Genomic DNA, 57197 nt, shown 5'->3' with positions numbered 1-57197 from the left:
CAGATGCTGCAGTCGTACAACATCGAAGGCCTGATCGTGAACACCCTCGGGCACCATCGGGGTGAACTGGTCGAGCTGCAGCGGGACGTGCCCATGGTGCTGATCGACCGCCAGTTGCCGGAGCTGAATGTCGACATGGTCGGCCTGGACAATGCCGATGCGGTCGAGCAGGCTCTGGATCACCTGCAGGCTTGCGGTTATCGCGACATCCTGGCGGTGACCGAACCCCTCGATGGCACCAGCTCGCGCCTGGAGCGGGTGCAGGCCTTTAGCGCATCCCTTCAGCGCCGTGCGGGCATTCGCCAGCAGATCCTCGAGATCAGCGCGGAACTCGAGGCGGACCTGGCCAGGTTCCTCGGCTCGAACGGCCACGGCCCACAGGCCATTTTCACTTGCAACGGCGTGGCCACCCTGGCCGTCACGCGTGCCCTGCACAGCAGGGGCTGCCGCCTGTTCGACGACGTCGGCCTGCTGGCGCTGGACGAGCTGGACTGGTACCCGCTGGTGGGCAGCGGCATCACCGCCCTGGCCCAGCCGACCGAGGCGATTGGCGTGACGGCGTTCGAATGCCTGCTCGCGCGCCTGCGGGGAGAAGGCGACGCGCCGAAGCGAATCGACCTCAAGGCTGAACTGATCGTTCGAGGATCCACCCACCTGAGTATGTGAGCGGTTGCGCAGGGGGTTGCCTGCCGACCAAAAATGAAACCGGTTTCAAAGGATCACAACAATGCGCTTGAACCCCGTTTCCATCAGTCTCTCCAGCTATGGTGCCGACTTCGTTCGGCAGTCCGGCCAGGAGAGTTTTCTTGAGTTGCTGGCGGCTGCCGGTGTGGCGCGTGTCGAGCTGCGCGAGGAGCTGTTCGATGGCGTACCGGACACCACGGCCCTGTCCGGCGCGATAGGCGCACTGCAGTTGGAGTGCCTGTTCTCCTCGCCGCTGGAACTGTGGACCGAACAGGGCGAACTCAACCCGCTGCTGTCGCAGAAGCTGGCGTTGGCAAGCCGACTGGGGGCGGTAGCGCTGAAGGTGTCCCTGGGGCATTACCAACCCCGTTGCGATGTCTCGGCCTTGCGCGGGCTGGTGTCTCGGGACGTCCCCAGGCTGCTGGTGGAAAATGACCAGACCCCGCAAGGCGGGCGGATCGCGGCGCTGCTGGCGTTCTTCGAACAGGTCGAGGCCCTGGCGCTTCCCGTAGGCATGACCTTCGATATCGGCAACTGGCAGTGGCAGAACGAGTCGGCGACCCAGGCCGCCCGGCAGCTCGGTCGCTGGGTGCGCTATGTGCACTGCAAGGCGGTGGAGCGCCAACCCACCGGGCGCCTGGTCGCCGTAAGGCCGCGTGCGGCGGACCTGATGGCCTGGGATGCGCTGCTGGGCGAATTCACCCCCGGCGTCGTGCGGGCCGTGGAGTACCCCCTGGTGGGCGATGACCTGTTGGCGGTCACACGGGCCCAGGTCGACAACCTGGCCCGGCTCGGGCTGGTGGCGGAGGTCAGCCATGTTTGAACACGATGTGCTGTGCTTCGGGGAAACCATGGCGATGTTCGTTGCGGACCAGCCTGGCGATCTGGCCCATGTCAGCCAGTTCAGCAAACGGATCGCGGGGGCGGACAGCAATGTCGCCATCGGCCTGGCCCGGCTGGGTTTCAAGGTGCGCTGGCTGAGCCGCGTCGGTGACGATTCGCTGGGGCGTTTCGTCATCGACAGCCTGCGCCAGGAAGGCCTGGACTGTGAAGGTGTCGAGATCGATCCGCGTTACGCCACCGGCTTCCAGCTCAAGGAGCGCCGCGACGATGGCCGCGACCCGAGCGTGGAGTACTTCCGGCGCAACTCGGCGGCCAGCCACCTGTCGCCGGCGATGATCGCCGGGCAACGGTTCCAGGTGCGGCATCTGCATGCCACCGGTATTCCCCTGGCGCTGTCACCGACCTGCCGGGCGCTCTCCCATGCCCTGGTGGAGGCCATGCGTGAAGCCGGTCGGAGCATCTCCTTCGACCCGAACCTGCGTCCGTCCCTGTGGCCGGACACCGCCACCATGGTGCGTGAAGTCAACGCCCTGGCGCTGAAGGCCGACTGGCTGCTGCCGGGGCTGGAGGAAGGGCGCCTGCTGACCGGGCAGCGCGAACCTGCCGACATCGCGGCGTTCTACCTGGATAGAGGCGCGCAAGGGGTGGTGATCAAGCTGGGAGAGCAGGGCGCCTACTTCCGTACGCTGCGCGATGAGGGACAGGTCGCCGCCGTGCCGGTGCCGCAGGTGGTGGACACGGTCGGTGCCGGCGATGCATTTGCCGTCGGCGTGCTCAGTGGCCTGCTCGAAGGGCTGGAGCTGCCGATGGCGGTTGCGCGTGGCAACTGGTGCGGCAGCCGCGCCGTCCAGTTCCGCGGAGACATGGAGGGCCTGCCCTTGCGGCATGAACTCGAGGATCGGGGCAAGCGCCGGAGCGCTTGAGCCATTCCGACCGGATTGCCGAAACCTGTTGCGACAACAATAACAAGCTCAGGAGAGTGAATCATGCAAACGACAAGCCTCGCCCGTCGCCGTTGGTGGTACATCATCCCCATCGTCTTCATCACCTACAGCCTGGCCTACCTGGACCGTGCCAACTACGGCTTCGCCGCTGCCTCGGGCATGGCCGAAGACCTCCACATCACCCCGGCGCTGTCGTCGCTGCTGGGGGCGCTGTTTTTCCTCGGCTACTTCTTCTTCCAGGTGCCGGGGGCCATCTACGCCGAAAAACGCAGCGTGAAGAAACTGATCTTCGTCAGCCTCATCCTCTGGGGTGGCCTGGCGACCCTCACCGGCATGGTCAGCAACGTCTACATGCTGGTCGCCATCCGCTTCCTGCTGGGGGGGGTGGAGGCGGCGGTGATGCCGGCCATGCTGGTGTACCTGTGCCACTGGTTCACGCGGGCGGAACGCTCGCGGGCCAACACCTTCCTGATCCTCGGCAACCCGGCCACCATCCTCTGGATGTCGGTGGTGTCCGGCTATCTCATCCAGCACTTCGACTGGCGCTGGATGTTCATCATCGAAGGCTTGCCCGCGGTGATCTGGGCCTTGCTCTGGTGGCGCCTGGTGGACGACCGGCCGGCCCAGGCCCGTTGGCTGAGCGAGGCGGACAAGGCGAATCTGCAGGCGGCGCTGGCGGCCGAGCAGCAGGGCATCCGGCCGGTGAAAAATTACCGTGAGGCCTTCCGCACCCCGCAGGTGATCGTCCTGTCGCTGCAGTATTTCTGCTGGAGCATTGGCGTGTACGGCTTCGTGCTCTGGCTGCCGTCCATTCTCAAGCAGGCGGCCAAGGTCGACATCGTCCAGGCCGGCTGGCTGTCGGCGGTGCCCTACCTGGCGGCGGTGCTGGCGATGATCGGCGTCTCCTGGGCCTCCGATCGCCTGCAGAAGCGCAAGCGCTTCGTCTGGCCGCCGCTGCTGATCGCCGCGCTGGCGTTCTATGGTTCCTACGCGCTGGGTACCGAGCACTTCTGGCTGTCCTACGCGCTGCTGGTGGTCGCCGGGGCCTGCATGTACGCCCCCTATGGTCCGTTCTTCGCCATCGTGCCGGAGATCCTGCCCAGCAACGTCGCCGGTGGCGCCATGGCGCTGATCAACAGCATGGGCGCGCTGGGTTCCTTTGGCGGGTCGTGGCTGGTGGGCTACCTCAACGGGGTCACCGGCGGGCCGGGGGCCTCCTACCTGTTCATGTGTGGCGCGCTGCTGACCGCCGTGGTGCTGACGGCCGTGCTCAACCCCGCGCAGACGCGGCGCCGTGGTGCCCGTCTCGCCGTGACACTCTAGGGAATACTGCAATGAAGAAGAGAATCGTGCTGTACAAGCGGCTGTCTGACGAACTGATGGCGCGTTTGCAGGAGCAGGTCGAAGTGACCTGGGTCGACATGGCCCAGCCCGATGGGCTGGCGCGCTTGCGCGACGCCTTGCCCGGGGCCCGGGGGCTGCTCGGCGCCAGCCTGCGGATCGATGGCAGCCTGTTGGACCTGGCGCCCCAGCTGGAGGTGATTTCCAGCGTGTCGGTGGGCGTGGACAACTATGACCTGGCCGAGCTGAGCCGTCGTCGCGTGTTGTTGACCAATACCCCGGATGTGCTGACCGAAACGACCGCCGATACCGGCTTCGCCCTGATCCTGGCCAGCGCCCGCCGGGTCGTCGAACTGGCCGGCTGGGTGCGTGACGGCCATTGGCGGGCGAGCCTGGGGCCGGCCCAGTTTGGCAGCGATGTACATGGCAAGACGCTGGGTATCGTCGGCATGGGACGCATCGGCGAGGCACTGGCCAGGCGCGGCGCGGCGGGCTTCGGCATGCGCGTGCTGTACCACAGTCGAGGCGCCAGGCCCGAGGTGGAGGCCCGTTACGCAGCGCGTCATTGCAGCCTCGATGAGCTGTTGCGTCAGGCGGATTTCGTCTGCCTGACCGTGCCCTTGAATGCCGAAACCCAGGGCCTGATCGGTCGACGTGAACTCGCCCTGATGAAGCCCGAAGCGATCCTGGTGAACATCGCGCGTGGCCGCGTGGTGGATGAAGCCGCACTCATCGACGCCCTGCGCGAGCGGCGCATTCGCGGGGCGGGCCTGGACGTGTTCAGCCAGGAGCCCCTTGCGCCGGATTCGCCCCTGCTCGGCCTGGATAACGTCGTGGCGACGCCGCACATCGGCTCCGCCACCCAGGAGACGCGCGAGGCGATGGCCCGCTGTGCGGTGGAGAACCTGCTGCAGGCACTGGCCGGGAAACGCCCGGCCAACCTGGTCAACGAAGGCGCCTGGGACGCCCTCACGCCTCGATAGGCGCGTGCTGGCGAAGCTGGCCCAGCAAGGCCTGCAACGGATGCAGCACCACTTTACCGGCCTGGCGCTTGACCTGGCTGCGGCAGGAATAGCCATCGGCGAGCAGGCGGCCGCTGGGCTGGTAGCGCTCCACCAGGGGTTGCCAGGACTGCGAGTAGATGACCTGCGAGGTCTGCGCGTTGCGGGTTTCATGCCCATAGGTGCCGGACATGCCGCAGCAGCCGCTGGCCAGCACCTGCAACTTCAGGCCGAAGCCGTCGAAGACCTTCTTCCACTGCTCGACGCTCGCCGGCTCGTTGGTCCGCTCGGTGCAGTGCGGCAGGAAGTGGAAGGTCTCTGGCGCCTGCGGTTTTTCCAACCGCGGCAGGGCAGTCGCCAGCCACTCCTGGGCCAGCACCACGCGCGGTGCGGCATCCTGCTCCAGGGTCTTGGCGTATTCCTGGCGATACACCAGGGTCATCGCCGGGTCGAGTCCCACCAGCGGGATGCCGTAGGCTTCGAGTGCCTTCAGGCCCTTGGCGTTGTGGCTCGCGGCCTTCTTGAACGCACCGAGGAAGCCCTGCACCTGCAGCGGCTTGCCGTTGGGGGCGAACGGCGCCAGGTAAAGGGTGTAGCCCAGGCGGGCGATCAGCTCGATCCACTCGGCCGCCAGCGGGGTTTCGAAGTAGCGGGTGAAGGCGTCCTGAACGATGATCACGCTGCGCTGGCGCTGCTCTTCGCTCAGTTGCGACAGCTTGTGCGCCGTCGCCACCTGCACGTTCCAGCGCGCGCAGACCTGGTGGAAATCCATCAGGCTCAGCAGCGGACTGTCGACCATGCCGACCAGGTGTTCGAGCAGAAACTTCACCGGCCGCGCATTCATCATCGCGTTGTACAGCCGCGGGAAGCGGGCGATGTAGGGAATGCTGTACTCCAGCGAGCCGACCACGTAGTCCTTCAGCGGCCGCAGGTAGCGCTGGTGGTAGAGTTCGAGGAAGCGCGAGCGGAAGTCCGGCACGTTGACCTTCACCGGGCACTGGCCCGCGCAGGACTTGCACGCCAGGCAGCCGGCCATCGCCTCGTACACCTCATGGGAGAAGTCTTGCTCGCCCAGGCGCTTGCCCAGGCTATTGCGCACCTTGCCCAGCAGGTTGCCGACGCTGAAGCGGGTGGCGACGCTGCCCAGCAGGTCGACGCCCTGGGCGCCCTGCAGGCGCAGCCACTCGCGTACCAGCGAGGCACGGCCCTTGGGCGAGTGAATGCGGTTGCGCGTGGCTTTCCAGGACGGGCACATCGCATCGTCGGGATCGAAGTTGTAGCAGGCGCCGTTGCCGTTGCAGTGGACGGCGCTCTGGTAGCTCTGCCAGACCCGCTCGTCGATCTGCCGGTCGAGTTCGCCGCGCAGGACCACGCCATCGACCTTGATCAGGCTGGCGTCGCTGATGCTCGAAGGCGTGGCGATCTTGCCCGGGTTGAGCTGGTTGAACGGGTCGAACGCCGCCTTGATCGCCTGCAGCGACGGGTACAGCGGGCCGAAGTAGGCCGGCGAGTACTCCGAGCGCAGGCCCTTGCCATGCTCGCCCCACAGCAGTCCGCCGTATTTGCGGGTGAGGGCGGCCACGCCATCGGACACCGGGCGGATCAGCGCCGCCTGGCGCGGGTCCTTCATGTCGAGGATCGGCCGCACGTGCAGCACGCCGGCGTCGACGTGGCCGAACATGCCGTATTCGAGCTGGTGCGAGTCGAGCAGGGCGCGGAACTCGGCGATGAAGTCGGCGAGGTTTTCCGGCGGCACGGCGGTGTCTTCGACGAACGGCTGCGGACGGGCTTCGCCCTGGACATTGCCGAGCAGGCCCACGGAGCGCTTGCGCATGGTGTAGACGCGCTTCACGGCCTCGCTGCCGACGGCCAGGGTGTGGCCCAGGCGCACCACGCTGGTGTCGGTTTTCAGGTGTTCGATGAAGTCATGGACCTGTCGTTCCAGGTTCTGCTGGTCGTCGCCGCTGAATTCGATCAGGTTGATGCCCAGGGTCTGCTGGCCGGGGACCGGTGGGAAGTACTCGGCCACGCCGTGCCAGACGATGTCCTGCATCGCCAGCTTCAGCACCTTGGAGTCCACGGTCTCGATGGACAGCGGCTTGAGTGCCATCAGCGCCTTGGCGTCGCGCAGGGCATCCATGAAGCCGGCGTATTGCACGTTCACCAGGATGCTGTGGCGGGGAATCGGCAGCACGTTGAGCCTGGCTTCGATGATGAAGCCCAGCGAACCCTCGGAGCCGCAGAGGATGCTGTTGAGGTTGAAGCCGCCGTCCTCCTCGCGCAGGTGGGCGAGGTCGTAGCCGGTCAGGCAGCGGTTGAGCGGCGGAAAGGTGTCCCTGATCAGTTGCGCCTGCCGGTCGGCGATATCGCGGGCGCAGCGATAGACACTGCCGACCAGGTCCTGCCGGGCCGCCTCGCGGTCGGCCTGTTCGGCGGCCAGGGGTTGGCTGTCCAGGCGCTGGCCCCCCAGCAGGATGGTGGACAGGGCAAGCACGTGATCGCGGGTCTTGCCGTAGGTGCAACTGCCCTGGCCGCTGGCGTCGGTGTTGATCATCCCGCCGATGGTCGCCCGGTTCGAGGTCGACAGCTCGGGGGCGAAGAACAGGCCGTGGGGCTTGAGGGCGGCGTTCAGCTGGTCCTTGACCACGCCGCTCTGCACCCGCACCCAGCGCTCCTCGACGTTGATCTCGAGAATGCCGTTCAGGTGCCGGGAGAGGTCGACCACGATGCCGTCGGTGAGCGACTGGCCGTTGGTGCCGGTGCCGCCGCCGCGGGGGGTGAGCACCACGGCGCGGTGCTGCGGCTGGGCGGCGAGTTTCGCCACCCGCTCGACATCCGCGTAGGTTTTCGGGAACACCGCCGCCTGGGGCAGGCGCTGGTAGATCGAGTTGTCGGTCGCCAGCACCGCCCGGGAGCCCAGGTCGCCGGCGATTTCCCCCTCGAAGCCTTCGCTGGCCAGTTGTTTCAGGAAGCGGTCGTAGGCGTCGGTCTGACCGTGGGTGGGGGTGAGGCGGGCGATCATTCGTGGCGGTTCCTGCAGGCTGATTCGTTTTTATATTCGCTTAACGTATGCTCAAGGCTGAGCCAGCGTCAGGGCGAAACGGTATAGTTTCGATTATTCGCGGATGGCACGCTGCTGACAAACGTAAAACACGCAGCCTTTGCATGAGCTTTATGAATGAACCCAAGACGCCTCACTCCCTCCATGTCGGTGCTCGTGGCCTTCGAAGCAGCGGCCCGCCACGGCAGCTTCACCAAGGCGGCCGATGAGCTGCTGCTGACCCAGAGCGCAGTCAGCCGGCAGGTGCAGGCGCTGGAGACGCTGCTGGGGGTCGAACTGTTCCTGCGTGACGGCCGGCGCATCGAGCTGACGGCGGCGGGGGCGCTGTACCAGCATGAGCTGTCGGCGGCCCTGGGGCGGATTCGCAGCGCGACCCTGAAGACCATCGCCTTTCGTTCCCAGGAAGGCGTGCTGCACCTGGGCGTGCTGCCGACGTTCGGCTCCAAGTGGCTGCTGCCGCGGATGAATGACTTCTACACCCGGCATCCGGACATCGTCGTGCACATCCATTCGCGGATCATCCAGGCCGACCTGGCCAGTGCCGCCGGCGAGATGAACGCGATCATCTACGCCGGTTCCGGCTCCTGGCCGGGGTTCATGTCGCACAAGCTGCTCACCGAGGAACTGGTGGTCGTCGCCAGTCCTTCGGCCCTGCCCGAATACCGCACGACGACGCCGGCCGAGATCGCCACCAGCCATTCGCTGCTCAATGTCGTGTCCCGGCCCAATGCCTGGTCGGACTGGTTCGAGCACAACGGCCTGGATCATCGCCTGATGCGCCCGGGGCCCGGCTTCGAACTCACCAGCCACCTCATCCAGGCGGCGGTCGCCGGTATCGGCATCGGCCTGGTGCCGCAGGTGCTGGTGCAGGACGAGATCCGCGCGGGCAGCCTGGTCGTGCTGTTCGAGCCCATGGAAAGCGGCAGGAGTTATTACCTGGCGTATGCCAACCGCTACCAGAACCTGCCTTCGCTGGTCGCCTTCAGCGAGTGGCTGCTGAGCCTGCCGTTTCCCGAAGGGGCGGGCTGAACTGACGGCCGCCCGCCTCGACAGCGCGCCATGGCCGGTAGCCGTTCGACATCCCGGCGGGCACCCACCGGGGACGATGGCTACAGGGCGTCCAGGCTCAGCAGTTGCCCGTCGAACTCGGCCATGGCATCGAGCAGCGCCTCCCTGAAGTACGCCAGCGAGGCGCGGTCGCAGAGGATCTGGAAGGTCGGCTCGGCGCTGCCGCCGAGGTTGACCACGATCACGTTGATCCGCGCCGCCGAGGTCTGGGCCACGGCGCCGGGGGCGAAGGCCTGGGCGCGCAGGTCGACGCCGCACAGTTTGGCCATGACCTCGGCGCTGCACACGCCACTCAACTGCAGCCAGGCATGACTGTCCTGGCGTGGCAGCAGGTAGTTGGCGCTGCGGTCCAGTACCCAGCGCGCTTCTTCGTCGGCGATGCGCGCGCCACGATCAGCGAGGCTGCCGAGAAGCAGGTACTCGCTCTGCGACAGGCGCGCCACATGGCTGCCGTCGGCCTGGGTGACGGCGCGATTGGGCGCCTCGGGCAGGCTGAAGCCGCGGGCCTGCAGGTAGGCGGCGCTGTGCGGGCCGCGAAAGCCGACCCGCGGCAGGTCGGTGAGGTCGATCAGGGCACATTGTTGCAAGGCGCCCTCGGCCAGTCGGGCCGGCGTGAGGGGACGTTCGCTGATGAGGGTGGACATGTCAGAGCTCCTGGCGCTGGTTTTCAGGGTCGAAGAACGGCAGCTTCACCACCGTGGCCTGGACGATCACGCCGCCCTCGACCCGGATCGGAATCTGCTGCCCCGGCGTGGCCTGGTCGAAGGCGGCATAGGCCAGGCCGATGATCCGGTCGAGGGTTTGCGAGTACTCGCAGGAGGTGACGTTGCCGCTGATGTCCGGGCCCTTGAGCACCAGGTGGCCCTCCAGCGGTTGCGGGCTGGTCCTGGGCAGGGTGAAACCGACCAGCTTGCGCTTCTGCGGCTGGGCCTCGAGGATGTCGATCGAGCGGCGGCCGACGAAGAACGGCTTGCTGCGGCTGACCGCCCAGCCCATGTTGATCTCGGCCGGGTGGGTCATGCCGTCGGTGTCCTGGCTGATGATCACGTGGCCTTTTTCCAGGCGCAGCAGGCGCTGGGTCTCGACGCCGAACGGGCGGATGTCATGGGCCTTGCCGGCCGCCATCAGCGCGTCCCACAGTTGCAGCGCATGGCGCGCCGGAACGTGGATTTCATAACCCAGCTCACCGACGAAGCCGACCCGTAGCAGGCGCGCCTTGATCCCGGCCACGGTGCCCTGGCGCACCGCCAGGTAGGGAAAGCCTTCGGCCGACAGGTCGAGGTCGCTGCAGACTTTCTCCAGTACCTTGCGCGAGTCCGGTCCGGCGACGTTGACTGCGGCAATCGCCGCGGTGACGTTGGCGATATCGACGTCCAGCCGCCACTGGGCATTCCACTTGAGCATCTGCTGGTAGATGCGGTCCACGCCGCTGGTGGTGGCGGTCACGTAGAAGTGGTGGTCGGCGAAGCGCGCGCATACGCCATCATCGATCACCACACCCTGTTCATTGGTCATCAGCGCATAGCGCGAACGCCCCACCGGCTGCTTGAGAAAGGCGAAGGTGTACATCCGGTTGAGCAGTTCGGCGGCGTCCGGACCCCGCACGTCCAGGCCGCCCAGGGTCGAGACGTCGATGATGCCGACCTTGTGCCGCACGTGTTGCGCCTCGGCCTGCATGCAGGCATCACGCTGGCTGGGCTTGCCGTAGTAGGCCGGGCGCTGCCAGATCCCGGCGGGCATCATCTTCGCCCCGGCCTCGAGGTGGCGCCGATGCATCGGCGTCTGCCGGTACGGGTCGAAGGCACGGCCGGCGACGTGGGCCAGTTTTTCCGCCTCGAACGGCGGCCGGGCGGTGGTCACGCCGGTCTCGCTGACGCTGCGTTGGGTCGACGAGGCCACCAGGCGCGCGGTCGGCAGGGCCGAATGGCGGCCCTGGGACGGGCCCATGCCGACCGTGGAGAAACGCTTGACCAGTTGCACGTCGCGGTAGCCGATGCGGGTGGCATTGACGATGTCGCGGACCTGCAGGTCTTCATCGAAATCGACGAAATCCTTGCCCTTGGGGTGCGGGAAGATCGGCCAGGGGAAGTTGACCGGGGCTTCGGCACGCAGCGGCAAGGGCTTGGCGACAAGTTCCAGGTTCAGCGCGGTGACGATCTGCGCCGCCGCGTCGATGGCATCGGCCAGCACGTTGTCCAGGGCGTGGTAGCCATGGGCCGAGCCGGCGACGCGAAGGTTCTGCGGCAGGCCGCTGAGGGTGAACGCCGCCAACGGGTCGTCGTAGGCCAGCTTGCCACCCGCCTGGCATAGCAGTTGGTAGACCGGCATGTAGCCGCCGGACATGCACAGCAGGTCGCAGTCCAGGATCAACCCCTGCTGGGCGACCTGGCCTTGCCCGGTGATCGCGCGGATGTCGACGCCGCTGACATGGCGCAGGCCCTTTTCGTGCAGGGCTTCGTACACGGTGCTGCCGGCGTGGCAGGGGATGCCGCGTTTTTCCAGTTCCGGCAGCAGCTCGCGGTTGGCCGGATGAGGGCGCATGTCGACCAGGGCGGCGACCTCGACCCCCTGGTCATCCAGGTCCAGCGCGGCGAGGTAGCCGTCGTCGTTGCCGGTCAGGACCACGGCGCGCTGGCCCGGCTTGACCGCATAGAGCTTCATCAACCGTTGCGCGGCGCTGCTGAGCATCACCCCGGGCAGGTCGTTGTTGCGAAAGATCACCGGCTGGTCGAACGAGCCGCTGGTGACCAGGCATTGGGTGGCGCGGACCTTGTACATCCGCTTGCCCTGGATCACCGGCAGGTAGTTGTCGGTGAACCAGGCGTTGCAGGTGGCCTGCTTCAGCACGCGGATATTGGCGTGGCCTTGCACCGCATCGACCAGCTCCTGGCGCAGGCTGTCGGCACGCCGGCCTTCGAGGTCGAAGCGGGCGTAGGTCAGTGAACCCCCCAGGATCGGCTGCTGCTCGACCAGCAGCACCTTGGCCCCGGCATCCGCCGCGGTCAACGCCGCCTGCAGGCCGGCCGGGCCGGCCCCGATCACTGCCAGGTCGGTGAACAGGTAGGCCTTGTCGTAGTACTCGGGCTGGAAGCTCTGGTCGAGCACGCCCAGGCCGGCCTTTTTGCGGATGATCGGCTCCCACAGCTTCCAGGCGCCCTGGGGCTTGTAGAACGAGCGGTAGTAGAAACCCACCGGCATGAACCTGGAGAACTTGCCGAGGTAGGCATCCCGGTCATGGTCCAGCGAACCGCTGAAGTTCTGCCCGGTCACCTGCACGCCGCTTTCCAGCAACTGGGTATCGGCCAGCACGTTGGGTTCGCGCGGCAGTTGCACCAGGGTGTTGGCGTCCTGTCCCGCCATGGTCAGCGGGCCGCGCGGGCGGTGGTACTTGAACGAGCGCGAGAGCAGGAAGCGGCCATTGGCGAGCAGGGCACTGGCGATGCTGTCACCGGCAAAGCCCTGGTAGGGCTTGCCATCGAAACTGAAATCGAGGGGCTGGCTGCGGTCGATCAGCAGGCCCATGGGTACGGGGAGGCGGTTCATCGCACGGTCTCCTGGGTGTTCGCGGCTGTGAATTCAACGCGGCTGTCGAACAGTTCCCGCGGGTCGAAGGTGCGCAGGATCTCGTCGCTGCCGGTGTGACGCTCGGCCAGGAACCAGTAGCTGGACGGGTTGTGCAGCCACCATTCGCGGACCACGCCGAGGGTGTCTTCGCTGTTGAACACGTAGTCGGCCCATTCGGCATCGCTGCAGGTCTGCGGATCGGGCATCCGCTTGAATTCGCCGCCGTAGGTGAACTCGCTGATATTGCGCGGCCCGTTGAGCGGGCAATTCATCACTTTCATGTGCCGCTCCTCAGTGGCTGGCCGCTGTCGCGCCCATTTCGTTGACTTGCTGGAAGGTGGCGAAGCGCTCCAGGCCGAACGGCCTGATCAGCTCCGGTACCCGGCCACCGCTGGCGACCAGCTCGGCCATGGTCTTGCCGCAGATCGGCGTGGCCTTGAAGCCCCAGGTGCCCCAGCCGGCGTCGAGGTAGTAGTTCTTCACCGGCGACAGACCCATGATCGGGCTGTAGTCCGGGGTCATGTCGGTGATCCCGGCCCACTGGCGCATCAGCCTGGCGTTGGCCAGGAACGGGAACATCTCGATGGCGTGGGCCAGCAGGCTTTCCTTCAGGTCCAGGGTCGAGCGGGTGTTGAACAGCGGGTAGGGGTCGGAACCGCCCCCGAACACCACTTCGCCACGGCTGGTCTGCTGTACGTAGCAGTGCAGGGCCGAGGAGCTCACCAGTGGGTCGAGGAACGGCTTGAATGGCTGGGTGACCATGGCCTGCAGCGGGAAGGTCTGGATCGGCGAACGGATGCCGGCCTTCTTCATCAGTTGCGAACTCATGCCGGCCACGGCCTGGACCACGCAGCCGCAGCGGACGGTGCCGCGGTTGGTCTTCACCGCGGTGATCGTGCCGTTGTCGATCACCAGTTCCTGGACTTCGGTGAGCTGGTGAATCTCCACGCCCCGCTTGGCCGCCTGCTTGGCATAACCCCAGGCCACCGCGTCGTGGCGGGCGGTGGCACCGTCGATGTGCCACAGGCCGGCGAGCACCGGCAGGTGGCCGGGGTCGAGGTTGAGTGTCGGCACCAGTTCGCGGATCTGCTGGCGGTCGAGCATTTCGGTGCGGCCGCCGAAGTGCTTGTTGACCTCGGCGCGCTGGCGGAACGACCGCACCGTCGCGTCGGTGTGGGCCAGGGTCAGTTGGCCGCGATGGGAGTACATGATGTTGAAGTCGAACTCGTTGGACAGGCCCTCGAACATCCGCACCGATTCGGCGTAGAAGCGCACCCCTTCGCTGGTCAGGTAGTTGGAGCGGATCACCGCCGTGTTGCGCGCGGTGTTGCCGCCGCCCAGGTAGCCCTTTTCCAGCACCGCGATGTTGCTGATGCCGTGGTACCTGGAGAGGTAGTAGGCGGTGGCCAGGCCGTGGCCGCCACCGCCGATGATCACCACGTCGTAGGCCGGCTTGAGTTCCTTCGGCGGCGGCAGGTCGACCTCGACCGGGTACTGCGAACCGAGTCCGTATTTCAATAGATGGAATGGCATAGGGCCTCCAGGTGACTGCGTTGGGCGTGGGCCTGCTGAACGGCAGCGGTCACCGTGTTCTTCATCAGGAAGGCGATGGTCATCGGGCCGACGCCACCGGGCACCGGGGTGATGGCCGAGACCTGGGGCAGGGCGCTGTCGAAGTCGACGTCGCCGACCAGGCGGCTGCGTTCCCCGTCGTCGATGCGGTTGATGCCGACGTCGATCACCACCGCACCGGGCTTGAGCCAACTGGCGTCGATCAGCCGCGGGCGGCCGACGGCGGCGACCACGATGTCGGCCTGGCGGCACAGGGCCTGGGCCTCGACGCTGCGCGAATGGAGCACGGTGACCGAGCAATGGGCCTTGAGCAGCAGGGCGGCCATGGGCTTGCCGACGATGTTCGAGCGGCCGATCACCACTGCGTGCTTGCCGCTCAGGTCGCCGCAGGCGTCTTCGAGCAACTGCATGCAGCCGCTGGGGGTGCAGGGCGTCAGCACCTCGCGGCCCTGGCTCAGGCCGCCGACGTTCTCACTGTGGAACCCGTCGACATCCTTGCCCGGGGCGATGGCCTGCAGGGCGCGGGTTTCCTCGATATGGGCCGGCAGCGGCAACTGCAGCAGGATGCCGTTGACGCTGTCGTCCTCGTTCAACTCGGCAATCAGACTGAGCAACTGCGCCTGGGTCGTGTCGGCGCCCAGCCGGTATTCCAGCGAGCGGATCCCGGCCTCTTCGGCACGCAGGATCTTGTTGCGCACGTAGACCTGGCTGGCCGGGTCCTGCCCCACGAGAATCACCGCGAGCGCAGGCTCGATGCCGGCCTGCTTCAACTCCCGGACTTCGGCCTTGACCCGCGCCAGCACCCGCGCCGCCGCGGCCTTGCCATCGATCAGCTTGGAGGTATTCACCGGAAGATCACCGTTCTGTCGTTGTTGAGAAAGACGCGATGTTCCAGGTGGTACTGCACCGCCTTGGACAGGGCCACGGTCTCGGTGTCGCGACCGGTGGCGACCAGGTGGTCCGGCAGATAGGCATGGTCGACCCGCTGCACTTCCTGCTCGATGATCGGTCCTTCGTCCAGGTCGCTGGTGACGTAGTGCGCGGTGGCGCCGATCAGCTTCACGCCGCGCTCGTAGGCCTGGTGATAGGGCTTGGCACCCTTGAAACCGGGCAGGAACGAGTGGTGGATGTTGATCGCCCGGCCCGAGAGTTGCCTGCACAAATCGTCCGAGAGGATCTGCATGTAGCGGGCGAGCACCACCAGCTCGGTGCCGGTTTCATCGACCACCTTCATCAGCGCCGCTTCCTGCTGGGCCTTGGTTTCCTTCGTCACCGGCAGGTAGATGAAGCGGATGCCCTCGCGCTCGGCCATGGGCCGCAGGTCCAGGTGGTTGGAGACGATGGCGGTGATGGTCATGTCCATCTCGCCCTTGTGGTGGCGGTACAGCAGGTCGGTGAGGCAGTGGTCGAACTTGCTGACCATCAGCAGCACGCGCATCGGCTCGCGGGTGTCGTGCAGTTCCCAGTGCATGTCGAAGGCCTGGGCGACCTCGGCGAAACCGGCCTTGAGCCGGGCGATGTCGCCGCTGTGGCCGTCGTTGAAGCGGAACACCGCGCGCATGAAGAACTTGCCGCTGAAGTCGTCGTCGAACTGCGCCATTTCACCGATGTAGCAGCCATTGCCGGCCAGGTACGAGGTCACCGCCGCGACGATGCCGGAGGTCGCCGGACAGCTGATCTTGAGAATGAAAGGGTTCTTTTCGTGTTGCATGGCATGTCCTCTGGAGAGTGGCGGCAGCTCGGCGCAAGGCGAAATTCAGGGGTGAACGGCGACGTTGTAGGTGAATAAAAATTCCCATGAGGAATTAAATATTCTTTTGTGCGGTTTATAGGCGAAAGCCAATGGCGCGTCCAGAGTTTCTGGAAACTTTTTTAACTGGTGGGAAATTTTGCGGGGTGGTTGCCCGCGACGTGAGCACCGTTGCGGTCTGGCCCTGGGGCCGTCGCGGGCCAGTGGAGGGAGCGGTCGGCTCTACTCCCCGGAGGTGCCGTAGTTCATGATCGATAACAGCCGGATCGGCACCTGCACCAGCTTCTCCGGGCCATGGGGAATTTCGCCGTCGAAGGTCAGGCTGTCGCCGGCTTCCATCGGGTAGAGCTGGTTGCCGTGGCGGTAGACCAGTTCGCCTTCGAGCAGATGCAGGAACTCGGTGCCGGGGTGGGAGAAGGTCGGGAACTCCTCGCTGGCATCGTCCATGGTCACCATGTACGCCTCGAAGCTCTTCTTCGGCCCGCGGGTGTGGTTGAGCAGGTGGTAGGTATGGCCTTTCTCGGTGCCGCGGCGCACTACCTCCAGCCCCTCGTCGCGCTTGACCAGCAGCGCGCTGCCGCCTTGCTGGTCGTACTGGCTGAACAGCTTGGACATCGGCATGCCGAGCACGTCGCACAGGCGGCTGAGGATATCCAGGCTGGTGGACACCTGGGCATTTTCGATCTTGCTCAACATGCCCTGGCTGATCCCGGCGATGCGCGCCACATCGGCCAGTTTCAGTTCCTGGGCCTGGCGCTGGCGCTTGATCTGGATGCCCAGGTACTGCTCGAGCTTGAGCTTGGGTTGTGCTTCGTCAGGCGTGTTCATCGGCTTTGCACGGTTTCCGTTCAATAATTTTAAATTCGCACCAGTAATGTGCGATTCGGGCCTCGGCCGCTCGTTCGGCGGCGGAATATTCCCTCGGTGAAAACGAGTTTCCCATATATACAGAGGAAAAGCCGCAATCGCGGCTCCGCAGACCCCAAGCGACAAACTTGGCAAGGCCATTGCATTCCTATTGGGAAAGTAAGTTTCCTGATTGGAATAAGTTCCGGCCAGGAAGCAAGCGACGGTTCAAACCATAACGTCTTGCCTTTCGCCAGGAGTGAACGCTCATGTTGCCACCCGAAACACAGCGGCTGATCGCGGAGCACGGGATCAAATACGTGCTGGCCCAGTTCGTCGATATCCACGGTTCGTCCAAGACCAAATCGGTGCCGGTTTCGGGTCTGGAGATGGTGGCCGAAGAGGGGGCGGGGTTCGCCGGGTTTGCCATCTGTGGCATGGGCATGGAACCTCACGGGCCGGATTTCATGGCCAAGGGCGACCTGTCGTCGCTGACCCCGGTACCCTGGCAGAAGGGCTACGGCCGGGTGGTGTGCATCGGCCACGTCGAGGGCAAGCCCTGGCCCTACGACAGCCGCTACGTGCTGCAGCGCCAGGTCGAGCGCCTGAGCGATCGCGGCTGGACGCTCAACACCGGCCTCGAACCGGAGTTCAGCCTGTTTCGCCGTGACGCCAGCGGCGCCCTGCAACTGGTCGACGCCAGCGATGCCCTGGACAAGCCGTGCTACGACTACAAGGGCCTGTCGCGCTCGCGCGAATTCCTCGAACGCCTGACCGAAGCCCTGCAACCGGTGGGCTTCGACATCTACCAGATCGACCACGAGGACGCCAACGGCCAGTTCGAGATCAACTACACCTACAGCGATGCCATGGAGTCGGCGGACCGCTTCACCTTCTTCCGCATGGCCGCCGGCGAGATCGCCAACGACATGGGCATGATCTGCTCGTTCATGCCCAAGCCCGATCCGAAACGGGCGGGCAACGGCATGCATTTCCACCTGTCGATCAGCAGCGCGACCAGCAAGAACCTGTTTCACGATCCCAGCGACCCGAGCGGCATGGGCCTGTCGAAGCTGGCCTATCACTTCGCCGCCGGGCTGCTGGCCCACGGCCCGGCGCTGTGCGCGTTCGCCGCGCCCACGGTCAACTCCTACAAGCGCCTGGTGGTCGGCAACTCGCTGTCCGGTGCCACCTGGGCGCCAGCCTTTATCGCCTTTGGCGCCAACAACCGCTCGGCCATGGTCCGGGTGCCCTATGGCCGCCTGGAGTTCCGCCTGCCGGATGCCGGGTGCAACCCGTACCTGGTCAGCGCCGCGATCATCGCCGCGGGTCTGGATGGCATCGACCGCAAGCTGGAAATCGACAACGTCTGCAACGAGAACCTCTACAAGCTGAGCCTGGAGGAGATCGCCGCCCGCGGCATCAAGACCCTGCCGCAGTCGCTGAAGGAAGCCTGCGATGCGCTGGAAGCCGATCCGCTGTTCGCCGAGGTACTGGGCGCAGAGATCGTCGGCGAGTTCATCAAGCTCAAGCGCATGGAGTGGGTGGAGTACAGCCGCCATGTGAGTGACTGGGAAGTGCAGCGCTACACCGAATTCTTCTGATCCAGCCGTTTCAACCAACCGTTTCCGACGCCCTGCAAGTGGGTAGGGCGTCTTCTGCCCGGGAGTTTGCGATATGTGTGGAATTGTGGGGCTTTACCTGAAAAATCCGGCGCTGGAATCCCGGCTCGGCCAGCTTTTCGAGCCGATGCTCGAAGCCATGACCGACCGCGGGCCGGACAGTGCCGGTTTCGCCATTTATGGCGATGAAGTGGGCGAGGGCTGGGTCAAGTTGACCTTGCAGGCCACCCGCGACGGCTATGACTTCAAGGCCCTGGTCGAGGCGCTGCAAGCCCGGCTGGCGGCACCGCTGGACTGGTTCCAGAACGCCAGCGCCATTGTCCTCAAGATCCGTGCCGAAGAGGCGCCGGTGCGTGCCGCACTGGCGGAGCTGGCACCGCAGGTGCGCATCATGAGTGTCGGCCAGAGCATCGAGATCCTCAAGGGTATGGGCCTGCCCCGGGAAATTTCCGAGCGTTTCGGCCTGGCCTCGATGAAGGGCAGCCACATCATCGGCCACACCCGCATGGCCACCGAAAGCGCGGTGACCCTGGAAGGCAGCCACCCGTTCTCCACCGGGGCCGACCTGTGCCTGGTGCATAACGGCTCGCTGTCCAACCACTCGCGCCTGCGCCAGAACCTGCGCCGCGAGGGCATCCACTTCGAGACCGAGAACGACACCGAGGTGGCGGCCGGTTACCTGGCCTGGCGCCTGCAACAGGGCGACTCGCTGAAGACCGCGCTGGACAAGTCCCTGGAAGACCTCGACGGCTTCTTCACCTTCGCCATCGGCACCCGCAACGGCTTCGCGGTGATCCGCGACCCGATCGCCTGCAAGCCGGCGATCCTCGCCGAGACCGCCGACTACGTCGCCATGGCCTCGGAATACCAGGCGCTGTCGAGCCTGCCGGGCATCGACAAGGCCAAGGTCTGGGAACCTGTTCCCGCCACCCTTTACGTCTGGGAACGCGAATCGGCTCAAGGAGCACGCCCATGAAAACCATCGATCTTTCCGCCAGCACCGTGCGTGAGCTGAACCAGGCCCTGCACGACCAGGCCCGGCAGCTCGAAGAGCGAGAGTGGCGGGTCACCCACCCCAACGGCGCGCACAACCTGGCGGTCGGCATCAACGAAACGGTGTCCGTGGATATCCAGGGGCACGCCGGCTACTACTGCGCCGGCATGAACCAGAAGGCCTCGATCACCGTGCATGGCAACGTCGGGGTCGGTTGCGCCGAGAACATGATGTCCGGCTACGTGCGGGTCAAGGGCAGTGCCTCGCAGGCGGCGGGCGCCACCGCCCATGGCGGGCTGCTGGTGATCGAGGGCGACGCCGGTGCCCGTTGTGGCATCTCGATGAAGGGCATCGACATCGTGGTCGGCGGCAGCATCGGCCACATGAGCTGCTTCATGGGCCAGGCCGGGCGCCTGGTGGTCTGCGGCGACGCGGGCGATGCGCTGGGCGACTCGCTGTACGAGACGAAGATCTTCGTCAAGGGCAAGGTCGAGTCGCTGGGCTCGGACTGCATCGAGAAGGAGATGCGCCCCGAACACCTCGAAGAGCTGCAGGCCCTGCTGAACCAGGCCGGTTTCAACGAAAAGGCCAGCGATTTCAAGCGCTACGGTTCGGCCCGCCAGCTGTACAACTTCAAAGTCGACAACGCCAGCGCCTACTGATCCAGGAGCCAGAACATGAGTGAATCCACTACCCCGAAAGCCGCTCCGGTGCTGCGCGAGTCGGCCACCTTCGATCGCCTGACCATCCAGGAAATCCAGCGCGCCGCCGAAACCGGCATCTATGACATCCGCGGCGGTGGCACCAAGCGCAAGCTGCCGCATTTCGATGATCTGCTGCTGCTCGGCGCCAGCGTTTCCCGTTATCCGCTGGAAGGCTATCGCGAGAAGTGCGGCACCGATGTGATTCTCGGCAACCGCTTCGCCAAGAAGCCGATCCACCTGAAGATTCCGGTGACCATCGCCGGCATGAGCTTCGGCGCGCTGTCGGCCAACGCCAAGGAGGCCCTGGGCCGTGGCGCGACCATCGCCGGCACCAGCACCACCACCGGAGACGGTGGCATGACCCCGGAAGAGCGCGGGCAGTCGCAGCACCTGGTCTATCAGTACCTGCCGTCGCGCTACGGTATGAACCCGGACGACCTGCGCAAGGCCGACGCCATCGAGATCGTCCTGGGGCAGGGCGCCAAGCCGGGCGGTGGCGGCATGCTGCTGGGCATGAAGGTCACCGAGCGGGTCGCCGGTATGCGCACCCTGCCGATCGGTGTCGACCAGCGTTCGGCCTGCCGTCATCCGGACTGGACCGGCCCGGACGACCTGGCGATCAAGATCGCCGAGATCCGCGAGATCACCGACTGGGAAAAACCGATCTACGTGAAGATCGGCGCCAGCCGCCCGTATTACGATGTCAAGCTGGCGGTAAAGGCCGGCGCCGACGTGATCGTGCTCGACGGCATGCAGGGCGGTACCGCGGCGACCCAGGAAGTGTTCATCGAACACGTCGGTATCCCGATTCTGCCGGCGATTCCGCAGGCGGTGCAGGCCCTGCAGGAAATGGGCATGCACCGCAAGGTGCAGTTGATCGTCTCCGGCGGCATCCGCAACGGGGCCGACGTGGCCAAGGCCATGGCCCTGGGCGCGGACGCGGTGGCCATCGGCACGGCGGCGCTGATCGCCCTGGGTGACAACCACCCGCGGCTGGACGAGGAGTTGAAGAAGATCGGCTCGGCGGCCGGTTTCTACGACGACTGGCAGAACGGCCGTGACCCGGCGGGCATCACCACCCAGGACCCGGAACTGTCGAAACGCCTGGATCCGGTCGAGGGTGGGCGCAGGTTGGCCAACTATTTGCGTGTCCTGGTGCTGGAGGCGCAGACCATGGCCCGTGCCTGCGGCAAGTCCCACCTGCATAACCTCGACCCCGAGGACCTGGTGGCCTTGACCGTGGAGTCCGCGGCCATGGCCCGGGTGCCGCTGGCCGGGACCTCGTGGATTCCCGGGCAGCAGTACTAGACGCTGGCGTAGCCGCGCCAGCAGGCCGACTCCCACAGGGACAGCGCCGAACGCAAAACGGGAGTCCTGCTCCCTCTGTAGGAGCATGGCTTGTCGGAACGCCGCACCGCCGCGAACAGGCGTTCAAACCATAGGGGCTTTGATCGTTCCCACGCAGAGCGTGGGAACGATCGGGGCGCCGGACTCATCCGCGAACAGGCACGTGAGCCTGGTCAGGAACCCGGGAGCCTCCCCCAGGCTTCGAGTCCTACAACGAAAAGAGGCCTCCAGGGCCCGACACCTCTTTACAGCGCTTTCTGCCCGGCACTTTTCCATCTCATTGCAGGAGCTTCGAAAATGGTGAATCGTCTACCCGGCAAATCCCTTCTCGCACTGCTCGCGCTTGGCGCGTGCGCTCCCCTGGCCCAGGCCGCCGATACCCCGACCCTGAACACCGGCAGTACCGCCTGGATGGTCACGGCGGCGGTCCTGGTGCTGTTCATGTGCCTGCCCGGGCTGGCGCTGTTCTACGGCGGGCTGGTGCGGGCCAAGAACATGCTGTCGCTGTTCACCCAGTGCTTCGGCATTGCCGGCCTGGTCGGCGTGCTGTGGGTGATCTTCGGCTACAGCATGGTGGTCGACACCACCAACATGGTCGAGGGGCAGGTCAGTTTCAACAGCTTCGTCGGTGGCCTGAGCCGGGCGTTTCTCGCCGGCATGACCCCGGACAGCCTGGTCGGCGACATTCCGGAAGGGGTGTTCGTGACCTTCCAGATGACCTTCGCCATCATCACCCCGGCGCTGATCGCCGGTGCGTTCGCCGAACGCATGAAGTTCTCGGCGGCGCTGCTGTTCATGGCGATCTGGTTCACCCTGGTTTATGCCCCGATCGCGCACATGGTCTGGGGGGGCGCGGGAGCCTTGATGCACAACTGGGGCGTGCTGGATTTCGCCGGCGGCACCGCGGTGCACATCAATGCCGGCGTCGCGGCGCTGGCGGCCTGCCTGATGCTGGGCAAGCGCAAGGGCTATGCCAACGCGCCGATGCCGGCCCACAACCTGAGCCTGACCATGACCGGCGCGGCGATGCTCTGGGTCGGCTGGTTCGGTTTCAACATCGGCTCGGGCGGGGGGCTCAACGGCCTGTCCGGTATCGTCATGCTCAACACCCAGCTGGGGGCCTGTGCCGGCATTCTCGGCTGGATGTTCACCGAGTGGTTCAAGGTCGGCAAGCCGAGTGCCTTGGGCCTGGCCAGCGGCGCCCTGGCCGGCCTGGTGGGCATCACCCCGGCCTGTGCCTATGTCGGCGTCGGCGGCGCTTTGGCGATCGGCCTGCTGTGCGGGGTGTTCTGCTACCTGAGCGTCACCGTGCTGAAGAAACGCCTCGGTTATGACGACAGTCTGGACGTGTTCGGCCTGCACGGCATCGGCGGCATGATCGGTGCGGTGCTCACCGGCGTGTTCTGCGTGCCGTCGTTGGGTGGCCTGGTGGAAGGCGTGACCCTGGGCGGCCAAGTGGTCGCGCAGATCAAGGGCGTGCTGTTCACCACAATATATTGCTTCGTGGTCAGCTGGATCATTCTGAAGGTGGTCAAGCTGCTGGTCGGCCTGCGTGCCGACGAACACGTCGAGGAGATGGGGCTGGACCTGGCCGAGCATAACGAGCGGGCCTACAACCACTGAGTGGGGGGCGGCAGACAGGTTCTGCCGCCCATGTCGGTCTGGATCAGGGGCCTCACTCGCCCTTGAGGATTGTTGCCTTGCCAAGGGAGCAGCCGGGCGGCATCATACGCCTCAATATAGGGTAGGGGGGTATGCTATGTCGCACATGAAATCCAACCGGGACGACCTGCTCAAGCGGGTCAGGCGCATCGCCGGCCAGGTCCAGGCCATCGAACGTGCCCTGGAAGGCGATGCAGAGTGCGCCAAGACCCTGCACCTGGTGGCCGCGACCCGTGGGGCAATCAATGGGTTGCTCGACGAGATCATCGAGGACCACGCCCGCGAGCATGTCGCGCGGGTGGGGCTCACTGACGAAGAGCGGGCGCAGGGGGTTGAAGACCTGCTCGAAGCCATTCGCCGTTACTCGAAGTGAGGTCGCCATGAGCACCACGAACTCTCTGCACAGCCACGACTTCCTCGGCGCCGGCCACGATGACAATGCCCGGCGTACGCTCTGGGTGGTGATCCTCACCGTCGTGATGATGGTCGGTGAGATTGCCGCCGGGTACATCACCGGCTCCATGGCGTTGCTGGCCGACGGTTTTCACATGGCGACCCATGCCGGCGCCCTGGGCATCGCCGCGGCAGCCTACGCGTTCGCGCGCAAGCATGCCGGCAACGCCGCCTACAGCTTCGGCACCGGCAAGGTCGGTGACCTGGGCGGCTTCGCCTCGGCGCTGATTCTCGGCCTGATCTCGCTGGGGATCGGCATCGAATCGCTCATGCGCCTGTTCGAGCCGACCCAGGTCCGCTTCGGCACGGCCACGCTGATCGCGGTCATCGGCCTGGCGGTGAACATCGTCAGCGCGCTGCTGCTGGCGGGCGGCGCCGGCCATGATCACGGCCATGGGCACCGTCACGGGCATGACCCTCATCACGGACACGCCCACGGCGAAGACAACAACCTGCGCTCCGCCTATGTCCACGTGCTGGCGGATGCGGTCACCTCGGTCCTGGCCATCGTCGCGCTGCTGGCCGGCAAATACCTGGGCTGGGTCTGGCTCGACCCGGTCATGGGTATCGTCGGTGCCGTCGTCATCGCGCGCTGGGCCTGGGTACTGATGCAGGACACCGCTTCGGTGCTGCTGGACCGGACCGACGAGCACGTGGCCGAGGAGATCCGCGAGTTGCTCGACCAGTCGGGCAAACTCAGGATCACCGACCTGCATGTCTGGCGTGTCGGGCCTGAGGCGCGGGCGGCGATCGTCAGCGTGCAGGGCTCCCCGGAGCTGTCGGCCGAGGATGTGCGCGAGGCCTTGAAGCCGGTCCACGAGGTGACTCACCTCACGGTCGAATACCGGGCTGCCTGATCCATGGCGAAGGACATTGAAAACCCCTGCGTTTCGCTGTGCCAGTTGAACAGCGAAATGTGCGTGAGCTGCGGGCGCACCCGCGAGGAAATCCGCAAATGGCGTGGCATGAAACGCCCGGAAAAGATGGCGACGGTGCAGCGGGCCAGCGCCCGCATGAAAAGCATCAACAAGAAGAAAAACAAGGGCTAGTGGGTCTCCACGGGCAAATCATCCAATGCCGGTGGGGTAGCCGAATGCCAGGCTGCGCTGCGGATCCGACGGGTTGAGATCATGTGGGAAACGACCGGATACCTCGGCCTCTTCATTTCGGCTTTCGGCGCCGCCACGCTGCTGCCGTTGCAATCGGAAGCCGTTCTGGTCGCGCTGCTCTGGGCCGGGCAGCACCCGGCCCTGGCCCTGCTGTGTGTCGCCACGGTCGGCAATGTCGCCGGTTCGTTGGTGAACTGGGTGCTCGGGCGCTATCTGGAGCATTGGCGGGACAAGGCCTGGTTCCCGGTGTCCGGCCAACGGCTGGAGAGTGTCCAGCGCACCTACCATCGCTATGGCCGGTGGTCACTGTTGCTCAGTTGGGTGCCGGTGATCGGTGACCCGCTGACGGTGGTCGCCGGCCTGATGCGAGAGCCCTTGTGGAGCTTCCTGGCGATCGTCACTTTGGCCAAGGCTGCCCGCTATGGTGTGTTGTACCTGATGACGCTGGGTTGGGCATGAGCGCAGAATCGACGCGCAGTCGACAGACGATCCCTTTCAACCAAGAGAGCACGCAATGATCGATCACCTGGACCACCTGGTACTGACCACTTTCGATGTCGAGGCCTGCAAGGATTTCTACCTTCGCGTGCTGGGCATGAGCCTTGAAACCTTTGGCCAGGGCCGCCTGGCGTTTCGCTTTGGCAACCAGAAGATCAACGTGCATGTGCGCGGCCAGGAGTTCGAGCCCAAGGCGCATCTACCGGTGCCCGGAGCCCTGGATCTGTGCTTCATCGCCAGCCAGGGGCTGGACGCGGTGATCGCGCACCTGCAGGCGCAGCAGTGGCCGATCGTCGAGGGGCCGGTGCAGCGAACCGGCGCGACCGGACCGATCCGTTCGGTTTATGTGCGGGACCCGGACCTGAACCTGATCGAGATTTCCGAGCCTTTGAGTGCCTGAGGGCTGCTGCGGGCGACATGGCCTGATCGCGCGGCACCTGGCCTGGCGCTGACGGCCGCCTGGAAACCTTTCGCGGCCAGTCTTGCACCTTTGCCGGGCAGTTATGGCGATTTCATGGCAGGCTAGGCTGTGTACGAAATTGTTTGAAACGCAGGTTAGGCAAGGCAAAAACCGGCGAGGGACGGCCGGGGTCGCGCCCGACTTTACTGGAGTAAATGAGCATTCCGAGCCGGTTTTTAACGCCGCATAACCAAGTTTCAAGCGATTTCGTACATAGCCTACAAGGATTCTCAAGAGTAATGACATAGGTGCGTCCATTTATGCGGCAACAACTGAGCAATTTCAAATGCTCGCGGCGTAGGGCGACCTACCGAGCGCCCATGGACTGATCCGGTTCTCCACGGCGTTGTTGTCGACGGGCACGGCACCATCTCCAAGTAGCGCGTCAGCGCTACCCAGCGTTTCAAGCTGTAATCCAGAGCCTTGGCCGTAGCAGAGCCCTCGGACACAAGTGCGCGCTGAACCAGCATCCACTCATGAAACTTTTCAGCGATGGGTACCGCCATTTCCTGGCGTAATCGCCAGCGATCTTCGTCGCTCATGTCTTTGGCCTGCCGTTCGACTTCGTACCAGCCGCCAATCGAGTGCAGCGCTTGCCTGGATGGGGCACCAGGCTCCCCTCCAAATACAGTCAGCCATAAACCTGTTTTCAGGCGGTAGACGTGCAGCGCTTTTCAGAAGATCCACCTTTCTTCCAGTCGGATCTTCGTCATGCAACGCGTTTCTCATCGAGGTGCCAGGTGCTGGTTGCCCGCCCTCCTGACCCTGCCCTACTGCACCCTGAGTTTTGCCTTGAACACCGCCAGCATCGTCCCGACGGTATCCTCGCCCGATTGCCTGGAGTACCAGGTCGTGGGGGTGTGCTACTGGCTGCGTTGCACTAACTTCGGCTGCAGTGTCAAAACCTCCGCCAAGGTGCGGCACTACGTGCCGGATGCGGTGGTTTCCAGCTATTCCAGCACGGGCGACAACCCCTGGACAGAGGTCAGGGCCTTGAGCGCCCCAACCTCCGGTGCCCAGGGGGGCGGCAGTGGCACCACCAACAGCTCCCGCGAAAACAGCCTCTCGGTATTCAAGAACGTCGACGTGATCGGTCATCCCGGCATCGCCGCCTTCAACGCCTTCGCCAGCGGTTCGGGCTACACCTGCGAGGGTACCGGAACACCTTACATGCCCCATTTTCTCAGCACCCTGGACCCGATTGGCTGGCGCCACGGCATTCCTGAGAGTGTATTCCCCCAGTCGCTGGTCCCTGGCATGCGCGAAGTCGGCAGTCGGCTGTCGATGAACCTGTGGGGCAACGTCTATCCGCGCAGTGGTTTCCTGCACCAGCCGGATGACTACAAGGCGTCAGCGGTGATGGCCCAGCGCGCCGGCGACATCGTGACCCGCCCTGGGCAGGTGCATGTCTATCGCCCTCTGCTGGCACTCGCCAAGCCCGGTTACTGGCCCGCCGGCGAGTTGCGTGAATCCGATGCGCTGACGGGCAAGTGGCAGCAACTGACGCCGACGGCCAGTGCCTCCTGTGCCACCTTCCCTGAACCGGGCATTCACCAGCAGGCCCCGGATGGCGCCTATGCCTGGTCGCTCTGGCGCCCCTACAGCTGCTGCAAGCAGGAAGGACAGACTTTCCTGGGCAGCACCGGCGGCCAATGACCTCGCGACGCCGAGCGATCGCCTCTCTCGTAATGGAGCCTCTCATGATTCGGATGTCATCGTTTCGCCGCCCCAGCCCCAGTCGCTGGCTGCTTCTGCTCATGGCCCTGGGGAGCGTTCCGCCGCCAGCCACGGCGACAGAGTTCGGTAGCAGCGGCAGTGCCATAAGTGACGACGTGCTGTACCGGATTGGCGGTGGCAGCGCCGTGAACATGGGCCGGGCCGGCGACATGCAAAGCCTCCAGGTCGGCGTGGGGTGGAACACCGACCTGATGTGCGGGAAGATGGATTTGAACACCACCCTGCACAACCAGCTCAACGGCCTCACCGAGGGTTTCCAGAACATCATGGGCGACCTGATCCAGGGCGCCACGGGGGCTGTGGCCTCGCTGCCGGCGCTGATCATTCAGCGCGCGGACCCAGGCCTCTACAACCTGCTCACCAACGGCATCCTGCAGGCACGGCTGGACTTCGACCGTTCCAAGGCCAGTTGCCGCGAGATGGCCGAGCGCATGATGAAAGTCGCCGGCAACCAGAACCGTTGGGGTGCGCTCGCCGAGGGCCAGGCACTCAAGGAGGCCATGGCCCAGAACACTGACGCCGTTGCGGTCACCGCCCAGGCCGAGAAGGACAACGGCAACACCGGTGTGCCCTGGGTTGGAGGGGAAAAAGCCGGAGGCAAACAACAGGCACCGATCAAGGTGGTCAAGGATGTGACCAAGGCCGGCTACAACCTGCTCAATGGCCGCGGTGCCACGGACAACAGCAGCATCGATCCCAAGGCCTGCAACAGCGGCCTGCTGTGCAAGACCTGGAAATCACCGGATGAAGCGGCCGGGTTTGCCAACCGCGTGCTGGGGGAAGACGAACAGCAAACGTGTGAAGACTGCACCAAGAGCACCGCCACCGCTGGCGTGGGCCTGACACCGCTGATTCAGGAAGAGTACGAAGCCAAGCTCAAGGCACTGAAGGCGTTGATCGACGGCAGCCAGACCACCACGCCGGAAAATCTCGCCAGCGCGGGCAGCAACTCGATGCCGATCACCCGGGGCGTCATCACCGCCCTGCGTGATGAGCCCGACCAGGAGCTGCTGGCCCAGCGCCTGGTCTCGGAAATTGCCGTCACCAGCATTCTGGAGAAAGCCCTGCTGCTGCAACGCGCCCTGCTCGCCGGCCAGAAGGAGCCCAATGTGTCCGCCAGCGGCCTCGCCGCCAAGACCATCGACGTCGAGCGCGAGGCCCTGCAACAGGAAATCGCCAACCTGCTCACCGACCTGGAAATGCGCCGTTCCCTGACCAGCAATTCACCCTCGGCAATTATCGCGCGGCACCAGCAGCGCAAGGACAACTCACGCACGATCTTCGAGGGGGATCCGGATGCCAATCGGCTGGAGTCGTTGGAGAAGGAGGTCAAGGGCAATGGGGGGCGGCCGCCACCTCCCTGAGCAAGGCCGCTGCCCCCGTAACTGTCGCCCCCCAGGTTTTATTACAAGGATCAGTGATGAAAAAACGTTTCTCGCTCTGTGCCCTGGCTTTGGCCCTGGCCGGCTGCAATGCCGAGTACACCTTCGATGAAATCTCCGCCAAAGCCGGCAGGCTCGGCTCTCCCCATGCGCTGTACATCGAGCCCCAGTCCGGTCAGCCCCTCAATGGCACCGTGACGCATAAGGTCGGTGACCAGCTGCTGCTGTCCTTCAAGGTGGAAAATGGCCGGGCCGTGGGAGAATGGAAACAGTTCGACCCGAGCGGCGCGCTGTTGGTCGAAGGCCAGTTGAAAGCCGGCGTGTTCGTCGGGACACGCAAGACCTGGTGCACGGGCACCTTCTCCCGGCAACTGCAGGAGTTGTTGACGGAGGAAGGCGGACGTAGCGCCGTGCAAACCTATGATTGCGCCACCGGCCTGCAGGTCGGTGACAGCACCTCCCTGGCGGGCAGTGAGGTGCGCGTCGGTGCGCAGCGCAAATGGCGGGTGATCGAGGGGGAACAGAAGCTGACCTTGCTGGAAACCTTCGCCAGCGACGGTTCCGGCAAGCTCGATGGCCGGGTGGAACATTACGACTACAAAGGCGACCTCAAGGACCGCGCCACGTACCAGAATGGCGTGCTCAACGGTGTGCTGGAGACCTGGGTAGACGCCCAAGGTACAAGGGTGCCGAGAACCAAAGTCACCTACAGCGCCGGCAAGAAAAACGGCCCTTCGGAAATTTACTTCATGCGCGACTGGCCCGCCGGCACCGTGGAAGAAAAAGGCCATTATCAGGATGACCAGCAGGTGGGAGTCTGGACCCGCTACCAATTCGGCGAAGCCACGGTGCGCGACTACGACAATCCGCCGAACAGAACCCCCATGGCCGAGCGTGTCTGGAGGGCCTCAGGCGGTGACCACCTCACCCCGGATGGAAGCATGGCCCTCAAGGACCTGGACGGCTTCGCCTATCTGTTGAAAAGCTCCGGCATCGATATCAATCAACGGCTGACCGGTCAGGATCGCCCACTGATCACCTCGGCCGCAGAAAGCGCCTACGACTACCTGGTGGCCGAAGGTGCCGATCCGATGGGCCGCGATGGCGAGGGCAACACCCGGTTGATGAGCTGCCTGGGCCCCCTGCACTTTCTCAACTGCAGCCTGAGACACATGATCACACTGGCTGGCAAGGAAGACCTGAAGGCGCACAACGCCTACGGCGACACGGCCCTGTCACTGTTCTGCAGGCGGACCGAGAAGCTGCTGAGGCGCCGCAACACCGGCGATCAGATACAGGAGCTGTTTCAGGCCCTGCTCAAAGGCAGTGACATAAACGCCAAAGCTTACGGGGGTGAGACGCCATTGCATGCCTGCATGGCCGAGCGCGATCTCAGCTTCGCGCAGGCCCTTGCTGCTGCGGGTGCCGACCTCGATGCCGCGGACCTCAACGGCACAACCCCGCTGGCAGCGGCCTTTCTCAAGGACTATCGCGAAAGAGCAAGCGGCCACACGATCCGCTGGTCCGAGGATCGGATTCGCGTGGTTGCCAGCTACCAGGGCAAGGCCAGCTTCTCCTTCGACACACCGGTGCCCGTGTTTGGTAAATCGCTGCGCCAACTGATGCTGGAGAATGGCGATACCGCTTCGGCGATGTTGATCGACTCGCTGGTGGGTACCGTGAAGGATTGATCGTTTTGGCGTCATCACCGCCCCGTGATGAGCCCGACCAGAAGCTGTTGGTCCAGCGCCCTGGACAGCAAAACCATGGGCTTCAATTGGATTCCCCCTGCTGAGCCTATGGGCTAAGGAACCAGGGCATCAGAACCTCCGGGAGTGTAGCCGATGCCGGTAGCTCAAAGATGAGTGCTCCTAGCGTCTCGCGGTACTTCACAACCACAACTACACACGCAAGTAATGCTGGAAGCCAAGCCAACCACTGAAGCATCTGGAAAGTACTGGTGAGGCTTTTGCCCTGACGATCAACCTGCTCAATTGTGGTCTGCAGTAAGCTTTGCAATTTTAGGGGATAAGTAGGGAGTTTTGATTTAAATTCGTCAAAAATAACATTAAAACTGTGCAACAAGCGCTCGACCTGTAACCGCTGATTATGCAGTACCAATAGCAGAACCATCGTAACCACACAAAGCCCTATCAAGTAGACCGCCGCCTCAAACCAAGACTTTGCCGCGTGCAACGGCACCAGCGCCGCAAATGAGACAGGTAGCGCCAGCATCTTGCCAGCGATATCCCCCAACACTCCACTGAGCTTACTACCGTAGTCCACTTCCGCCTGGGCCAATTCCCTACGCGCCCGATCAAACGAAAAGCGATAAACATAGGTTTGTAGATTCACCCGGTAGGTGCTGAGGACTTCCCGCCACTCCTTTACAATTGTGCTCAGTAGGTTTCCATCTTCCTGGTGATTCTCAATCACGCTGGCCACAGCCATGCACATCATTAACTTTCGTTCACTGACATGCGCCTTGGTTTCGTTCTTAGGGTGAAGTATCTCCTCAAGCAAGCCTATATGTGACAGCGGATGGTCTATCAGAGTAACGCCCACACGTGTAGACAATAGGAAGGTACGTGGGGGCTTCTCCCCATCGGGTGGTAAGGCAAAAAACAAATTGTAGGCATCAGGATCACTTTCACGATCGACGCCCACTGCTAGTTGCGTCAATAGTTCGACAAGCCGGCAGACCTGCTTCAATGCCTGGATCGGCGGCGGCGTGACATCATCGCAATCTGCCCAAGCAAGCTCATGAATATATACATTGCTCGGAAAGCGCCCTTTACCTAGAGCACCATTTCTCTGAACGAATTCCTTCAATCCCGAATAGAAGCGTCCATTTTCATTTCCCGGCAGGTGAAATTCGAATTCTAGTTCATTCCCCTCAAGCCGATATAACTCTAAGGAACCGTATGCAGCCGTTAGTTTTGAACAATCACTCAAAGCCGTTCGGATAATTGCATTGGCAGGTCCCTCATAGCTGAAGATACCATGACGAATCTCTGGAGTCCCAACCGAGCGGTAGAGAGCGACGACATGAGAAAACATTATTCGACCCTGGCCTTTAGCTCTTTTTCGATCAAGTCAACTAGCTCAGCATTCAAATTAGATAGAGTTAATTTTCGCTTACCCGAGTCATAATAAACATCTGCTGTAGGGTCTTCACCGAGTGCACCACGATCAAACTGCAGCATCCAATTGGTAGCCTCACCTTTAATGCGAGTTTTCTGTCGCAGGGAGGTGGCATTGACAGTGAAGTCTTCGGGCACCCGATTCTTTTCATTATTGAGATAATCTTTTAGACCCACAATCTCGTCGACAAGTTCGGGAGGAACGTGCTGCACAGCAACGTGGCAAATAGCATCCAAACGCGCCGGCTTTCCTTCATCTAGTTGCTTTTGCAAGTATCTCACTACTGCATCCTTGGCTCGGTAAGCCAAAGCTCGTAGAGGCTTCTTGTCACGAAAAAATCGATTAACTTGGTCGATAGCGTTCTTCGTCGCCCGACCGGAAGCGACCCCTTTAGCACACCCCAATGCAGTAATGAAATAGTCGGACGCCTGGCTGTCTCGCCCGCGACTGATAAAACACAAATAGGTTGTGTCCAATTCCTCTCTATCTGCAACCTCGGCGCCAACCTCTGACGTGTCTTCTGCCTGCTGTTCCACCTGTGCCGCAAGGAAGCGATCCACATTGATGCGGGCCGCCTGTTGCACCTTACTCAGATCAATTTCTTGGATCGCAGTTGGCACGTAGTTCTCATCCAACTGAATGGCCCCGCGCTCTTTCATGCTCGCAACCAGAAAGTACTCTCCACCGCCTGAAGAATACTGCGCACAAAGGATATGCCCCCCAGTTGATAACACCTGCTTTGAGGCTTGATCTACCAGTTCATCCATTGCTAGATGAGTCAAGGCGATAAACTCTTGCGGGTCGCCAGGTGCTCCAACATAGCTGGCGAAGCGCCTAGGAAAGGGTCCCTGACGATCCTCCGCAGCGAACTGGCCATAAACCACACTGTTACCTTCTTTTCCGATCAACCCATTGATACCTTGCACCAACGACTGCAGAGCGGGGTTGTCCGGTTGCAGGGGGACCTCCTTTTTAACTACCTCACCGACATACTCGGTGTGCGCCAACTTCCTAAAACTGTGAATTACCGCACTATTGAGCGTGAACATAGTCAACTTCCGCTGTTATGAAATCATATTGAGATCACGCAATATAGTAGCTCATCCAGCAAAAGCCAGCGTTTCATCAGCATCGCCGATGCAGATTAGCTTCACGCCTCAAACTGTACATACATACAGACGAACAAAAGGAAAAGCAAAGATGCTGGGCATGAGCGCTGCAGCCTCACCGAAGGTCATGAAGGGATTGGCCGCTTCATCCTCATTCAAGGACCGACCAGACAACCCCCTTTCCCTTGAATGAAATTTCCTAGAAAATCCTAGCCGGTCGCACCTGATAATTTCGGTGATTTAGTCTCGATCCGTCACTGCCAATCCAGTGATCGGGTTTAGCAGCTCGGTAAATCGTTAGGCACACAGGATCGTGTGCCAGGAAGTGGTCTAACTGAACCAGCCGAAAGCGACCTACGGGCGAAAGAGGTAGGTCATTGCGGTTCTTGGCTAACGCTAACTATACACATTCTTCCCCTTTCGCTCACTCCAATTGCCATTAACCATGCTTTAGCAAATCATAAACACACAGCAATCGCTTAAACTCGGTGCAATTTCGATCTGCCTGAGATTTTACGTACTGTTCGAGGTCATCTAATGAAACCAGGCCTTTGTAAGCCGACCAAATAATTGATGCTGACTTATTCGTGGCCGCAAGTGTCTCATCGTCCAATATGGCCTGTATAGTATTATGCTCAGTCTTAATCCGGTCTTTTGTCGCCTCAACCACTGCCTTGATTTTTGATCTTTGCTGTTCTTTCAGCCGCTTCTCCTCCACGAGGGTTTTGCAGACTTTAGAGAAGCCAAACACTGGAAAGAATTGACTGGACTGGATTTTTTGCTTATTGATCAACTCAAGCAACTGATAGTTTGACTCCTCCAGAATCTTAAAATAATTTCCAATCATTTCAGAAACAGTAAAATATTGATACTGAATAGTTCTAGCCGAGCCAATAGCCAAAATTTTATCGCTATTCTTAAGCGAATCAAGGTCTTCCGTAATCGTCACCTTGATTTCTCCGCCCGCAAAAATCTCCTTAACAATGTTTTGCACTTTCCGAACATCCATTGCCGTTACCGGCAACATAAGACTCGAAATTGCCTCATATACAGCCGAAAAATTATCCGTCTTGATTTTATTGATTCTTATTGTAGAAGAGAACCCTTCAAGATCAATGTCGTGCTCTGAAATTTCAGTCGAATCAGATCCAGCTTCGTACTCAACCAGCAAAAAATTCTCTCGGATTTTCTTAGCGTGCTCGGAGTTAGGCTTAACATATGTGAAAATTGTCCTCAGGAGGGCCTTGATATTCTCATCGCTCACGCTATAACCGAGGAAGACAATAGGATTATGTATAAACAAAGAAAGCAACTGAGCACGAATCAGTTCGTAGCGGACGAAAAATGCCTCGTAGTCCGCCTCGCTGATAATGATTTTTGTGGGATGCTCGACACATCCATGAATTTTATAAACTGAACCATAGGGGTTACTCAGGAGAATATCATTCCCAATGAGAGGCGAAAACTCGAAAAAATCCTCCAGAAAGCGATCATAATTAGTTGTGATGATGGAGCCAATATTTTTACTGGCACGTTTAAGCGCAGCAAGCTCATCTGCGTACCCATCCTTGATCGTCGTATCGCCAAGCAGATGAGAAATATAAATCTTAAGCCGACTTACATTGACGCCGCTCTTCATATTTTCGTAGAAAATATCGTTAACAAACTTCAACGGGCCGTCGCGGTTCTGCCCAACCTCTCTATTGAAGACCTCTTCAAGCTTGGTAGCAACCTTGTCATACCTAAACTCGCCATCCACATCACAATCGGCCTTAATGTCATAGTAGAACTCATCAGTACCCCGCAAATCACAAGATATCTTTCTGAGCAGTCCATCCCACGTATAGGACTGGGCCAGATAACGGAGGCTCACTCCTGTCCCTACAAAGAATATTGGATGATTTCGGTACTTACCGATGAATTCTTCAATTTGCATAGAAGCCCCAGTTTGATCGTTATTTTAATTAGAAACGTTTATACCATGCCTCAACGACTACCGGCAGATCGACATACCAAATTCTTGAGACGAGCTGACGCTACCTGGCCAAAATTACTGCATCACTTACAGTAGACCGTCCACAGCTCGTCGATTTTGTCGTGTTCCCTCCTCCATGCCCCAGCTTGGATCGACTGGCACGCTCGCAATCCGCATCGTCCCACTACCCCACCTGGTGTTCACAGCATCGAGCCCACCTATCAGCTTCTCATTCGCCACTTTCTAGCCCCCAGCGAACAGTGTAGTGGTCAAAATTCCCGGACACAGAATTGAGTTTTTCTTCCGCAACAGCCGGCGGTACGAAACCGTTGTGCTGATGCGGCCTTGTCCAGTTGTACCACTGCATGAGGTAGCGGCCGATGTTCTACTCGACCAACTCTGTCGTCATGTAATCCACCTTCGGCCTCCACTCCGCTTTCAAAATTCGAAACAGCCGCTTCATGGGTGCGTTGACACCATTCGGCTAGATAAGCATGACTTCGCTCCAAGCTAAATTAGCGAAGCCGTCTAGTCCCTACGGAAACCCGCTACGCGAAATGGGTCCAGAGGCAGCGACCGATCAGCATCGAGAACGATGGTTTTGAAGGATTGAATCATTGGCCGAGCCAACCTAATATGCAGCCAGGCTTGATCGAAGCCTGCTGCCCACCGAGGCAAACCCGAATGGGACGATCTTCTCCTTGATTTACAGCGTTTGGGATTCCCTGTGCGGATCTCGGCAGTGGGCACCGAATCTCCGCGATCAGAGGAGTTACCACTTGAAACGCGTTTTCCTGATACCCCTAAAAGCCGTCTCCCTTCTGAAACAACGTGCTCGCAATCTCAAGCGAGAGCGCCAGATTCCTCACCACGAAGCGCTTGAGATCACCGCCAAGGTCGTTGGACTCGATAGCTGGCATCAGATCGCAGAGGCCGCTGAGAAATGCAGGCCAATTGAAGATGCATTCCGCAGGGGTTTTCTACTCGCCTTTGATGGCTCAGAAGTCCCTGACATAGAAAACGACGAATCCCCAGTTCAATGGGAGGAGCACGCATTCGAGCTACTACGCGACCAATTATTTAAGAAGTATTGCGCTCAACCTGATGAAGAAGACCCTGCCCAGCGACCCATATCACAGACGCTCGATAGGGATGACCTCAAGAGGTATTTTCAAGAGGACTGGGGCAGCCTGTATTTCTTCAAACTATGCAGCCCCGCAGATGCATTGTCCTTGGCTCAACTGTTGCCGCTGGTTGCGAAGCATTCCTTTTGGATGCCTAGACTCGTTTTCGCCAAAGGCGAACTGATCGACACGTATGATCTGCCTGCAACTGATGAGAACGGCGAGATCGTAGGATTGCACGTCTAGGTGTGCGGTACTGGAATGAGCTGGTATAGATTAATCTTGAAGCGTTCTGGAGTCAGTGTCCAGGCTTCGCCTGTGAAGCGGCCAGAGGCTTCCAAGTCTCAATGTTAGCCCCGCCACACCCACGTCATGTTTCGGCGGCATTCGAAACACCGTGTATGGCTCCGGGGCGGCGCAGCCATCTGTGACCGGCAGCTATCGACCCATTGCGGACCCAGTGGTGCTTCTTTCGTCATGTTTGACTCTGTGTGCTCGCCTTTCGTGACGTCATGAGCGTCTGGCACATAGCCGCCACTTCTGGGACAGCCGCAGCCAGCGTGGACAACACCTGATACATCTCCTGGGCATCTGGAAATGGATACACATCCAGGCTCATGGCAATCCTAAGCTTGCGCGGATCGTGCTGTTCTCGGAGCCACGTCTCGACCTCACGCGTCATTGCCGCGCCGTTATCGTTCGTTTGCCAAGCCAATAAATTGAACAGTTCGACAACCAGCTCTTCGGCCACTGTTCGAGGTATCTCCGCGAAAAGGCGATTGGCTAGGTCAAGCTCGCCAAATACGCTTACCAATTCGTTCACCACGTCAAACGCCTGGGTGTATTCGGCGGCGTTGCGCTCAATATTAATGATGTCGAGCGCTTGTTTTAACGATGGGTGCATTTGGTCATTCCATGGTGTGGCAGGGGGGATGCAAATCAGCATTGACCCCAACGCATCGTCGGGGCATTGAGCTACGGTGCCGCAACATCTCACAGCTTAGAAGTCAGCGTTCATAGCGAAAAGAAATATCTTTTTACCTATTGCAAACGTCCGCTTCTGGCCGTGTTATGTCTCTCGCGACCGGCAGCTATTGGCCGAGTTCGTCGACCAAGACAGCAAGAAAGAAATGCTAGTCAATTTGAAGTTCAAGGAGTTGGCCATGGATGTAATCTCAGCGCACCTGTTTTCTATCAATCACCGTGCTCAAATTGAAGCAAGCGATCACTGTGGCTGTTTTTATTGTTTAGGCGTGTTTTCACCCTCAGCAATCACTGAATGGGTTGATCTGGATAGAACCGCTTTGTGTCCGAAGTGCGGGATCGACTCGGTCATCGGTTCAGCATCCCGTCTGCCGATTACCCTTGAATTTCTTTCGAAAATGCACGAACACTGGTTCTAAAAGATCCCGCCGGGTTCTACCCCATTTCCACGAAGACACCGATCAGCAGCTTCTGCCCATTCAGCGCCAAACCAGACAACTCCCTTTCCCTTGAGTGAAATTTCCTAGAAAATCCCGAGCGCTTGTTTGCGCCTGATCGCGGGGCTAGGCTCGGTTTCGTCACTGCCAATTCAGTGACCGGGTTTAGTCGCCCGCCAGTTTGATCAGGCGCACAGCGCCACCTTCTACGAGGCGCTTTTTTGCAGCCTCCTTTTTATGGTAGCCGTGCGCAGGGCACTTCGGTGCGCCGGTTTTCCTGATCACCGGTCGACTAACCTGCGTACGGCTGCCACCTCTTCGTTTAGTCGCGAATGTGACGGCTCCCAAACAGATCGGGAGTAACCACCCTATGTTCAAGGTCACGCCAAATCCCCCGCCCTCCTCCCATGCTGGTGGCATCAATCCGCGTGTTGCGGACCGGGCTTTGTCTCACTACAACCTCCGGCCAGACGCTGCTTCGAAATCATCACCGGTTGACGGTGCTGGCAGACGCCTGCCCGAACCTGAGAACCAGGAGGAAGCCTTGATCGATGTCTACTCAATCCTGCAATCAGCTGCGGCCACAGCTTATGAGCATGCCGATAACCAGACCGGTTCTAATCGCAAATTGGCGATGGGTGTCGTGCACCTGATTGAGCTTGCACAACTGCGTATGGACTCAATGCTGGAGACGCAGACAGTCGGCTCCACAGGCTGACAGCACGTCGTTGAGGTGCGGGAAGCACCGCTTCCCGTTTCACCTAGTCGTTGGCCTTAGCTATCAGTGGCAAAGGCTAGCCAGGCTTGAGTGACGTCGAGAAGCGAGCTGGCGAGACATGCTGATCAGAACTGCTCGGGCCGCAACTGGTACAGGCTGTGGCTGCCAGCCTTGATGCTGGCCTCCAAGGCCAACGAACGGGGCAACAGACGCTGGAAGAAGAACTCGGCGCTGGCCAGCTTGGCGCCGTAGAACGCCGGATCGTCTGCCATGGCTGGCTGAGCCGCGGCCGCCATTCGTGCCCACATGTAGGCGTAGGCTGTCAGGCCGAACAACTGCAGGTACTCCACTGCGGAGGCGCTGATCAGGTTCGCGTCATCCACCGCATGGCGCATCAGCCAGTGGGAGGTGTCACTCAGCCGCTCAATGGCCTGGAGCACCGCATCGCGATGCAGTGGAGCGTCGGCACAGAACAGGCGGATCTCGTCGGTGAACACAGCCAGAGCCTGACCGCCATCGGCCAGCACCTTGCGCCCCAGCAAATCCAGAGCCTGAATGCCATTGGTGCCCTCGTAGATCTGCGCGATGCGTACGTCCCGTACCAATTGCTCCTGGCCCCATTCGCGGATGTAGCCGTGGCCGCCATACACTTGCTGGCCCAGCACACAACTCTCCAGCCCATTGTCGGTGAAGAAGGCCTTGGCCACGGGCGTCAGCAGCGAGACCAGGCGCTGCGCGTTCTCGCGTTCCCCCGCAGCCTCGGCATAACGGGCCAGATCGAGCTGCTGGCCGACATAGGTGGCAAACGCGCGCCCGCCTTCTGTCAGGGCCCGCATGGTCAGCAACATGCGGCGGACATCACCATGGTGGATGATGGGGTCGGCCATCTTGTCCTTGGCCTGCGGGCCCATTGCAGAGCGACTTTGCAGGCGCTCATTGGCGTAGCGGGCAGCGTTCTGGTACGAGGCCTCGGCGCAGCCGATGCCCTGGATGCCAATGGACAAACGCTCGTAGTTCATCATGGTGAACATCGCCGCCAGCCCCTTGTTCGGCTCGCCCACAAGGTAACCCACCGCACCGTCGAAGTTCATGACGCAGGTGGCCGATGCCTTGATACCCATCTTGTGCTCGATCGACCCGCAGTGGACGCCATTACGCTCGCCCAGGCCGCCATCGGCACCGATCAGGTACTTGGGCACCAGGAACAGAGAGATACCTTTGGGGCCCGCCGGTGCATCGGGCAACTTGGCCAGCACCAGGTGAATGATGTTCTCGGTCAGGTCCTGCTCGCCGCCGGTGATGAAAATCTTGCTGCCCGTGACCCGGTAGCTGCCGTTTGCCTGCGGTTCAGCCCGCGTCCTGATCAACCCCAGATCGGTCCCGGCATGCGGCTCGGTCAGGCACATGGTGCCCGACCAGCGGCCTTCGTAGATCGGGGCAAGGAAGGTTTGCTTGAGAACCTCACTGGCGTGGGCATCGATGGCCAGGCAACTCCCCGCACTCAACGCCGAGTACAGGCTGAAGCTGCTGTCGGCGGCATACATCATTTCCTCAAACAGCACCGAGAGCATCTTGGGCATGCCCATGCCGCCGTATTCAGGGTTGCCCCCCAGGCCCACCCATCCGCCCTCGCGGTACGTCTGCCAGGCCGCCTGGAAACCGTCCGGGGTGGTCACCTCGCCAGCGTCGAAGCGAACACCCTGTTCATCTCCGTTGCGGCTCAACGGTGCAATCAGTTGCCCGGTGATCTTCGCCGCCTCCTCGAGGATGGCATCGGCGGTGTCCGTGTCGACACGCTCGGCCAGCGCCGGTAAACGGGCCCACATCGCCGGGCCCTGAAACACTTCATGAAGAACAAAACGCATGTCACGCAGCGGTGCAGTGTAATCAGTCATCTGTGAGTTCACCGTTCAAAGAGCCTTGGCCCAGTCGCGCAGGAGAAATTTCTGGATCTTGCCGGTCGAGGTCTTGGGCAGTTCACCAAACACCACGGTTTTGGGCACCTTGAAGCCGGCCAGGTGCTCGCGACACCAGGTGATGATATCCGACGCTTGTGTCGCACCGTACCCGGGCTTGAGGGCGACGAAGGCGCACGGCGTCTCCCCCCACTTCTCGTCCGGACGGGCCACCACGGCAGCCTCAAGGACTGCCGGGTGCCTGTACAGGGTGTCCTCGACCTCGATGGTCGAGATGTTCTCGCCACCGGAGATGATGATGTCCTTGAGCCGGTCCTTGATTTCAACATAGCCATCGGGATGCCAGACCGCCAGGTCACCGGTGTGAAACCAGCCTCCCCGGAAGGCCTCGGCCGTGGCCTCCGGGTTTTTCAGGTAGCCTTTCATGACAGTGTTACCCCGCATGAAGATCTCGCCCAGGGTATTACCGTCACGCGGCACCGGTTGAAGGGTCTGCGCGTCGGCGACCATCAGGCCGTCCAGTGTCGGGTAGCGCACCCCCTGGCGTGACTTGATCCGCGCACGTTCTTGCAACGACAGCGCGTCCCACTCGTCGTGCCAGGCGCAGACCGTCACCGGTCCATACACCTCGGTCAAACCGTAGGTATGGGTGACTTGAATGCCCATCTCCTCGATGGCACCGATGACCTTGGCCGGCGGCGCTGCCCCGGCGACCATGGCCTGCACCCTGTGCTCGATCGCCGCCTTGGCGGTGTCGGGCATGTTGACCAGGGCGTTCAACACGATCGGTGCGCTACACAGGTGGGTCACCCGGTGCTCGCGGATCAGGATGAGGATCTTCTGCGGGTCGACCCGACGCAGGAACACATGGGTACCCGCCAGGGCAGTGATGGTCCAGGGATAGCACCAGCCGTTGCAATGGAACATCGGCAGGGTCCACAGGTAAACCGGGCGATGGCCCATGGTCCAGGTCATCTGGTTGCCGATGGCATTGAGGTAGGCACCGCGATGATGGTAGACCACGCCCTTGGGGTTGCCGGTGGTGCCGGAGGTGTAGTTCAGCGAAATCGCCGCCCACTCATCATCCGGCCATTGCCAGGCAAATGCCGGATCGCCCTCGGCCAGAAACGCCTCATACCCCAGCTCGCTGACAGCCTGGCCCTCGCCAAACTCCGGATCGTCCACGTCGATGACCAACGGCGGGTGCTCCAGCCTACCCAGTGCATCGCTGATCACACGGTGAAACTCACGATCGCCGATCAGCACCTTGGCCTCACCGTGCCGGAGCATGAAGGCAATCGCTTCGGCATCCAGGCGCACATTGAGGGTGTTGAGCACCGCCCCGGTCATGGGCACACCAAAGTGCGCTTCCAGCATCTCGGGAATGTTCGGCAGCATCACCGCCACGGTATCGCCAGGGCCGACACCGCGCCCCGCCAGGGCGCTTGCCAGCCGCCGACAGCGCTCATAGGTCTGGCTCCAGTTACGCCGGATAGCGCCGTGGATCACGGCCGGATATTCACCGTAGATGGCGGCGGTTCGCTCAATGAAACTCAAGGGGGTCAAGGCGACGTGATTGACAGGGGTGGGCTGCAAGCCCTGGGAGAAGATCGACATGCGGTCATCCTGTGTGGGAGCCAGGCGCAGCCAGTGCGCATGATCCCCGGTGGCTGATTGTTAGCTCTGATCAGGGGTCGGGAGCTGAGCAAGGCCTCAGACTCCCACCGTCGCTTTTTACGCGAACCGCTATAATAATTGGATTATTTACCATAGCAATATGGTACAAATACTATAAAACAAGCTGAAACCGATAAAAATGAGATCATTCCCCCTGCTGGAAAAAGATCCACAGCCCACGCTGCTCGCAGGTGCCGACGCCCAGCCACTGAGCCTGAACCCTGCCCTGCAGGCCTTGATTGCCGAGTCTGGCGAGTTGGGGAACGTGCTGGCGGCCAATCACCCCGCGCTGGTCCAGGCCTGTCTGCGACAAAACCGTTCGATCATTGACGTGGAGGTCGTACGGGATGAGCGAACCTTCCTCTGGACCTATGTGCCCGATGAGGCGAACGGGCAAGTCCTGGTGCGCTGCCGGGATGCCAGTGAGGAGCGCCATAGCATTCGAGAGGCCAGCCGCGCGCGTCGGCTCTACCGCCTGATCACGGAAAACACCACTGACCTGATCTCTCGCCATAGTCCGGATGGGGTGTGTCTCGATGCCTCGCCGGCCGCGTACCGCTTGCTAGGCCTGTGGCCCGAGCAACTGCGTGACAGGCCGGTGCAAGCATTGCTGCACCCGCGTGAATGCCGGGAGGTGCTACCCGTGGCCGCCGCGGCGTTGGTGCAGGACGGCTACCACACCATGACCTGCCGGGTACGCCACACCGATGGGGGGTACCGCTGGTTCGAGATTGCCAGCCATGCCATCCGCGAGACCTACACGGGTGCGGTGGCAGAGATCGTCAGCATTTCGCGCGATGTCAGCGTTCGCGTGGAGGCCCAGGAAAACCGCCGTCGTCTGGCCGAAGTCGTTGAGGCCAATACCGACCTGGTGCTGTTCATCGATCGCCAGGGGCACATCAGCTACCTGAATGCCTCCGCACGTCGGGCCTTGGCACTCGATGGCCTGCAGGCACTGCCCCCCCTCGCCGCGCTGCTGGATGATCAGACGCGCCAGAGGCTGGACACCGAAGGGTGGGAGAACGCTGAGCGACAGGGGGTGTGGCAGACAGAGGCACGGCTTCAGCCGTGGCGCGAAGGCGGCCCCTTTCCGGTCTCCCTGGTGCTGCTGGCCCATCGCGCCATTGGCGCAGAACGCTACTACTCTCTCGTGGCCCGCGACATGACGGAACGCGAACTGCGGGAGCAGCAGTCGCGACGGCATCAGGATGAGCTGGCTCACACCGCACGCCTGATGACCCTCGGCGAGCTGGCCTCCGGCATCGCCCACGAAATCAATCAGCCCCTGGCAGCGGTGGTCAATTACGCCAGTGCCAGTCAGCGCTACCTGCAAAGTCTCGACCAGGACCCGAAGGCCCGCGACCGGATCAGCCAAGGCCTGCAACGCATCAGTGAACAGGCCACTCACGCCGCGCAGGTGATTCGGCGGCTTCGCGCCTTCCTGCGCAAAGAGCCCCGCCGACTGCAGGAACTGGTCCCGGCCCAGGTGGCCAGCGAAGCGGTACGCCTGTGTGCCTGGGAAGCGTTGCGGGATCAGGTCAGCATAGAGTTGCGCATGGCCGATGACCTGCCAGGCGTGTACGCCGACCCTGTGCTGCTCGAACAGGTCCTGCTCAATCTGCTGCGTAACGCGATTGATGCCAATCGGGAGCAGCATGGCGGCCAACCGTCGCGTATTCTGCTCGGCGCCGAGCGCCAGGGTGATTGGTTGCAGATCGAGGTGACGGATCAGGGGGGCGGCGTGCCCGCCGAGCGCCTCGATGAGATTTTCACCCCCTTCACCACCAGCAAGCCTGAGGGGCTGGGGCTTGGCCTGTCGATGAGCCGCAGCATCGTCGAAGGCTTCGGTGGGAGCTTGCAGGCACGGGCCGGCAACACGGGTGGTTTGGTGCTGTGCTGCAGGCTGCCGGTCAATAACGGATGGAAAGAGGAACGCTGATGAAGGCAACGGTGTATGTGATCGACGATGACCAGGGCATGCTCGACTCAACCGTCTGGCTGCTGGAGTCGGTGGGCCTGGAGGCCGTTCCGTTCACCAGTGGCCAGGCCTTCCTTGACGCCGTCGATCCTGCCGGGCCGGCCTGCGTGCTGCTCGACGTTCGCATGCCGGCCATGGGCGGTCTGGCTGTCCAGGAGACGCTCCACAAGCGCGGCCTCAAGATCCCGGTGATTTTTGTCAGCGCCCATGCCGATGTGCCCATCGTCGTTCGCGCCTTCAAGGCCGGCGCCTGCGACTTCATCGAAAAGCCCTACAACGATCAGCTGTTGCTCGACAGCGTTCAGGCAGCACTGCATCGCGCAGGCAGTTCGCTCGCCGGCACGACGGAACTGGCCCAGGTTCAGGAGCGAATCGACAGCCTCACGCCGCGGGAACGGGATGTCTTCATTCCCCTCGTCCAGGGGTTGAGCAACCGAGAGATCGCCGAACACCTGGACGTGAGCATCAAGACCATCGACCTGTATCGGAGTCGGGTGATGAAGCGAATGCAAGCGCAGAGCCTGCCCTCGCTCGTGGGGATGGCCATTGCCTGCGGTCTGATCGACGCCCTGAGTTTGCGAGCCAGGGTGACAGACGACTCGCCGCCGTCGCGGGAAGCCCGCTTCGAGTTCAGGGCTTGAGTGTCAGGCTGGCCAGATCGATCCTGGACAGCAGTTCGTCGATCGGCAGCGCCTTGCTGAACAGCCAGCCCTGGGCAAAGGCCTGGGGGCAGAAGTTCAGGACCGCTTGCCGCTGCTGTTCGGTCTCAACGCCCTCGAAGATCACCTGGGCATCCATGGCCTCGGCGATCTCGTTGACCTTGAGCAGGGCGAACGCCGCCGGCGAGCAATCGCCCACCGCACTGGTAAAGGATCGGTCGATCTTTATCTTGTCGACCCGCAGATTGGCGAGGTAGGACAAACTCGAGTAGCCGGCACCGAAGTCGTCGACAAACACCTGGCCGCCCAGGGCGCGGAACTCATCGATTTTCTGCGCGACCATCGCCATGTTCGCCGTGGAACTCTCCAGCACCTCGATCGCCAGTTGTGCCAGTCGGACGTTCGCCCGCGCGGCCTCTGCCTTCAAGAAAACCAGGGTCCTGGGGTCCAGCAGATCCCTGGCCGCCAGGTTGATGCTGGCATACAACGGTGGATTGGCCTGCAACACCGTGGACAGCTCGGCCAGGCACTTTCGCAGGACGATTTTATTGAGATCAAAGGCCAGCCCCAACTCCGCCGCCACGCTGAAAAAGCTGTCGGGCGCCACCCAGCCAAGCTCCGGGTCGTGCCACCTGGACAGCACCTCCATGCCACAGATCCGACCGCTGCCGGCCTGGACAATCGGCTGATAGACAAGATCGATGCGCGAATGTCGAATCGCCTTTTTCAAGCGCACCGGCAATGACCTGGATTGGGTGATTCTGTGGTTGAGCGCATACCAGGCCAGGCCACCGAACACCGCCCCCAGAAGGATCACAAGGCCGAGCAGTCCGGCATGCTTGCAGGACAGAACATGGCTTTGCACCTGCGCCTCCACGCAGATGCTGAACCGGTCCGAGCAGACCCTGACATTCTTGCCCTCCAGATAGCCCAGACGCTTGAGCTGACCGAAGGAACGCATGATCAGTTGGCCGTCCGCCGAGGTCACCCGCGCACTCAATTCCTCGGGTGGCGATTCGAAAGAGGAAAACGCTACCGGGGAAGTCACCACGAACGCCGAGCCCCGGGAGGTGATATCCACGTTGATGTGCCTGCCGTCATCATCGAAGACCGCCCGCCAGAGCATCGAACCGGTCTTGCCCAACTTGCCATCGCCCTCGATCCGGTACTTTGCCGATGCCCCCCACAGCGCCGAACACTGTACGTCACGGTCGATCATTCGGCCGGCGTCCCTCACGAACCGGTAATGGAAGGCGATCTGTTTCAGGCTTGCCTGATCGTCCTCACGACAGATCGGGTTCGAATCCCGATTGATGGCCTCCAGCGCGGTCACGATATTGTCCGCAACCGAATCGGCCTGGAGCAGGATCGCGCGCGCATAGGCGTCCACACGGCTTTCGGACGCGGCCAGCCACACGATCTGGGCCACCCAGATGGACAGCGCCACACCGCAGGCCACCCATACGGCCAAATGCAGAAGCGTACGCCACCTCCCGCTGTCTCTGTAACCGGGCATCCCTGAACCTTATAGCGACTCGCTATTGTCGAAGTTTTTCATCAGCTGGCGATCCTGCACTCAACCGTAGCCCAGCACCAGCAGCTTGCCATCATCGGCCGGCGGATCCAGGTGTCCGGTGCCGCTGCCGGTTGGCAGGGCTATCTGCATCATCGCCGCAACCCGTTCGTGCAGCCTGCATGACCGCCATTCGCCATCACCCGGCGCAACCGCCTGAAAAACAGGAGGTTTCATCATTCACGGGGCTGGCACGACAAATGCCACTACTCTCCCGAGATCATCGCGCCGACGCAGATCGGCCGCCCTTTCATACGTGATAGCGAGGTACCCCCATGAACGCCATCGAGCTGCTCAAAGCCGACCACGAAAAGGTCAAGACCCTCCTCACCCAACTCAGCGAGTCGACCGACCGGGCGCAAAAGAAACGCACCGAGCTGCTGCAGAAACTGGAGCTGGAAGTCACCATTCATACGCAGCTTGAAGAGGAAATTCTCTATCCCGCCTTCAAGGAAGCAGGCGGCAGGCAGCAGGAGCAAATGTACCATGAGGCCAAGGAGGAACACCGCACGGTGGACTCGCTGGTGCTGCCCGACCTGAAGAATACCTCCCCGACCACTCCCGAGTTCGCCGGCCGCGTCAAGGTGGTCAAGGAGTTGCTGGAACACCACATCGAGGAAGAGGAAAACGAGATGTTTCCAGAAGCCGAGAAGCTCCTCGGCAAGGAAAAACTCGAGAGCCTGGGAGAGCAGATGCAGGTGCTCAAGGCATCGCTGAAAAAAACCCTGAGTGCCTCGAAGATGGCTGCCTGAAGCGGCCTGCCGGGCCGCAGCGACCTGAGCGCCTGCGTGAAGACGCTCAGGTTGCGCGCGGCCGTTACGGAACTCGGGAAGCGTCGCACGCGGCTGTTCGCCGAAGCACTCCCTGACGGAGCGTGCCGCCAGAGGGTGTAGGATTGGCAGGCACTCATCAATGGCGGAGTTTCCATGTTCTCGTCTGAACGACTCAAGGGTATCGACGTCTTCGTCACGGTGGCGGACCTTGGGAGCTTCACGGCCGCGGCGGAGCGTTTGAACCTCAGCAGTTCGGCCGTCAGCAAAAGCGTGGCACGCCTGGAAGGCCGGCTGGGCCGGCGGCTATTCAATCGCACCACCCGGCGACTGGCCCTGACCGAGGCCGGGGTGGTGTTCTACAAGACCTGCGCTTCGGTTCTCGCCGACCTGGAGGAAGTCGAGCACGCCCTGATGGCCGAAAGTGATGAGCTTCAAGGAAAGATTCGGATAGACCTCCCCGCCGCCTATGGCAGGTTGCACGTGCTGCCGTTGATCCTGGAGTTCGTCCGTGCCCACTCGTTGCTGCAGCCGCATATCTCCTTCTCCGACCGGTTCGTCGACCCCGTGCATGAAGGTATCGATATTCTGGTGCGCATCGGTGGACCGGACACCTGGCCGGCCGCACTGGGCCATGAGTATTTCGGCTCCCAGCGGATGATGTTCTGCGCATCGCCTGCCTACATCGAGACTCACGGTGCCCCCCGGACCGAACGTGACCTGGATGACCACCATTGCGTCGGTTACGGTCTGGCCGACGGCAGGGTCAGCCCCTGGTATTTCAAGGGCCGACTACCGGGCGATATCGAGCGCCGGGTTGTCCAGGCCCGGATCGCCGTGGGAGATGGCGAAGGCGAAGTCGCGGCCATTCTGGCGGGACACGGCATTGGCCAACTGCCCACCTGGCTGATTCAGAACCACCTCGAGGCCGGCACCCTGGTGGAAGTCCTGCCCGACCTGGCCCTGGACAGCATGCCGATGAACCTGGTCTGGCAGAAGAGCCGCGAGGGCTTGCCCAAAGTGAGGGCACTGCTGGACTACCTGCTCGCACGCCTCTGCATCCATGGCACGCAGGTCGTCCCCCGGACCGCGCCGCCCCCTCACTCGGATGGGGCCAGCCGGGACACCATCGGTATCAGGGCCAGGGCACTCACCGCGACGACAGCCGCCACATAACCGACAGACTCGACCCCCGCGTGCGTGATGGTCAGCCCGCCGATGATTGCCCCCAGCCCAATACCGGCATTGGCGGCAGACACATTGGTGGTACCGGCCAGGGCCTGGGAATGACTGACCGAACTCATGACCCTGACCTGGCTGACCGGATAAAGCGCCGTGTTCGCCACGCCCCAAAGGCCCAGGGCCAGGCAGAACACGATGCCCAGCTGTGCCAGCGGCACGACTGCGCCCATGCCGATCGCGAGCAGCACCAGGAACAGGGCCGAAGCCTTGATCGGCGATTGGTCGACGATCCTGCCGCCAAGCCAGTTGCCGACCAGGCCAATGGCACCGAAGCCCATCAACCACCAACCGACATGCGCGGAATCGACGCCGGCCACCCGTTCGAGGAGGTCCGCCAGGTAGGTATAGGCCACAAACATCGCGGTAAACACCAGCACCGAGAGCATCACGTTGGCGAGGAAGAACGGCTCCCGGAAGATTCGGGCCTGTTGACGCCAGTCGACCTTGGGTGCCCGTTCAACGCCTGGCATGCAGGTCATGATTGCCAGCGCCATGATCAGCGACAGGCCGGCCAGCACCCCAAAGGCCCCTCTCCAACCGATGAGGTGGGCGGCCACCGTACCCAGCGGAATCCCCAGCAGCATGGCCGCGGAAATACCCAGGTAGACTCTGGAAATCGCCTGCCCGGCTGCCTGCGGGCCAGCGAGCTTGCCCGCGGTTTCGCTGGCCGTTCCCCAGAAGACCGGGAGCATGAGCGCAGGAACGATTCGCGCGACCGCCAGCACCCAGAAGTTCGTGGAAGCAGCGGCCAGTGCGTTGGCGGCGGCGAAGAGCAGGAGGATCGCGATGAACAGCTTCTTTCTGTCCAGATGCGAAAGTGCGGCGGTAAGCGGTGGGCCGAAGATCATCACGGTGAAGGCGAACAGCGTGACGAGTTGGCCGGCCAAGGCAATCGAAAGGTTCAGGTCACGCCCCAGCGCCGGCAAAAGCCCCACGATCAGGAACTCGGTGGTCACGATCAGGAACGCCGAGAACGCCAGGATCGCAATGCTGAGCCGGGTGCCTCTGGCTGTGCAAGCGACGGGGCGGGTTGAATCGTATGCCGACATCAGAATGTCTCTCCAGTGGAAATGGGAGCATTCTATTTATTATTTTTTGTCCGATTTAGGGCATCTATTCATTTATTAAGCGAACCAGATTCATCAATCGTGAGGGCACATGAACGAATTTCCCCGGGCCGGCACCGGTCATGACGAAGCGATGCGCAAGAAAATCCGTGCCGCCGTCGCCACCAGAAACCTCGCCAGCGCGGCGAACAACACCAAATGGGATGAGCTGATCGAGTATTTCCGCGAACGCGATGGCTGGTCGCCGTCCTATCGATCCAAGTACGTCACCGGCTATATCTCGGGCTGGGACGTCGAGTGGTTCTGCCACCTGCCGTTTCCCTTCGCCGGCGTGGAATGGTTCGATATCGGCCTATGGGAAATGGCCCCGTCACAGGGCCGGCTGCTGCCCCAGACGATCATCGATCACACCGATGAGATCACGACGGTCGTCGCCCGCATCGGCTTCGAGTTCGAAGTGCGCAACGATGTGCTGCGAATCTGGGGCTACCTACCCAAGTCCTACGAGGATTTCCCGCCGGCCTGACAGGCCGGTCAGCTCGGCCTTTGCTGGATGTGGCTCTCCAACGCATCGATGAACATCCGTACCTTGAGCGGCACCAGCCGCGCCGTGGGGTACACCGCCCAGATGGCCAGGGGCTCGGGTTCGGCATCCGCCAGCACCAGTCGTTCGACGGCACCTGCGGCGAGGGCCGGTTCGACGTACCAGCTGGACAGGTTGGCAATGCCCAGCCCGCCTGCGCAGGCTTCGTACAGCGCATCGATGGAACTGGCGGCAAACCGCCCCGCCACTCGCTGCCGGACACTCGTCTCTGCGCACACGAACGACCAGTGCGAGGTCCCCGAGATCACCAGGCAGTCATGGGCTGACAGCTCTGCCAGCGAGGCGGGCCGCCCATGGCTTGCCAGATAACCCGGTGCGACACAGAGCACCCGGGGGCTGTCGGCCAGGCGCCGCGCCACCAGTCGGTTGTCCCGCAGTGGCGCGATGCGGATCGCCACGTCGATGCCCTGCGCAACGATATCCACCTGCTCGTCGGTGGAAAGCAGGTCGACCCGCAGTGCCGGGTGCTGGGCCATGAACGAGGCCAGCATCGGCGCCACCACCTTGCGGGCGAAGGCGGCCGATGCGGTGATGCGCAGGTGCCCGGACAGCGCATTGCCGTGGGGACGCAGATCGGCCAGGGCATTGGCCCGCCCTTCGAGCAGCGCCTGCGCGTGCGGCAGGAAGGTCTCGCCGTCGCTGGTGGGCGACAGCGAGCGGGTGGTGCGGTGCACCAGCCGCACGCCGAGCTCGGCCTCCAGGCTGTTCAGGCTCCGGGAGGCGGCCATCGCCGTCAGGGACAGGCGGCGGGCCGCCCCGGCGAGGCTGCCAACCTGTACCGCTTCGACGAAGACCTCGACATCCTCAAGTCTCATTATATCAATTTCCGTTAGATTGCCGTAACGATTTCAACATCTACACCATTTCCGGTTATATCGCCATAGTTGCCCCCACATCACGACGCCCTCACGGCCTCACTCTCTGAGGCAGGTGGAACGGGTGATCGCGCAAGGGCAGATCATGAACAGCACAACCGCACTCGCAGAACAGACAAGCGCCCCACCAGGGATCAATACCGGGCTCACCTTCGCCATGGCCGCCTCCGCCGGGCTGGCGGTGGCGAACATCTACTACAACCAGCCGATGCTGGGCATCCTGGAGAACGAGCTGCCCGGCAGCCTCACGGCACTGGTACCGACCGCCACGCAGCTGGGCTATGCCATCGGCCTGTTCGCCCTGGTGCCCCTGGGCGACCTCATCGAACGCCGTCGCCTGATCATGACCCAGTTCGCGCTGCTGGCCGCGACCCTGATCGCCGCCGCCCTGGCCCCCACTGCGGCGGTCCTGCTGATCGCCTCGTTCCTGCTCGGCATGACCTCCACCGTCGCGCAGCAGATCGTGCCCTTCGCCGCCCAACTGGCGCAGCCGGAGCGGCGCGGCGCCGTGGTCGGCACGGTCATGTCCGGGGTGCTGTGCGGTATCCTGCTCAGCCGGACGCTGTCCGGTTTCGTCGCGGCGCATTATGGCTGGCGCGCCATGTTCTGGCTGGGCGTACCCCTGGCCCTGTTTGCCGGCACGCTCATGGCCGTGGCCCTGCCCCGCAGCCTGCCCAGCGCCAAAACGTCCTATGCCCGCCTGATCGGTTCGATGCTGCACCTGTGGCGCGCCCACGGTGAGCTGCGTGTGGCGGCGATCACCCAGGCGCTGCTGTTCGCCGCCTTCACCACCTTCTGGACCGTACTCGCCCTGCGCCTGGAGCAACCCGGTTTCGACCTCGACGCCCAGGCCGCCGGCCTGTTCGGCATCGTCGGTGCCATCGGCATCCTGGCCGCCCCGATGGCCGGGCGCATCGCCGACCGTCGCGGCCCGCACAAGGTGATCATCGTCGGCACCCTGCTGACCTTCGCCTCGTGGCTGCTGTTCGGCCTGTGGACCTCCCTCACCGGCATCGTGATCGGCTGCATCCTGCTCGACTTCGCCGTGCAGAGCGTCCTGGTCTCCAACCAGCACATCGTCTACACGCTCCAGCCACAAGCCCGCGCCCGCCTGAACACCCTCTTCATGGGTTCGATGTTCCTCGGCGGTGCCGCCGGCGCGGCGGCCGCGACACAGGTCTGGCAGAGCAGCGGCTGGCTCGGCATCTCGGTGCTGGGCGCGGCACTGGCGATCGTCGCCACCCTGGTGCAACTCACGGCCATCCGCGGCCGCCACAGCCTCTGCTGAATCAGCCAAGCGGCAAGCCCCCAATCCCACTCACCGAAATGAACGTTAAGAGTCCAACCATGAAAAATCTCGCAAGCCTCCTCGCACTGGCCAGTCTGGCCTTCATCGACCAGGCGCTGGCAGAGGCCCCCGAGCCGGTTCACCAGCAAGTCCCCGGCTATTTCCGCCAGGCCGTCGGCAACTACGAAGTCACCGCCCTCTTCGACGGCTACAACGACCTGTCACCGGGCCTGCTCAAGGGCCTGTCGCCCGAGAAAATCCGTGGCCTGCTCAAACGCCAGGCCATCGGGCCGGACCGGATGCCCACCACCTTCAACGCCTACCTGATCAACACCGGCAAGCACCTGGTACTGGTCGACAGCGGGGCTGGCCACTGCGTGCCGCAGACCGCCGGGCAACTGGTGCCGAACCTCCAGGCTTCCGGCTACCAGCCGGCCCAGGTCGACACGATCTTCCTGACGCACCTGCACCTGGACCACGTCTGCGGTCTGGTCGACGCACAGGGCAAGGCGCTGTTCCCCAACGCCACGGTCTATGTCGCCCAGGCCGAAGCCGACTTCTGGCTGAACCCACAGCGAAAGGCCAACGCACCGGAAAACGCCAGGGAATACTTCGATATCGCCCAACACGCCCTCGCGCCCTACCAGGACAGCGGCCGACTCAAGACCTTCACCCCACCCGCCTCGCCGATCCCGGAAGTGCAAGCGGCCTACGCCATCGGCCATACCCCGGGCAGCACGGTCTATCGCTTCGCCTCGAACGGTTCGGCGATCAGCTTCATCGGTGACCTGATCCACAACGCGGCCGTGCAGTTCGACCATCCCGAGGTCGCCATCCGCTTCGACGTCGACCCGAAAAAGGCCGTCAAGGCACGCCAGGACGAGTTCTTCCAATTGGCGGCGGACGGTGAATGGCTGGCGGCGGCCCATCTGCCGTTCCCGGGCATCGGCCATGTCACCCAGGCGGGCAAACACTTCACCTGGGTGCCGGCCCTGTATGGCCCCTACACCCGTGCAGCCGACGTTCCCTTGCTGAAATAACCCCTGCCCAAAGGAGCTTCAACATGAAAAGCTACACAGTGACGGCCAACGGCATCCGTCAATTCGTGGTCGAGGAAGGCGCAGGCGCCCCGGTCATCCTGCTGCATGGGTTCCCGGAAACGAACTTCGCCTGGCGCTACCAGATCCCGGTGCTGTCGAAACACTTCCGGGTCATCGCGCCGGACCTGCGCGGCTACGGCGAAACCGACAAGCCGGCCGCCGGCTACGACAAGCGCAACATGGCCCGGGACATCCGCGAACTGATGCGCGAGCTGGGTATCGAGAAGGTCGCGCTGGTGGGCCACGACCGTGGCGCCCGCGTGGCCACCCGCTTCGCCAAGGACTACCCCGAGTTGGTGGACCGCCTGGTGGTGATGGACAACGTGCCGACCCGGATCGTCGCGCGGGACCTGAATGCCTCGATCGCCAAGGCCTACTGGTTCTTCCTGTTCCACCTGGTGCCGGACCTGCCGGAGGCCCTGATCGCCGGCCGCGAACACATCTGGCTGCGGCATTTCTTCTCGGACTGGACCTACGACCCGTCGACCATCAGCGGCGAAGCCTTCGACACCTACGTCCGGGCCTACCAGGCTCCAGGCGCGGTACGCGGGGCGATGGCCGACTACCGGGCCAACGCCGAGGATATCGCCCAGGACCTCGAGGATGCCGAAGTGAAGATCGCCTGCCCGGTGATGTCGCTGTGGGGCAACGACTTCCACGCGGTCGGCAAGCTCTTCGACATGGCCAGCGTCTGGGCGGAGATGGCCGACGACCTGCAGGCCTACCCCATCGAAGCGTGCGGGCACCTGCCCCAGGAAGAGCAGCCGGAGAAGGTCAATGAACTGCTGCTGAACTTCCTCGAGGGCTGGCGCGGCAAGTGACCCGTCGAGCGGGCCCCTTCCTCACTCGGAGCTGTGCACCACCACCAGCAGCTCCGCCTGCTCCGATGAAACCGTGCGGATGCGGTGGGACTTCTGCGCATTGAAATGCAGGGCGTCCCCCTCCTCCAGGATCAACCGTTCGCTGCCGAAGTCGACCTCGACGCTGCCACGGTGCACGTAGACGAACTCCTCGCCCAGGTGCTCCTTGAACGCCGAGTGCCCGAATGAACGTGGCGGATAGACCAGGAACGGCAGCAGCGCCCGCTGGCCGATGTGTCGCGCCAGGGGCACATGGGTCGGCGCCGGCGGATCCCCGGCGGTGTCCCGCTGCTGCCGACGAACCAGACTGTAGCCCTCCTCGGGCACCGCTTCGGAACTGAACAGTTCCTCGGCCGGGGCATTGAGCGCCTTGGCCAGCTTGAGCGCCACCGCGATGGAAGGCGAACTCATGCCCCTTTCCACCTTCGACAGGTAGCTCTTGGTCAGCCCGGTATGCCCGGCCAGCTGCTCCAGGGTCATGCCCATCTTCTTACGCAAAATTCTCAGCTGCACCGACATCCAACGCCGTTCCTTCAAAAATAATGACACAAGTATTGTTTATGACACAAAGTGTCATTAAGATCATCCGTGTGTCCTGGTGTCGTTGCAGCGGCCACCAGGCAAACATCGTCCACTTCCCGCTCAGGTACCGACCGTGACCACGACCCTGCAGACCCCGAAGGACCAGCTCGTCAAGCTCGCCGAGAAGCAGATGCTGACGGCGCTGATCGATAATACCTACACCCCGCGGCAGAAACTCGCCCTGACCTGCCGCATCCTGTTCGACGGCGGGCATGACTCGGGCCTGGCCGGCCAGATCACCGCCCGCGCGGATGAACCGGGCACCTATTATACGCAACAGCTGGGCCTGGGCTTCGACGAGATCTCGGCGTCCAACCTGCTGGTGGTCGACGAGGACCTGAACGTGCTCAACGGCCGCGGCATGGCCAACCCCGCCAACCGTTTCCACAGCTGGCTGTACCGGGCCCGCCCCGACGTGAACTGCATCATCCACACCCACCCGCTGCACAGCGCCACGCTGTCGATGCTGGAAGTGCCGCTGCAGGTGTCGCACATGGACATCTGCCCGCTGTTCGACGACTGCGCATTCCTCAAGGACTGGCCGGGTGTTCCGGTGGGCAACGAGGAAGGCGAGATCATCTCGAAGGCCATTGGCGACAAGCGCGCCATCCTGCTCTCGCACCACGGCCTGCTGATCGCCGGCGGCTCGATCGAGGAAGCCTGCGTTCTCGCCCTGCTGTTCGAACGCGCCGCGAAAATGCAGTTGCTGGCCATGAGTGCCGGCGAAATCCGCCCCATCCCCGAAGCGCTCGGCAAGGAAGCCCACGACTGGATCTCCACGCCCAAGCGCCACGGCGCCGCCTTCAGCTACTACGCGCGCCGTGCCCTGCGTGCCCACGGCGATTGCCTGAGCTGATCGAAGCGGTACTCCCTTCCAGAAAACAGTCAAGAGGTGCCTTGCATGTCCACTCCTCAGATTCGCGGCGTTATCGGTTACACCATCACTCCCTTCGCAGCAGACGGTTCGATCGATCTGACGGCCCTGGGCCACTCCATCGACCGCCTGATCCAGTCCGGCGTGCACGCCATCGCGCCGCTGGGCAGCACCGGCGAAGGCGCCTACCTCGCCGACAGCGAATGGGAATCGGTGGTGCGCTACAGCCAGGAGAAAATCGCCGGGCGCGTGCCCAGCGTGGTCAGCGTTTCCGACCTGACCACCGCACGCACCGTGCAGCGGGCGCAGTTGGCCCAGGCCTGCGGCGCCACGGCGGTGATGGTGCTGCCCGCCTCCTATTGGAAGCTGACCGAGACGGAAATCGTCGACCACTACAAGGCGGTCGGTGCGGCGATCGATATCCCGATCATGCTCTACAACAACCCGGGCACCAGCGGCACCGACCTGTCGGTGGAACTGATCCTGCGCATCCTGAAGGAGGTGAAGAACGTCACCATGGTCAAGGAGAGCACCGGTGACATCCAGCGCATGCACCGCCTGTACCAGGCCACCGGCGGCCAGGTGGCGTTCTACAACGGCTGCAACCCGCTGACGCTCGAAGCCCTGGTGGCCGGTGCGGCCGGCTGGTGCACTGCGGCGCCGAACCTGATTCCACAACTGAACCTGGCCCTGTGGGACGCGGTGCAGCATCACGATCTGCAACAGGCCCGCGACCTGTTCTATCGCCAGTACGAGCTGCTGGAGTACATCACCCGCCGTGGCCTGCCGACCACCATCAAGGCCGGTTTGAACATGCTCGGCCTGGACGTCGGTGCGCCGCGCCTGCCATTGCAACCGCTGGACCCGCAGGGCAGCGCCTACCTCAAGGGCCTGCTGGACGAGCTGGCAGTCGCCCGCTGAGCCCACTGGCAAGCTGCCCGGCGCCGGGCAGCTTGCGCTCCTGCCACTCAAGAGAACCTCCCATGAAAGTCCACTTCATCGTTCACGAAGCGTTCGAGGCACCGGGTGCCTATGAAACCTGGGTCAGGGAGCGAGGCCATGCCGCCAGCTACTCCCGCGTGTACGCCAACCAGGCACTGCCGACCAATGCGGACGCGATCGACCTGCTGGTGATCCTCGGCGGCCCCCAGGACCCGGCCACCACCCTCGAACAATGCCCGCACTTCGATGCGGCCGCCGAATGCCGCCTGATCGGCCAGGCGATCGACGCGGGCAAGGCGGTCGTCGGCATCTGCCTGGGCTCACAGCTCATCGGCGAGGCGCTGGGCGCCCGGTTCGAGCACAGCCCGGAGAAGGAGATCGGCCAGTTTCCGATCAGCCTGACCGCCGCGGGCAAGGCCAACGCCAAGTTCGCCCACTTCGGCGAAGTGCTGCAGGTCGGCCATTGGCACAACGACATGCCCGGCCTGACCGCCGACGCGACGATCATCGCGACCAGCGAAGGCTGCCCCCGCCAGATTGTCGAATACAGCAAGCTCGTCTATGGATTCCAGTGCCACATGGAATTCACCCGTGAGGTCGTCGAGCTGCTGATCGCCGCTTCCGAGCGCGAACTGGCCACCCTCCTCGATCGCCGCTTCGTCCAGCAGCCGGCGGCCCTGCGGGCGAACAACTGGGACGAGATGAACCGGAAACTGTTCGTGTTTCTGGACAAGCTGCTCGAGGAGTACAGCGTCGCTGGAGCTGGATGAGCTCATCCGGGCCCCTGGCTTCTCATTGTCGTCCTGCTGGCTGCTGAAGACAGGTTCTTCAGCAGCCAGCAGGAGAAATCTCTTCCCTATGACTGAAATGTCCTAGAACACTCCCCATGCCCATCGCTCTCCAATCCTGGCAGCTAGGCTTCGGTTCGTCTCTATACATTGATGATCGGCAACGGTGACTGATCCTACTCAAAGGCTGAGCGTTTCGTTTATTGCGAATTTCGTTTATTTCGTTTACAAGATCAATGTAGACCCAACGCACCTGCGCGAATACAAAA

At 62.5% G+C, this 57197-nt stretch carries 52 protein-coding genes and 1 pseudogene (1 of these 53 only partly in view); 33 read left to right on the top strand and 20 right to left on the bottom strand.

The genetic code is table 11. The annotated features are described in order from the left end of the window. The 5 genes from PF66_RS20630 to PF66_RS20610 all read left to right on the top strand — a co-directional run. Positions 1-666, top strand: partial view of a LacI family DNA-binding transcriptional regulator gene (locus PF66_RS20630; RefSeq protein ID WP_054063696.1) — the 3' portion only. It extends 357 nt beyond the left edge of the window; only the last 666 of its 1023 coding nucleotides appear in the window; its start codon lies off the left edge, out of view; it ends in the stop codon at positions 664-666. Between the two features lie 61 nt (positions 667-727). Next, on the top strand, positions 728-1507 hold the full coding sequence (locus PF66_RS20625) for a sugar phosphate isomerase/epimerase family protein (protein WP_054061481.1): 780 nt from the start codon (positions 728-730) through the stop codon (positions 1505-1507). Then, positions 1500-2450 carry a sugar kinase gene (locus tag PF66_RS20620; protein ID WP_054063695.1) on the top strand — a complete coding sequence of 317 codons (951 nt, stop codon included), beginning with the start codon at positions 1500-1502 and terminating at the stop codon, positions 2448-2450. Before PF66_RS20625 ends, PF66_RS20620 begins: the two co-directional genes overlap by 8 nt. Positions 2451-2513: 63 nt before the next feature. Further along, positions 2514-3794, top strand: coding sequence for an MFS transporter (locus PF66_RS20615; protein ID WP_054063694.1), 1281 nt, complete (start codon positions 2514-2516; stop codon positions 3792-3794). A gap of 11 nt (positions 3795-3805) precedes the next feature. After that, positions 3806-4795: a 2-hydroxyacid dehydrogenase gene (locus tag PF66_RS20610; protein ID WP_054063693.1), complete on the top strand. Its 990-nt coding sequence runs from the start codon at positions 3806-3808 to the stop codon at positions 4793-4795. Here PF66_RS20610 and ydiJ read toward each other — a convergent pair. After that, positions 4782-7835 carry a D-2-hydroxyglutarate dehydrogenase YdiJ gene (gene ydiJ / locus PF66_RS20605; protein WP_054063692.1) on the bottom strand — a complete coding sequence of 1018 codons (3054 nt, stop codon included), beginning with the start codon at positions 7833-7835 and terminating at the stop codon, positions 4782-4784. The genes PF66_RS20610 and ydiJ overlap by 14 nt on opposite strands. Positions 7836-7991: 156 nt before the next feature. On the opposite strand from ydiJ, the gene PF66_RS20600 reads away from it, so the two are divergent. Next, a complete protein-coding gene (locus PF66_RS20600; RefSeq protein ID WP_152973065.1) occupies positions 7992-8903 on the top strand; it encodes a LysR substrate-binding domain-containing protein in 912 nt (303 codons plus the stop codon). Positions 8904-8983: 80 nt separating this feature from the next. Here the strand turns inward: PF66_RS20600 and PF66_RS20595 are convergent, their stop codons facing one another. The 7 genes from PF66_RS20595 to PF66_RS20565 all read right to left on the bottom strand — a co-directional run bounded on the left by PF66_RS20595 (position 8984) and on the right by PF66_RS20565 (position 16656). Next, positions 8984-9586, bottom strand: a complete 603-nt coding sequence (locus tag PF66_RS20595) for a sarcosine oxidase subunit gamma (RefSeq protein WP_054063690.1) — start codon at positions 9584-9586, stop codon at positions 8984-8986. Position 9587: 1 nt separating this feature from the next. Continuing rightward, entirely contained in the window at positions 9588-12485 is a 2898-nt protein-coding gene (locus tag PF66_RS20590; protein WP_054063689.1) for a 2Fe-2S iron-sulfur cluster-binding protein, read from the bottom strand. Beyond that, positions 12482-12787: a sarcosine oxidase subunit delta gene (locus tag PF66_RS20585; RefSeq protein WP_054058051.1), complete on the bottom strand. Its 306-nt coding sequence runs from the start codon at positions 12785-12787 to the stop codon at positions 12482-12484. Before PF66_RS20585 ends, PF66_RS20590 begins: the two co-directional genes overlap by 4 nt. A gap of 10 nt (positions 12788-12797) precedes the next feature. Further along, entirely contained in the window at positions 12798-14039 is a 1242-nt protein-coding gene (locus tag PF66_RS20580) for an FAD-dependent oxidoreductase (protein WP_054058050.1), read from the bottom strand. Then, positions 14021-14926 (bottom strand): bifunctional methylenetetrahydrofolate dehydrogenase/methenyltetrahydrofolate cyclohydrolase FolD, encoded by a 906-nt coding sequence (folD, locus tag PF66_RS20575; protein ID WP_054058049.1) that lies wholly within the window; start codon positions 14924-14926, stop codon positions 14021-14023. The genes PF66_RS20580 and folD overlap by 19 nt, the downstream gene beginning before the upstream one ends. After that, positions 14923-15789 carry a formyltetrahydrofolate deformylase gene (gene purU, locus PF66_RS20570; RefSeq protein WP_054058048.1) on the bottom strand — a complete coding sequence of 289 codons (867 nt, stop codon included), beginning with the start codon at positions 15787-15789 and terminating at the stop codon, positions 14923-14925. Before purU ends, folD begins: the two co-directional genes overlap by 4 nt. Positions 15790-16050: 261 nt before the next feature. Beyond that, positions 16051-16656 carry a helix-turn-helix domain-containing protein gene (locus tag PF66_RS20565; RefSeq protein ID WP_054058047.1) on the bottom strand — a complete coding sequence of 202 codons (606 nt, stop codon included), beginning with the start codon at positions 16654-16656 and terminating at the stop codon, positions 16051-16053. Positions 16657-16943: 287 nt separating this feature from the next. On the opposite strand from PF66_RS20565, the gene glnT reads away from it, so the two are divergent. From glnT to PF66_RS20515, 10 genes are all read left to right on the top strand, one after another. Beyond that, complete coding sequence (gene glnT, locus PF66_RS20560) at positions 16944-18278, top strand: type III glutamate--ammonia ligase (RefSeq protein ID WP_054058046.1); 1335 nt, start codon at positions 16944-16946, stop codon at positions 18276-18278. Positions 18279-18351: 73 nt separating this feature from the next. Continuing rightward, on the top strand, positions 18352-19272 hold the full coding sequence (locus tag PF66_RS20555) for a class II glutamine amidotransferase (protein ID WP_054058045.1): 921 nt from the start codon (positions 18352-18354) through the stop codon (positions 19270-19272). Next, positions 19269-19952, top strand: coding sequence for a protein glxC (locus PF66_RS20550; protein WP_054063688.1), 684 nt, complete (start codon positions 19269-19271; stop codon positions 19950-19952). Before PF66_RS20555 ends, PF66_RS20550 begins: the two co-directional genes overlap by 4 nt. 15 nt (positions 19953-19967) lie before the next feature. Continuing rightward, on the top strand, positions 19968-21302 hold the full coding sequence (locus PF66_RS20545; protein WP_054058043.1) for an FMN-binding glutamate synthase family protein: 1335 nt from the start codon (positions 19968-19970) through the stop codon (positions 21300-21302). 336 nt (positions 21303-21638) lie between these two features. Then, positions 21639-22964 carry an ammonium transporter gene (locus tag PF66_RS20540; RefSeq protein ID WP_054058042.1) on the top strand — a complete coding sequence of 442 codons (1326 nt, stop codon included), beginning with the start codon at positions 21639-21641 and terminating at the stop codon, positions 22962-22964. A gap of 136 nt (positions 22965-23100) precedes the next feature. Then, entirely contained in the window at positions 23101-23376 is a 276-nt protein-coding gene (locus PF66_RS20535; RefSeq protein ID WP_054058041.1) for a metal/formaldehyde-sensitive transcriptional repressor, read from the top strand. A 7-nt stretch (positions 23377-23383) separates the two neighbouring features. Beyond that, positions 23384-24313 carry a CDF family Co(II)/Ni(II) efflux transporter DmeF gene (gene dmeF / locus PF66_RS20530; RefSeq protein ID WP_054063687.1) on the top strand — a complete coding sequence of 310 codons (930 nt, stop codon included), beginning with the start codon at positions 23384-23386 and terminating at the stop codon, positions 24311-24313. Positions 24314-24316: 3 nt separating this feature from the next. Further along, entirely contained in the window at positions 24317-24505 is a 189-nt protein-coding gene (locus tag PF66_RS20525; RefSeq protein WP_054058039.1) for a DUF1289 domain-containing protein, read from the top strand. An 81-nt stretch (positions 24506-24586) separates the two neighbouring features. Then, positions 24587-25024, top strand: coding sequence for a YqaA family protein (locus PF66_RS20520; protein WP_054058038.1), 438 nt, complete (start codon positions 24587-24589; stop codon positions 25022-25024). Between the two features lie 55 nt (positions 25025-25079). Then, complete coding sequence (locus tag PF66_RS20515; protein ID WP_054058037.1) at positions 25080-25463, top strand: VOC family protein; 384 nt, start codon at positions 25080-25082, stop codon at positions 25461-25463. A gap of 363 nt (positions 25464-25826) precedes the next feature. On the opposite strand, the pseudogene PF66_RS32185 reads toward PF66_RS20515, so the two are convergent. Continuing rightward, positions 25827-26125: pseudogene (locus tag PF66_RS32185) on the bottom strand (IS66 family transposase); the annotation flags it as partial. A 109-nt stretch (positions 26126-26234) separates the two neighbouring features. Between PF66_RS32185 and PF66_RS20510 the strand changes: the two are divergent. Genes PF66_RS20510 through PF66_RS20500 form a run of 3 tightly spaced genes read left to right on the top strand, consistent with a single transcriptional unit; the run spans position 26235 to position 30333 of the window. Next, positions 26235-27179 carry a TIGR03756 family integrating conjugative element protein gene (locus tag PF66_RS20510; protein ID WP_054063686.1) on the top strand — a complete coding sequence of 315 codons (945 nt, stop codon included), beginning with the start codon at positions 26235-26237 and terminating at the stop codon, positions 27177-27179. Between the two features lie 44 nt (positions 27180-27223). After that, the gene (locus tag PF66_RS20505) at positions 27224-28624 is read left to right on the top strand and encodes an integrating conjugative element protein (protein WP_054063685.1); all 1401 of its coding nucleotides are present in this window, start codon (positions 27224-27226) and stop codon (positions 28622-28624) included. Positions 28625-28680: 56 nt separating this feature from the next. Next, positions 28681-30333 carry a hypothetical protein gene (locus PF66_RS20500; protein ID WP_054063684.1) on the top strand — a complete coding sequence of 551 codons (1653 nt, stop codon included), beginning with the start codon at positions 28681-28683 and terminating at the stop codon, positions 30331-30333. Positions 30334-30439: 106 nt separating this feature from the next. Here the strand turns inward: PF66_RS20500 and PF66_RS20495 are convergent, their stop codons facing one another. From PF66_RS20495 to PF66_RS32180, 4 genes are all read right to left on the bottom strand, one after another. Further along, positions 30440-31702 carry a hypothetical protein gene (locus PF66_RS20495; RefSeq protein ID WP_054063683.1) on the bottom strand — a complete coding sequence of 421 codons (1263 nt, stop codon included), beginning with the start codon at positions 31700-31702 and terminating at the stop codon, positions 30440-30442. Continuing rightward, positions 31702-32835, bottom strand: a complete 1134-nt coding sequence (locus PF66_RS20490; protein ID WP_054063682.1) for a nucleoid-associated protein — start codon at positions 32833-32835, stop codon at positions 31702-31704. Before PF66_RS20490 ends, PF66_RS20495 begins: the two co-directional genes overlap by 1 nt. Positions 32836-33334: 499 nt before the next feature. Then, positions 33335-34831 carry an SIR2 family protein gene (locus tag PF66_RS20485; RefSeq protein ID WP_054063681.1) on the bottom strand — a complete coding sequence of 499 codons (1497 nt, stop codon included), beginning with the start codon at positions 34829-34831 and terminating at the stop codon, positions 33335-33337. Positions 34832-34957: 126 nt separating this feature from the next. After that, positions 34958-35074 (bottom strand): hypothetical protein, encoded by a 117-nt coding sequence (locus PF66_RS32180; protein ID WP_342633327.1) that lies wholly within the window; start codon positions 35072-35074, stop codon positions 34958-34960. Between the two features lie 575 nt (positions 35075-35649). Here PF66_RS32180 and PF66_RS20480 point away from each other — a divergent pair. Next, entirely contained in the window at positions 35650-36240 is a 591-nt protein-coding gene (locus PF66_RS20480) for a hypothetical protein (RefSeq protein ID WP_054063680.1), read from the top strand. A 229-nt stretch (positions 36241-36469) separates the two neighbouring features. Here PF66_RS20480 and PF66_RS20475 read toward each other — a convergent pair whose 3' ends face one another. Next, on the bottom strand, positions 36470-36898 hold the full coding sequence (locus PF66_RS20475; protein ID WP_054063679.1) for a hypothetical protein: 429 nt from the start codon (positions 36896-36898) through the stop codon (positions 36470-36472). Positions 36899-37157: 259 nt separating this feature from the next. On the opposite strand from PF66_RS20475, the gene PF66_RS32175 reads away from it, so the two are divergent. Next, positions 37158-37397 carry a hypothetical protein gene (locus tag PF66_RS32175; protein ID WP_054058134.1) on the top strand — a complete coding sequence of 80 codons (240 nt, stop codon included), beginning with the start codon at positions 37158-37160 and terminating at the stop codon, positions 37395-37397. Positions 37398-37785: 388 nt separating this feature from the next. Continuing rightward, a complete protein-coding gene (locus tag PF66_RS20470; protein ID WP_054058122.1) occupies positions 37786-38133 on the top strand; it encodes a DUF6124 family protein in 348 nt (115 codons plus the stop codon). A gap of 125 nt (positions 38134-38258) precedes the next feature. On the opposite strand, the gene PF66_RS20465 is transcribed toward PF66_RS20470, so the two are convergent. Together PF66_RS20465 and PF66_RS20460 are read right to left on the bottom strand one after the other, a co-directional pair. Further along, positions 38259-40028 (bottom strand): acyl-CoA dehydrogenase C-terminal domain-containing protein, encoded by a 1770-nt coding sequence (locus PF66_RS20465; RefSeq protein ID WP_054063678.1) that lies wholly within the window; start codon positions 40026-40028, stop codon positions 38259-38261. A gap of 15 nt (positions 40029-40043) precedes the next feature. After that, positions 40044-41666: an acyl-CoA synthetase gene (locus PF66_RS20460; protein ID WP_054058124.1), complete on the bottom strand. Its 1623-nt coding sequence runs from the start codon at positions 41664-41666 to the stop codon at positions 40044-40046. 199 nt (positions 41667-41865) lie between these two features. On the opposite strand from PF66_RS20460, the gene PF66_RS20455 reads away from it, so the two are divergent. Both PF66_RS20455 and PF66_RS20450 read left to right on the top strand, forming a co-directional pair. Continuing rightward, positions 41866-43665 carry a PAS domain S-box protein gene (locus PF66_RS20455; RefSeq protein WP_054058125.1) on the top strand — a complete coding sequence of 600 codons (1800 nt, stop codon included), beginning with the start codon at positions 41866-41868 and terminating at the stop codon, positions 43663-43665. Beyond that, a complete protein-coding gene (locus PF66_RS20450) occupies positions 43665-44345 on the top strand; it encodes a response regulator transcription factor (RefSeq protein WP_054058126.1) in 681 nt (226 codons plus the stop codon). The genes PF66_RS20455 and PF66_RS20450 overlap by 1 nt, the downstream gene beginning before the upstream one ends. Here PF66_RS20450 and PF66_RS20445 read toward each other — a convergent pair. Then, a complete protein-coding gene (locus tag PF66_RS20445) occupies positions 44335-45810 on the bottom strand; it encodes an EAL domain-containing protein (protein ID WP_160320664.1) in 1476 nt (491 codons plus the stop codon). The two genes, PF66_RS20450 and PF66_RS20445, sit on opposite strands and share 11 nt — an antisense overlap. A 401-nt stretch (positions 45811-46211) precedes the next feature. On the opposite strand from PF66_RS20445, the gene PF66_RS20440 reads away from it, so the two are divergent. Together PF66_RS20440 and PF66_RS20435 are read left to right on the top strand one after the other, a co-directional pair. Then, entirely contained in the window at positions 46212-46688 is a 477-nt protein-coding gene (locus PF66_RS20440; RefSeq protein ID WP_054058128.1) for a hemerythrin domain-containing protein, read from the top strand. 174 nt (positions 46689-46862) lie between these two features. After that, entirely contained in the window at positions 46863-47882 is a 1020-nt protein-coding gene (locus PF66_RS20435) for a LysR family transcriptional regulator (RefSeq protein WP_081009894.1), read from the top strand. Here the strand turns inward: PF66_RS20435 and PF66_RS20430 are convergent. Beyond that, positions 47807-48997, bottom strand: a complete 1191-nt coding sequence (locus PF66_RS20430; protein ID WP_054063676.1) for an MFS transporter — start codon at positions 48995-48997, stop codon at positions 47807-47809. The two genes, PF66_RS20435 and PF66_RS20430, sit on opposite strands and share 76 nt — an antisense overlap. A 109-nt stretch (positions 48998-49106) precedes the next feature. Between PF66_RS20430 and PF66_RS20425 the strand changes: the two genes are divergently transcribed. Further along, the gene (locus tag PF66_RS20425) at positions 49107-49541 is read left to right on the top strand and encodes a DUF6678 family protein (RefSeq protein ID WP_054063675.1); all 435 of its coding nucleotides are present in this window, start codon (positions 49107-49109) and stop codon (positions 49539-49541) included. Positions 49542-49549: 8 nt separating this feature from the next. Here the strand turns inward: PF66_RS20425 and PF66_RS20420 are convergent, their stop codons facing one another. Next, entirely contained in the window at positions 49550-50434 is an 885-nt protein-coding gene (locus PF66_RS20420) for a LysR family transcriptional regulator (RefSeq protein ID WP_054063674.1), read from the bottom strand. 145 nt (positions 50435-50579) lie between these two features. Between PF66_RS20420 and PF66_RS20415 the strand changes: the two genes are divergently transcribed. The 3 genes from PF66_RS20415 to PF66_RS20405 are packed head-to-tail and all read left to right on the top strand — an operon-like array spanning position 50580 to position 53703. Then, complete coding sequence (locus PF66_RS20415) at positions 50580-51782, top strand: MFS transporter (protein ID WP_054063713.1); 1203 nt, start codon at positions 50580-50582, stop codon at positions 51780-51782. Between the two features lie 59 nt (positions 51783-51841). Further along, positions 51842-52822 carry an MBL fold metallo-hydrolase gene (locus PF66_RS20410; protein ID WP_054063673.1) on the top strand — a complete coding sequence of 327 codons (981 nt, stop codon included), beginning with the start codon at positions 51842-51844 and terminating at the stop codon, positions 52820-52822. Between the two features lie 23 nt (positions 52823-52845). Next, the gene (locus PF66_RS20405; RefSeq protein WP_054063672.1) at positions 52846-53703 is read left to right on the top strand and encodes an alpha/beta fold hydrolase; all 858 of its coding nucleotides are present in this window, start codon (positions 52846-52848) and stop codon (positions 53701-53703) included. Between the two features lie 21 nt (positions 53704-53724). Here the strand turns inward: PF66_RS20405 and PF66_RS20400 are convergent, their stop codons facing one another. Continuing rightward, positions 53725-54261 (bottom strand): helix-turn-helix domain-containing protein, encoded by a 537-nt coding sequence (locus PF66_RS20400; RefSeq protein WP_054060862.1) that lies wholly within the window; start codon positions 54259-54261, stop codon positions 53725-53727. Positions 54262-54397: 136 nt separating this feature from the next. Here PF66_RS20400 and PF66_RS20395 point away from each other — a divergent pair, with 136 nt between their 5' ends. From PF66_RS20395 to PF66_RS20385, 3 genes are all read left to right on the top strand, one after another. Continuing rightward, positions 54398-55180 (top strand): aldolase, encoded by a 783-nt coding sequence (locus PF66_RS20395; RefSeq protein ID WP_054063671.1) that lies wholly within the window; start codon positions 54398-54400, stop codon positions 55178-55180. Between the two features lie 45 nt (positions 55181-55225). Next, on the top strand, positions 55226-56119 hold the full coding sequence (locus tag PF66_RS20390; protein WP_054063670.1) for a dihydrodipicolinate synthase family protein: 894 nt from the start codon (positions 55226-55228) through the stop codon (positions 56117-56119). A gap of 62 nt (positions 56120-56181) precedes the next feature. After that, positions 56182-56910: a type 1 glutamine amidotransferase gene (locus PF66_RS20385; RefSeq protein ID WP_054063669.1), complete on the top strand. Its 729-nt coding sequence runs from the start codon at positions 56182-56184 to the stop codon at positions 56908-56910. Positions 56911-57197 lie beyond the last annotated feature (287 nt).

Source organism: Pseudomonas asplenii (genome assembly GCF_001293465.1).
Classification (GTDB): domain Bacteria; phylum Pseudomonadota; class Gammaproteobacteria; order Pseudomonadales; family Pseudomonadaceae; genus Aquipseudomonas; species Aquipseudomonas fuscovaginae_B.
Note: the sequence above shows the minus strand (reverse complement) of the source record. Positions and strands in the feature narration are given on the sequence as shown.

Coding starts and splice junctions, on each gene's coding strand:
- PF66_RS20430 (WP_054063676.1), bottom strand. CDS start 48,997: ATGTCGGCATACGATTCAACCCGCCCCGTCGCTTGCACAGCCAGAGGC.
- PF66_RS20405 (WP_054063672.1), top strand. CDS start 52,846: ATGAAAAGCTACACAGTGACGGCCAACGGCATCCGTCAATTCGTGGTC.
- PF66_RS20610 (WP_054063693.1), top strand. CDS start 3,806: ATGAAGAAGAGAATCGTGCTGTACAAGCGGCTGTCTGACGAACTGATG.
- PF66_RS20410 (WP_054063673.1), top strand. CDS start 51,842: ATGAAAAATCTCGCAAGCCTCCTCGCACTGGCCAGTCTGGCCTTCATC.
- PF66_RS20475 (WP_054063679.1), bottom strand. CDS start 36,898: ATGCACCCATCGTTAAAACAAGCGCTCGACATCATTAATATTGAGCGC.
- PF66_RS20485 (WP_054063681.1), bottom strand. CDS start 34,831: ATGCAAATTGAAGAATTCATCGGTAAGTACCGAAATCATCCAATATTC.
- PF66_RS20510 (WP_054063686.1), top strand. CDS start 26,235: ATGCAACGCGTTTCTCATCGAGGTGCCAGGTGCTGGTTGCCCGCCCTC.
- PF66_RS20435 (WP_081009894.1), top strand. CDS start 46,863: ATGTTCTCGTCTGAACGACTCAAGGGTATCGACGTCTTCGTCACGGTG.
- PF66_RS20625 (WP_054061481.1), top strand. CDS start 728: ATGCGCTTGAACCCCGTTTCCATCAGTCTCTCCAGCTATGGTGCCGAC.
- PF66_RS20615 (WP_054063694.1), top strand. CDS start 2,514: ATGCAAACGACAAGCCTCGCCCGTCGCCGTTGGTGGTACATCATCCCC.
- PF66_RS20490 (WP_054063682.1), bottom strand. CDS start 32,835: ATGTTCACGCTCAATAGTGCGGTAATTCACAGTTTTAGGAAGTTGGCG.
- ydiJ (WP_054063692.1), bottom strand. CDS start 7,835: ATGATCGCCCGCCTCACCCCCACCCACGGTCAGACCGACGCCTACGAC.
- PF66_RS20565 (WP_054058047.1), bottom strand. CDS start 16,656: ATGAACACGCCTGACGAAGCACAACCCAAGCTCAAGCTCGAGCAGTAC.
- PF66_RS20500 (WP_054063684.1), top strand. CDS start 28,681: ATGAAAAAACGTTTCTCGCTCTGTGCCCTGGCTTTGGCCCTGGCCGGC.
- PF66_RS20585 (WP_054058051.1), bottom strand. CDS start 12,787: ATGAAAGTGATGAATTGCCCGCTCAACGGGCCGCGCAATATCAGCGAG.
- PF66_RS20385 (WP_054063669.1), top strand. CDS start 56,182: ATGAAAGTCCACTTCATCGTTCACGAAGCGTTCGAGGCACCGGGTGCC.
- PF66_RS20400 (WP_054060862.1), bottom strand. CDS start 54,261: ATGTCGGTGCAGCTGAGAATTTTGCGTAAGAAGATGGGCATGACCCTG.
- PF66_RS20415 (WP_054063713.1), top strand. CDS start 50,580: ATGAACAGCACAACCGCACTCGCAGAACAGACAAGCGCCCCACCAGGG.
- PF66_RS20520 (WP_054058038.1), top strand. CDS start 24,587: ATGTGGGAAACGACCGGATACCTCGGCCTCTTCATTTCGGCTTTCGGC.
- PF66_RS20515 (WP_054058037.1), top strand. CDS start 25,080: ATGATCGATCACCTGGACCACCTGGTACTGACCACTTTCGATGTCGAG.
- PF66_RS20595 (WP_054063690.1), bottom strand. CDS start 9,586: ATGTCCACCCTCATCAGCGAACGTCCCCTCACGCCGGCCCGACTGGCC.
- PF66_RS32175 (WP_054058134.1), top strand. CDS start 37,158: ATGGATGTAATCTCAGCGCACCTGTTTTCTATCAATCACCGTGCTCAA.
- PF66_RS20535 (WP_054058041.1), top strand. CDS start 23,101: ATGTCGCACATGAAATCCAACCGGGACGACCTGCTCAAGCGGGTCAGG.
- PF66_RS20545 (WP_054058043.1), top strand. CDS start 19,968: ATGAGTGAATCCACTACCCCGAAAGCCGCTCCGGTGCTGCGCGAGTCG.
- PF66_RS20465 (WP_054063678.1), bottom strand. CDS start 40,028: ATGACTGATTACACTGCACCGCTGCGTGACATGCGTTTTGTTCTTCAT.
- PF66_RS20420 (WP_054063674.1), bottom strand. CDS start 50,434: ATGAGACTTGAGGATGTCGAGGTCTTCGTCGAAGCGGTACAGGTTGGC.
- PF66_RS20425 (WP_054063675.1), top strand. CDS start 49,107: ATGAACGAATTTCCCCGGGCCGGCACCGGTCATGACGAAGCGATGCGC.
- PF66_RS20470 (WP_054058122.1), top strand. CDS start 37,786: ATGTTCAAGGTCACGCCAAATCCCCCGCCCTCCTCCCATGCTGGTGGC.
- PF66_RS20580 (WP_054058050.1), bottom strand. CDS start 14,039: ATGCCATTCCATCTATTGAAATACGGACTCGGTTCGCAGTACCCGGTC.
- dmeF (WP_054063687.1), top strand. CDS start 23,384: ATGAGCACCACGAACTCTCTGCACAGCCACGACTTCCTCGGCGCCGGC.
- PF66_RS20390 (WP_054063670.1), top strand. CDS start 55,226: ATGTCCACTCCTCAGATTCGCGGCGTTATCGGTTACACCATCACTCCC.
- PF66_RS20525 (WP_054058039.1), top strand. CDS start 24,317: ATGGCGAAGGACATTGAAAACCCCTGCGTTTCGCTGTGCCAGTTGAAC.
- PF66_RS20495 (WP_054063683.1), bottom strand. CDS start 31,702: ATGTTTTCTCATGTCGTCGCTCTCTACCGCTCGGTTGGGACTCCAGAG.
- PF66_RS20440 (WP_054058128.1), top strand. CDS start 46,212: ATGAACGCCATCGAGCTGCTCAAAGCCGACCACGAAAAGGTCAAGACC.
- glnT (WP_054058046.1), top strand. CDS start 16,944: ATGTTGCCACCCGAAACACAGCGGCTGATCGCGGAGCACGGGATCAAA.
- PF66_RS20600 (WP_152973065.1), top strand. CDS start 7,992: ATGAACCCAAGACGCCTCACTCCCTCCATGTCGGTGCTCGTGGCCTTC.
- PF66_RS20590 (WP_054063689.1), bottom strand. CDS start 12,485: ATGAACCGCCTCCCCGTACCCATGGGCCTGCTGATCGACCGCAGCCAG.
- PF66_RS20450 (WP_054058126.1), top strand. CDS start 43,665: ATGAAGGCAACGGTGTATGTGATCGACGATGACCAGGGCATGCTCGAC.
- PF66_RS20540 (WP_054058042.1), top strand. CDS start 21,639: ATGGTGAATCGTCTACCCGGCAAATCCCTTCTCGCACTGCTCGCGCTT.
- PF66_RS20505 (WP_054063685.1), top strand. CDS start 27,224: ATGATTCGGATGTCATCGTTTCGCCGCCCCAGCCCCAGTCGCTGGCTG.
- PF66_RS20455 (WP_054058125.1), top strand. CDS start 41,866: ATGAGATCATTCCCCCTGCTGGAAAAAGATCCACAGCCCACGCTGCTC.
- PF66_RS20620 (WP_054063695.1), top strand. CDS start 1,500: ATGTTTGAACACGATGTGCTGTGCTTCGGGGAAACCATGGCGATGTTC.
- PF66_RS20550 (WP_054063688.1), top strand. CDS start 19,269: ATGAAAACCATCGATCTTTCCGCCAGCACCGTGCGTGAGCTGAACCAG.
- purU (WP_054058048.1), bottom strand. CDS start 15,789: ATGCAACACGAAAAGAACCCTTTCATTCTCAAGATCAGCTGTCCGGCG.
- PF66_RS20555 (WP_054058045.1), top strand. CDS start 18,352: ATGTGTGGAATTGTGGGGCTTTACCTGAAAAATCCGGCGCTGGAATCC.
- PF66_RS20460 (WP_054058124.1), bottom strand. CDS start 41,666: ATGTCGATCTTCTCCCAGGGCTTGCAGCCCACCCCTGTCAATCACGTC.